This window comes from Streptosporangium sp. NPDC002524 (genome assembly GCF_040295985.1).
In the GTDB taxonomy this organism is placed as follows: Bacteria; Actinomycetota; Actinomycetes; order Streptosporangiales; family Streptosporangiaceae; genus Streptosporangium.
Genome location: NZ_JBEOWK010000023.1, coordinates 1 through 57,215, shown reverse-complemented (window position 1 = coordinate 57,215; position 57,215 = coordinate 1). Strand labels below are relative to the sequence as shown.

The following is a 57,215-nucleotide window of genomic DNA, read 5'->3' as shown; positions in this document are numbered from 1 at the left end:
GCCCGATATCGACCCCGTACGGGTCGGAGATCCCGAACGCGTGGGCGAGTACCAGGTCGTGGGGCGGCTCGGGGAGGACGTGTATCTCGCCACGGCACCCTCGGGAGACCGGGTGGTCGTGCGCCTGCTCCCCGCGGACGTGAGCCCCGGGCGGTTCCGGGAGGCGATGGAGCCGCTGCGGGAGATCCCCGCCTTCTGCACGGCGCAGGTCCTGGACAGCGGGCTGGACGGCGGGACGGACGGCGACAGGCCGTACATCGTGAGCGAGTACGTCGACGGCCCCACGCTGCGGGAGACGGTGGTCTCCGAGGGCGTCCTGGGCGCGGCCGCGCTGCACCGGCTCGCCGTCGGGACAATGACCGCCCTGGTCGCCCTGCACCAGGCGGGTACGGTCCACGGCGACCTGCGTCCCGACGCCGTGGTGTTCGGCCCCGACGGGCCGCGGGTGATCGACCTCGGCATGGCGCGGGCGCTGGAGGCGACCGCGTCCAGCACGACCCGCAAGGTCGACGTCCCCGCCTACAGCTCCCCGGAGAGGCTGATGGGCACCTCCCCCGGGCCCGAGGGGGACCTGTTCTCGTGGGGGGCGACCGTGGTCTTCGCCGCGTCGGGCCGCTCCCCCTTCGACGCCGGGACGATGTCGGGCACGGTGAACCGCATCGTCAACGACGAGCCCGACCTCGGCGCGCTCCCCGGCGAACTGCGCGGCCTGGTCACGGCCTGTCTGGCCAAGGACCCCGCGCGGCGGCCGACCGCGAGCGACACCCTGCTCCGCCTGGTCGGCGGGTTCCTCACCTCCGACCAGGTGCCCGCCGCCCTGTCAGCGTCCTCAGAACCCGGCACTCCCTCCACCCGGCCGCTCCGGACGCGTGCCCGTCCCGCGCTGCTGGTCGCGGGCGCGCTCGCCGTCGCCCTCGTCTCCGGTGGCGCGGTCTACCTGGCGGTGTCGGGGGACCAGGGGCCCGCGGCGGCTCCGCGCCCGACCCCGAGCACCGCGCAGGGCGCGCTCGCCCCGGCCTTCACCCCCCAGCCCCAGCTCAGCCCGAACGTGACCACGGCACCCTGGGAGTCGGTGGAGAAGACCACCGAGGACGTCGAGCTGCCGGGGACGGGCATCACCCTGCACGAGAGCCCGAAGGACCCGGTCAAGCTGGGCTCCTACCTGCACGTCAAGGCGCCCTTCGCCACGTTCGCCAGGGAGCGGGGCAAGGAGACCTTCAAGCAGGTGGCCAGCGCCCTGCAGCCGGTGCTGTCACCGCGGGGCGACAAGGTGGCGCTGAACCCGTTCGGGAAGTTCGCCGAGTCGTCCTTCGACTACGTGAGGATCCAGGACCTGGGGACCGGCTCCCAGTTCGACGTGCGGACCGTCGAGCGGCCGCTGGAGGGGCACAACCCGGTGTGGTCGCAGGACGGTTCCAAAGTCCTGCTGTCGGTACGGAATCCGGACAAGGAGCAGTCCGACGGGTTCGTGGTGGTGGACGTGGCGGCGCGCAGGGCCACCTACGTGCGCACCGAGTCCGTCGGCTCCGACACCTTTCCCGCCACGTTCGCGCCGGACGGCTCGGTCGCGCGGGGGTACTACGACGGCAAGGGCTACGGGGTCGACTTCTACGGCCCGAACGGGCAGGCCATCCGGACGATGCACTGGGTCGGCCAGCCGCGTAGCACCGGCTGGTTCTCCCCCTCGGGCGCGCTCTTCGCCACGGTGTGTCCCAAGGGGGACACCGTGTGCGTGTGGGACTCGGTGAGCGGCAACCGGCGCTACACGCTCGGCATCGGGGAGAACACCCGGTTCGTGGGCTGGTTCAACAACAACCACCTGCTCCTCCAGAATCCCGTCAAGAAGGGTTCCAAGATCGAGGTGTTCGACCTGTACGGCAAGTCCGTCCGGGTCCTCGCCGACCTGAAAAAGGGTGACACGGCCTTTTTGAGCTTCACCGCCGCGGCGGCCGGGTGACCAGGGTCCTGCCCCCGGCTCCCGGCGATCCCGACCGGATCGGGCCACACCGGATCACCGGCAGGATCGGCCGCGGCGGGCAGGGGACGGTGTACCTGGCGGAGTCCCCCGCCGGGGCGCGGGTCGCGGTGAAGGTGCTCGGCAGGGGCGGCGGCGAGCAGGCCCTGGCGCGCTTCCACCGCGAGATCGAGCTGGCCCGCCGGGTGGAGGCCTTCTGCACCGCGCAGGTGCTGGAGCACGGCGAGGCCGGCGGCATGCCGTACATCGTCAGCGAGTACGTCGACGGGCCCAGCCTCGCCCAGGTCATCGACGAGCGGGGGCCGCTGCGCGGGGCCGAGCTGCGCAGGCTGGCGGTCGGGACCGTCACCGCGCTGGCCGCCATCCACCGGGCGGGCGTCGTGCACCGCGACTTCAAGCCCGCGAACGTGCTGCTCGCCCGCGACGGCCCCCGGGTGATCGACTTCGGCATCTCCCGCGCGCTGGACGCCACGGTGACGGCCGCCGACCACCTCGTCGGCACCCCTCCGTACATGGCGCCCGAGCAGTTCGACGGGCGCGAGGCGGGGTCGGCGGCCGACCTGTTCGCGTGGGCGTCGACGGTGGTGTGCGCCGCGACGGGGGAGCCGCCCTTCGGGACCGGCCCGGTGCCCGCGGTGATCCACCGGATCCTGAACGCCGAGCCCGTGCTCGGTTCCCTGGACGACGAGCTGCGCGAGCTGGTGGGCGAGTGCCTGGCCAAGGATCCGCGGGCGCGTCCGGCGGCCATGCCGGTGCTGCTGCGGCTGCTGGGCCATCCGGCGGAGCGGCCGTCGTACGGGGCGGGGCAGGAGGTGCTCGGCGAGGGCCGCAAGCAGGCCGCTCCCCCGCCGTCGCGGCGGCGCCCCTCGCGCCCGGTGGTCGCCGCCCTCGCGGCGCTCGCGCTCGCGGCGGCCTCCGGTGCCGCGGTCCTCGCGGTCCGGGCGGCCGGGACGGAGGAGCCCCCGAAGGGGGGCGCGGGCGGCACGGCGGGCACCCCCTCCGCGCCCGCGAGACCGGCGATCGGCACGATGCCCACCACCTCCACGACCGACCTGCCGATCCCGGGGACGAAGGTCACCCTGCGGGAGAACCCCGCGGACCCGGAGCGGGTCACGACCTACCGGGACGGGCGCGAGAAGGCGACCGGAGCCCCCGTCTACCTCCGGCGGGGCGATCCCGCGGAGTTCGGGTTCCTGGGGACGTTCATGACCGCCGTGGCCGCGCCGGGGGGAGCGCGCGTCGCCGTCAACCCGGACTACAAGCCCCCGCAGGAGGCGTTCGACCTGGTCAGGGTGGTGGATCCGGCAGGCGGGCCGGAGAGCCGGATCAGGACCGTCGACACCCCGCTGACGACCTTCAGTCCCCACTGGGACCGGGACGGGACGAGGGTCCTGCTGACGATCTACGAGGGGCTCGGGGAGGAGCAGCGCACCAGGGGCTTCGTGATCGTGGACGTGGCCTCGCGCACCGCCCGCGTCACCCGGGTAGCGGACGACGAGCACCGCTCCGACTACGTCTGGGGCGCCGACTCGGCCTCGGTCCTCCACTCCGGGCCGGACGGGACGGTCAGCTTCTACCGCCTGGACGGCACGCCGCTGCGGACGGTCCCGAAGGCGGGCGAGCTGGTCAGGGACGACGTCAGGGCCACCTCACTCGGCACGGTCTTCACGACCCGCTGCCACGAGAGGCCCCAGGACGTCTGCGTGTGGGACGCCACCACGGCGGCGCGCAAGGCCGTCGTCCCGATAAGGAAGGGGCTGGCCTTCAACGGGTGGCTGGGGGACCGCCACTTCCTCGGCACCGTGACCGAGGGGAAGACCACGAAGGTCGTCATGCTGGACCTGGACGGGAAGGTCGTGCGCGTCCTCGCGGACGGCCCCGCCGCGGAACTGGGCAAGATCGGTCTCTACTACACGCCCAGGTGAAGCCTCGTAGTACACGCCCAGGTGAACCGGTCCGTGTCCACGTCCAGGTGAGCGGGCCCGTGCCACACGCCCAGGCGACGGGCTCCGGACGCTCAGACGACGGGGTCCGGACGCTCAGACGACGCCGGATGCTCAGACGACGGGCTCCGGCGCGATCCGGCCGTTCCTCGCCTCGTGGACCTCGCGCAGCAGCGCGGCCGCCGCCGCGCTCGTCGGGTCGCCCGTCACGGTGACGGTCTCCCAGGCCGGTACGGCCCCGGCGAGCCCGACGAAGCGCACCCGGTCGGTCTTGACCGCGAAGGACCGCGGCACGAGCGCGACGCCGAGCCCGAAGGTGACCAGGTCGAGCAGCGAGTGCACGTCGTTCACCTCCAGCGAGACGCGGCGCTCGACGCCCGCGGCGGCGAACACGTCGTCGACCAGGTCCCGGGTGCCCCAGTCCGGCTGGAAGTCCACGAACCGCTCCGCCCCCAGCTCCGGGAGCCCCACCTTCTCCCGTCCCGCGAACGGATGGCCGGGCGCGCAGGCGAGCACGAGCGGCTCGTCCGCGAGCGGCCCGACCACGACGTCGTCGGGGCACCGGGCCGGGCGGGAGACGAACGCCAGGTCCAGCCGCCCGGCGCGCACCTGCTCGATCAGCTCGCCGGATCCCCCCTGGCGCAGCCGGATCTCCAGGCCGGGGTACGCGGCCAGGAAGCGGGCGAGCACGGCCGCCAGGTGCACCGCGTGCAGGCACTGCAGCGAGCCGATGGCCAGGCTGCCGCGGAGCAGCCCCCGCACCGCCGCGACGGCGTCCCTGGCCGCGTCGGTCGCCGACAGCGCCCGCCGGGCCTCGACCAGCAGCGCCCTCCCGGCGGGGGTGAGCTCGACCTGCCGGGTGCTGCGCAGGAACAGCGAGGCGCCCAGCTCGCGCTCCAGCGAGCGGATCGAGGCCGACAGGCCGGACTGGGCGACGCGCAGCCGGTTCGCCGCCCGCGTGAAGTGGCACTCCTCGGCGACGGCGACGAAGTACTCCAGCTGCCGTAGCTCCACGATTCATCACCAGGATTGCTTAAAGGAATCAGTTTCTTCTATTGGACAGCTTAATCGGGGCAGGAGAGGGTGAAAGCTGTACCAACCGATCTCCGAGGAGGAACTCCCATGCAGACACGCCGCATCGGCGACGTCCAGGTCAGTGCGATCGGTCTCGGCGGCATGCCGATGTCGATCGAGGGGCGCCCCGACGAGCAGCGTTCGGTCGCGGCGATCCACGCCGCGCTGGAGGCGGGCGTGACGCTGATCGACACCGCGGACGCCTATCACGTGGGCGCGGACGAGGTCGGCCACAACGAGTCCCTGATCGCCCGCGCGGTCGCCAGCTTCGGCGGCGACACGTCCGACGTGCTGATCGCCACGAAGGGCGGCCACGTACGCCCCGGCGACGGCTCGTGGACCCTGGACGGCTCGCCGGACCACCTGAAGAAGGCCTGCGACGCGTCGCTCGCCCGCCTCGGCGTCGAGGCCATCGGCCTCTACCAGTTCCACCGTCCCGACCCGAAGGTCCCGTACGCGGAGTCGGTCGGCGCGATCCGCGACCTGCTGGACGCGGGCAAGATCCGTTTCGCGGGCGTCTCGAACGCCGACCCCGACCAGATCCGGCTCGCCAACGAGATCCTCGGCGGGCGGCTGGTGAGCGTGCAGAACCAGTTCTCGCCGTCGTTCCGCTCCAGCGAGCCCGAGCTGGAGCTGTGCGCGGAGCTGGGGATCGCGTTCCTGCCGTGGAGCCCGCTGGGCGGGATCTCGCAGGCCGGTGAGCTGGGCTCGCGGTTCGCCGTGTTCGCGGACGTCGCCGAGTCCCACGGGGTGAGCCCGCAGCGGGTGTGCCTGGCGTGGATGCTCGCCAAGGCGCCGGTGGTGATCCCGATCCCGGGCTCCTCGCGCCCGGAGACCATCCGCGACTCGGCCGGCGCGGTCGACGTGAAGCTGTCGGCCGAGGAACTGGCCCGCCTCGACGCGGCCTGACCTCGCACGCCTCCCGACCTCGACGCGGCCTGATCGCGCATGGCCTGATCTCGTACGCGGCCTGATCGGCGCGCGGCCTGATCGTGATGCGCCCCGGCAGGGCGCGCTCCGGCCGTACCGGCACCGTTTCGGTGCCGGTACGGCCTTTCGCGAGGAGAGTGCCTAGGAGGAGTAGACCTCGAACGAGGAGAGCTGCCCGGCGGGCCAGCCGGTGTTGCCGGTGATGTTCACCCGCACGTACCTCTTCGACGTCGCCGGGAAGGTGACGGTCGCGGTGTTGCCGGTGGCCGGGTTGAAGGTGAGGCCGCGCGACGACACGAGGGTGTCGAAGGTCGTGCCGTTGGACGAGCCGAGCACCGAGAGCGTCTGGGTGCGCGTGCCCCAGGCGCCGGACGGCGGCAGCTTCAGCACCACGCGCCCGACGGTGGCCTGCGCGCAGAGGTCAACGGTGATCGACTGGGGGAAGGCGTTGTTGGCGCTCTCCCAGTAGGTGTTGGCGTTGCCGTCGACGGCGTTGGCCGCCACGTAGTTCTGCGTGGTGCTGCTCGCGGTGATCGACTTGCTCCTGGCCAGGTCGCCGGTGCCCGGGGAGCACCCGGGCGGGGGCCCGGTCGTCGCGGTCACCGTGCCGGAGGGCGGCGAGGTGTTCTGCGCGGCGTCCCTGGCGACCACGTAGAAGCCGTAGGAGGTCGACGGCGTGAGGCCGGTGACGGTGAACGACGTTCCCGCGGTGCTGCCCACCCTGACGTCGGTGGCGCCCGCCTCGCGATAGACGTCGTAGCCGGTCACCCCGACGTTGTCGGTGGCCGCGGTCCAGCCCACCGTGATGCTCGTGCTCGACGCCGGGACGGCGCGCGCGGCGCCCGGCGCGGTCGGGGGCTGGGTGTCCCGCGTCCCGCCGCCCCTGCGGGTCTCGAACTCCGTCGCCCAGTACTTCGTCCGGTCCAGGTACGCGGTCTCGGCGGCGGCACCCGTCCTGCCGTACGCGCCGTCGAACGTCTGGTAGCCGAACCCGGCGGGCGGGGTGGAGTCGGCGGGCTCGATGGAGCTGCCCTCGTGCCACTCGTTGAACGAGGTGATGGAGACCCAGGTCGGCAGGCCGCCCTTCGCCGGGTCGAGGGCGTTGGACCACTCCAGGTCGTAGGTGGCGCCGTTGGCGCGGCCGAGGGTCGGGGTGGTGTTGCCGGGCACCGCGCGGTCGTCGATGTAGCCGGGGGCCACCGAGGGCGCCCAGATCAGGTTGTTCTGCTTGGCGTACGCGCTCGCGTTGGCCCAGCCGGGGGCGGTGGCTCCGGCGATCCCGTCGTAGGTGTACATGCCGGAGAAGTGCGCGATCTTCGACGTGTCGGTGGTCTGGGCGAGCACGATGTTGCCCGCGGTGACCTGGTCGAGCACGGCCCAGTCGGTGATCCTCAGGCTCTCGAACACGTAGAACGCCGCCCGGTTGCCGTGCTCGGCGTCACGGTAGAAGGCCGGATGGGAGCCGTAGCGGGTGTTGATGTAGCGGATGTCCTCGACGGTGGAGGCCGCCGTGCGCCCGCCGTACGGCTCCAGGTGCCAGGCGACCTTGACGCCGTACTGCGCGGCGGCGTCCATCACGCCCTGGGTGAGCCTGTCCTCGAAGCTGTCGCGGCCCCACCAGCTGTAGACGATGACGCCGACCCCGGCCTGCTTGATCCACTGCATGTGCCTGGTGACGGCGCCCGCGTAGTCGCCCGAGTCGTAGGCGCCCAGGCTGGGGTACAGGTCGGCGCCCACGTCGTTGGGCGGGGTGTGGCCGCCCTGCTGCCAGTGCCGCCACTCACCGCTCGTCTGGGGGTTGCCGTACCAGGAGTAGTAGAACAGGTGGACGTTGGAAGACTGCTCGGGGACGGCCGCGCCGCGCGCCGGGAGCGGCGCCTGGGCTCCGGCCCAGCACAGGGCGGCCAGCAGGAGCGCGAGGACGATCTGGGCACGTCGCCCGGTATGGCGTAGGCGGCTGACAGATTGGTCGGATGTCTTCATCGGCTGACCCTTCGTCACGCGGGGCCGGATCGCCGCGGCCGGCGGGGCGTGCGGTCACCGCGATCCAGCCGGGTGGGGGGCGGAGAGGCTGCCGCCGTCGCCGGGGGGATCGGCGAGCGGCGTTGTGCACACCATAAGATGGCGGACAGATGTCCGCAATGTTTCTACTTCTTTTCGCAAAAATATGCCTGCCGTGCGGCTTTGAATGATGGATCGACCGGCAGAGAGTGACAGGGGCTGGCGGCGGAGCTGGGTCGAGTCCGCGTGCCGACACGTTTCCCTGGAACGGTCCGATGTTTCGTTTCCCGCCATCGAGAGGGTCTCCGCTGTCTGGTGAGTTCCTGTTGCCGGGTCTCCCCCCGGCCGGGGTTCCACGTCCAGGAGGTTTCCCGCCGAGGGGGCCGGGGGTACGGACCGGCGAAGCCCCTCGCGCCGGAGAACCTGTGGTTTTTCGCAGGGGAACGCGGAGGGATCTCGCAATGGTCCTGGCGGGGCGGTGTTCGTAGCGTCGACTGGTGCCCGAATTCAAGATCAAAAACAACCCGCTCCCGCGACGCCTCGCCGGTGGACTCCCGACGGCCCGCGCCGTCATGCTCGCGGCGACCCTCCTGACGACGGCCTCGTTCGCGACGGCTCCCTTCACGACGGCCTCGTCCGCGTCGTCGTCATCGTTCGCGTCACCGTCACTCACGACGCCGATGTCATCGGTATCGGCATCGGTGCCATCGGCGTCACCGTCATCGGCGCCGGTGTCGTCGACGGGGACGGGTCCCGCCGCCCGGGAGATCGATCCCGCGTCGGTCGACCGTTTCGTGAACGCCTACCGGGAGGCGACCGGCCTGCCGGGGGTCGCCGTCGCCGTCACCAGGGGGGACGAGGTCGTCCACGTCGCCGGTTACGGCCGTACCGCCTCCGGTGAGCCCGTCACGGCGGACACCCCCATGGCGATCGCGTCGCTCAGCAAGTCCTTCACCTCCCTGGCCGTCATGCAACTGGTGGAGAAGGGGGTGGTCGGGCTCGACGATCCGGTGCGCGTCCGGCTCCCCGAGTTCGCGATGGCCGATCCACGGGCGGCCCGCGTCACCGTCCGCCAGCTGCTGGACCAGACCTCGGGCATGGCCGACGAGACCTTCCCCGAGAGGAGCCAGCCCCGGCCCGGCTCGCTCCGCGAGGCCGTCGCCCGGCTGAGAGGGGCGAAGCTCGCCGCCGACCCCGGCACGCGGTGGAGCTACCACAACACCAATTTCCAGGTCGCCGCCCGGCTGGTCGAGGTGGCGAGCGGCATGCCCTTCGCCGGTTACCTGAAGAAGCACGTGTTCGGCCCGCTCGGCATGCGGAACAGCACCACGATCGACACCGAGCGCGACCTCCCCCCGAGCGCGGGAGGCCATCTCCACCTGCTCGGCGTCGCGCTCGCCCTTCCCGAGCCCCCCGGATTCGGCAACGGCTCGGGCGGGGTGATCAGCAGCGCGAGGGACATGGCCCGGTGGATGATCACACAGAGCGGCGAGGGGGCCGGACCGGGTGGCGTCCGCGTCGTCTCCGCCGCGAGCGTCGCGGAGATGCGCACCCCGTCCAAGATCAACGACTCCTACGCCCTGGGCTGGGCGATCGGCACGACGAGGAACGGCTCGCCGACCGTCGGGCACGGCGGCGACCTGCTCACCGCGACGGCCCAGCAGACGCTCCTGCCCCGGTCGGGGTACGGCGTCGTGGTCATGGCCAACACCGGCACGGCGTACGCCGACAGCGACGCCATCGCGGACGCGCTGGTCGCCATGGCCGAAGGAGAGGAGCCCGAGGCGCCGCCCTCGTTCCCCCCGACCCTGGTCGTCGATCTCGCCATCGCGGTGGCCGCCGTCGTGACGCTCCTCCTGGCGGGCCGGGGGCTGGCCCGTTCCCGCCGGTGGGCGGCGCGGCGTGCCGGGCGCCCGGCGTGGAGCACGGCGGCGCGGCTGCTGCCGTACGCGCTACCGGGGGTGCTGTGCCTGACCGTCACCGACGTCTTCGGGATGCTGGCCAGGGGGAAGGACATCACCTGGACGCAGGTGGCCTACATCTACCCGTCCTTCATGATCTGGCTCGTCCTCGCCACCGGGGCCTGCGCGGCCGTGGCCCTCGTCCGCGTCATCCGGATCGTCCGGCCGGTACGGACGCCCTCACGTGGCGCCGGGTGAGGGGACCCGGCACCCCTTGACGTGGCGCGGCCGGGTCCCTGGACGGGCATACCGCCAAAACGGCAGGACGGGGCTCCGGGAAAGGCGAGCGCGGGGCCGCTCAGCCGTCCAGGTAGCGCAGGATGGCCAGGACGCGGCGGCTGTAGCCGGGGGTGCGGGACAGCCCGAACTTGTCGAAGATCGCGTTGACGTGCTTCTCCACCGTGCTCTGCGACACGTGCAGACGTTCGGCGATCGCGGCGTTGACGAGCCCCTGGGCCAGCTGCTCCAGCACCTGGGACTCCCGCCGGGTGAGCCTGCTCAGCGGGTCGGCGCGGGTGGTGCGGGCGAGCAGCCGCCGGACCACCTCCGGGTCGAAGACCGTCCCGCCCGCGCGGACCCGCTCCAGCGACTCCAGGAACTCGCCCACCTCGGTCACCCGGTCCTTGAGCAGGTACCCTAGCCCTTCTGGGGTTCCGGCGAGCAACCGGGCGGCGTAGGCCGTCTCGACGTACTGCGACAGCACGAGCACGCCGACGTCCGGCCGGCGTTCCCGGATCGTCAGCGAGGCCCGCAGCCCCTCGCCCGCCTGGCCCGGCGGCATGCGCACGTCCACGATCGCCACGTCGGGGCGGTGCTCGTCCACGGCCGCGAGCAGCGCCGCGGAGTCGCCCACCGCCGCCACCACCTCGTGACCCGCCTCCTCCAGGAGGCGGACCAGTCCCTCGCGGAACAGTACGGAGTCGTCGGCGAGGATCAGCCGCATGACGGCTCCGGGTGTCCGGACCCGCCCCGGGGCAGCGTCGCCGTGATCCTGGTCGGGCCACCGGGGGGACTGTCCACCTCGAAGGCGCCGTCCAGCGCCAGCACCCGCCGCTCCAGCCCGGACAGCCCGCCGCCGGACGGATCGGCGCCGCCCCGGCCGTCGTCGGAGATCCGCACGGTCACCGCGCGCTCGTCTTCGCTCAGGACCACCAGGACGCCCCCTGCGTCCGCGTGTTTCGCGGCGTTGGCGATGGCCTCGCGGGCCACGAAGTAGACGGCCGTCTCGATCTCGGACACCGGGCGTTCCGCGAGGCCGTAGCGGACGGTCACCGGCACGCCCGCCCGTTCCGCCACCCCGGCCAGGGCGGCGCGCAGGCCCAGCTCGTCCAGCGCGGCCGGGTAGACCCGCCAGGCCACGCTGCGCAACTCGTCGAGGAGGCGGCGCGACTCCGCGTACGCCTGGTCCACGAGAGCGGCGACCGCGGCCGGGTCGGTGCCGTGCCGGGCGCGGCCCAGCAGCATCCCCAGGGCCACTCCCCTCTGCTGGACGCCGTCGTGCAGGTCGCGTTCGATGCGCCGCCGCTCGTCGTCAACGGCTCGCACGATGCCGCTGCGGGTGGCGGTCAGCTCCGCGATGCGGCGGCGCATCGTCTCCCGCTCCCCGGGACCGGCGAAGTACGCGGCCAGCCGCCGCTCCGCGGCCACCGTCGCCGCGCCCCACAGCACGGACAGTCCCACCAGGACCAGCCCGTAGGCGGTGCCCACCGGCCCGCTGTCGACCGTCAGGCGCACGCCGGGATACCGCATCGGGACCGGGGACGACGCGCCGGAGAGCAGCTCCCCGACGCCGCCGACGAGGAACAGCAGGCCGACGAAGAGACCCGCGAAGGTCAGATAGCTCGCGAACGTGCCGAACGTCGCCCGCAGCGCGAGGTAGAGGTACCCGTACCCACTCCTCACCGGCCCCCCGCCGCTCCCGCGACCTGACCACGAACCGGTGTCGTGGCCGGACCACACACTGGTCCCGTTGCCGGACCGCACTCCCGTTTCGTGGTCGGACAGCACGCTGGTCCCGTGACCGGACCGCACTCCGGTGTCGTGGTCGAACCACGTCGCCAGCCGGGCGCGTTCCAGCGCGACCAGCCGCGCCGTTCCCGCCGTCGCGAACCGCCGGGCGGCGCGCCGTCCCGCGGGCCACGCCGCCAGGACCGCGAACAGCCCGCCCGCGACGCACAGGAAGCCGAGCTCGGCGACGCCCGTCACGCCCCCCAGGGCCAGACCCGCGACGCGCCGGGCGGCCCGCGCGACCGGTACCCCGGCCCGCGCGAGCCGGGGCACCGGTCGCGGCACGGCGTACGTCCTCGGTGTCATCGGCGTCATCGACATCAGACGAATTGTATTGACCTTCCCCCGCCCCCCGAAGAACGCCGGGAAGCGACGTCGACCATCGGAACCGGGCGGTGCTTCCGGCTGTCCCGGGACCCGGGAGCCCGAAGACCGAGGAAGACGAAGAGACCGGTGAACGGAGCGCCGGAGGACACCTGGAGCCCCAACACCGCGCGGGCCCTCGACCGGGGGCCTAAATACCCCTACAAATCGCCCAAAGGGTCACTGCGGTCGTGAATTGCTTTGACCGGCAACCAGGAATTGGTCATATTTGCGCAATGATTTACTTACGTCATCTCGCCGGAGCGGCCCTCGCGTCCGTTCTGCTGGCCGGCTCCCTCGCCGCCCCCGCGCTCGCCTCGGCCCAGGAAACCGTCGCCGTCGCCTCGACCGAGGCCGCCGCGCGACCGGGCAACGGAAGGATCCTCTACGACCGCATCAGCGGTGGCCGGGGCACGCTGAAGGTCAAGAACGGGACCAGCAGGGACGCCGTCGTCACGCTGGTCCGTGGCAGGTCCAAGGCGATCAGCATCTACATCCGCGCCCGCTCGACGGCCTCCGTCCGCGATGTCAGGGACGGCACCTACACGATCTTCTTCACCTCCGGCTACCGGTTCAGCACTTCCCGGGGCAGGTTCACCAGCTCTCCCTCCTACCAGCGCTTCACCAGCAAGCTGAGGTTCACCACGACCGCGACCAGTTCGACCATCTGGACCCTGACCCTCAACCCGGTCAGGGGCGGCAACGCCCGGACGACCGGCGTCAACCCGAACGACTTCCCCGCCTGATCAGGCTGAACAGACCTGGATAGGCCTGAACAGACCTGAATAGGCCTGAACAGACCTGAGCGAGCCCGAACAAGCCTGATCAGACTTGAGCAGGCGTGATCCGGCAGAGCCAGACCAGATCAGGCGAGATTCAGGTGATGTCAGGTGAGGTCCTGACCCGTCCCCCTCCCCCGTACACCCACCACCGCGGCAACGCCCGCAGCGTCGCCGGAAGATCCGCCGGGCCGTCTTTCCCAGCCGGGAAGGCGGCCCGGCGGCCGCTCGGCGGCGTGACGGGACGTCGGCGCCCTTCGCGAGAGCTCCCCGCGGCGGAGGCTCTCCGCTCCCAGCGAAGGACGTGACGGCGAGCCAGGCGCCGCAGCACACCGTCGCGGGACGTACCTTGAACTGCACGGGTTGTTGTATCTGACCAGACCTGGGGAAGGTGTGAACGCCATGGAAGCCGCCACCGTGGAAGGCACCGTTGAGGTTGTCGAGGTTGAGGAAGAAGAGCTCGTCCTGACCGACGACGACGAGGCCCCCGCAGCCCTGGAGGCGACCGTCGGGGCGAGCACCGACCCGGTCAAGGACTATCTCAAGCAGATCGGCAGGATCCCCCTCCTCAACGCCGAGCAGGAGGTCGAGCTCGCCAGGCGCATCGAGGCCGGGCTGTTCGCCACCGAGCGGCTCAACGAGGGCGACCGGCTCCAGCCCGACGTGCGCGCGGAGCTCGAATGGCTCGCCGAAGACGGCCACCGCGCCAAGAACCACCTGCTGGAGGCCAACCTGCGCCTGGTGGTGTCGCTGGCCAAGCGCCACACCGGCCGGGGCATGCTGTTCCTGGACCTGATCCAGGAGGGCAACCTGGGGCTGATCCGCGCCGTGGAGAAGTTCGACTACACCAAGGGTTTCAAGTTCTCCACGTACGCCACCTGGTGGATCAAGCAGGCGATCACCCGGGCGCTCGCCGACCAGGCCCGCACCATCCGCATCCCCGTGCACATGGTCGAAGTGATCAACAAGCTGGCGCGCGTGCACCGGCAGATGACGACCGACCTGGGCCGTGAGCCCACCCCCGAGGAGCTCGCCGTGGAGCTGGAGATGACCCCGGAGCGGGTCGTCGAGGTCCAGGGGTACGGACGGGAGCCGATCTCCCTGCACAGCCCGCTGGGCACCGAGGGCGACAGCGAGTTCGGCGACCTCATCGAGGACTCCGAGGCGATCACCCCCGAGGACGCGGTCGCCTCCGCGCTGCTGCAGGAGCAGCTGCACACGATCCTGGAGGCGCTGTCCGAGCGCGAGGCCGGGGTGGTGGCGATGCGGTTCGGGCTCGGCGACGGGCGGCCCAAGACGCTGGAGGAGATCGGGCGTGCCTACGGCGTGACCCGCGAGCGCATCCGGCAGATCGAGTCCAAGACCATGACGAAGCTGCGTCACCCCTCGCGCTCGCGGGCCCTGCGCGACTATCTGACCTGATCGGCCTCCCGGCCCCGCCGGCACCCGGCCCGATCGGCTCGGGGGCCGCGACCCGATCGGCTCGGGGCCGGCCCGCCGGTGCCGCTCAGCCTGCCGTACGCGCGATGAGAGCCACGACCGTCTCCTCCAGCCCGGAGGGCGGCCGGTCCAGCAGGCGCGCGAGGTCGGGGCCGGTCTCGGCGAGGGCCCCGGCGCGCACCGCCGCGAACACGCCTCCCAGCCACCCGGCCTCCGCGTCGGTGATCTCCCGATGCTCGACGGGCCTGCCCAGCGCGCGGGTGAGGACCTCGGCGAGCTCCGGGTAGGTCCAGAGCGGGCCGCGCAACTCGTAGGTCGCGTTCTCGTGCCCGGAGCCGGTCAGGGCCGCGCTCGCCGCCAGTGCCAGATCACGGAACCTCGCGGTGTTGAGCGGCCGCCCGCCGGTGGAGGAGGTGATCTCACCGTCCTTCCCCGCCTGGGCCAGCGCGGCCCCCAGGAACGCCTCGGAGTAGAGGGCGTTGCGCAACACGGTGCAGGAGAGCCCCGCCTCGCGGAGCGCCTTCTCCGTCGCCGTGTGGTCGGCGACGGGGCCCTGGCCGTCCTCCGCGCCCGCGCCGCTGGTGTAGACGACGCGGCGTACGCCCGCCCGGACGGCGGCGTCGATGACGGTGCGGTGCTGCCGCACGCGGACCCCGGGCGTCATGTCCGGCCCGGACACCAGGAGCAGGACGTCGACCCCCGCGAGCGCGCCGTCGACGGACGCGGCATCGTCGTGATCGCAGTGCCGCACCTCGACGCCACGGCCCGGCAGGTCCCCCGCCTTCTCCGGGGTGCGGGCGAGCGCGACGAGATCGCGGGGCGGAATCCTGGTGAGCAGATCCTCGATGACGAGACGTCCGAGATTGCCCGTGACACCGGTAACGGCGATCCTGGTCAACGGCGTTCTTCTCCTCTTTCACGGTCTTCCACGGCATCCTGCGGCCTTCCCGCAGCCTTCCCGAGGTTTCCCACCGAGGCGGCGCCGAGTCCGCGCCGAGTCCGCGCCGGTTCCGGGCCGGTTCCGTGCGTGGATCCGAGCCGGTTCCGCGCGTGGTGCCGTGCTGATTCCGTGCGTAGACCCGTGCGGGTTCCGTGCGCGGCTCCGTGCCGGTCTCACGCGGGCGGGCCGTCGCCGACGGCGGGAAGATGCCCGGGGAGCGTACCGGTGAAGGCCCGCCGACCGCCTCAGATTTAATTCCCGCCACCACGCCCCCCGGCCCCGTCACAGGGCATCGCCCCGGCAAGAAGGACGGGTCCGCGCGCTTTCCCGAACACCGGTTCCGGGACACCGGAAAGGCCGCGTCCCGTTCGGGACGAACGGGAAGACGACGAACGGGAAAACAGCGCCCCGTCCGAGACACCGGGAAGACGGCGTCCCTCTCAGGGCGTCCGGGAATCGGAGGGAATCGCCTTGCCGAGTCCCCAGGCGACGAGGCCGGTGATCGCTCCGACGATGACACCGGTGAAGACACTGCTGATCGCGGCGAACAGGCGCAGGATGACGGACTGCGCGGCCGGGTCGAGGCCGCCCAGGTTTCCGCCGAGCGCGGGCGGGTCGTCGCCGAGGGCGGTGTCCCACAGCACCTGATGTCCCACCGCCAGGAGGACGCCGTAGAACAGGCCCGTGACGAGGAGGGTGAGGAAGGGGTTGGGCACCCGTCTCCGGAGGACGACCACGATCCAGACGACCGGGGGCACGATGACGAACAGGAGGTTCACGAACGTCCCCTCGTGGATGACGCCCAGGTCATGGAGCACGATCCGGGGTGCCGCGAGGAGAGCGAGTCCGATCACGGCGATCACGGGCAGCCCCAGGACCGGGCGCCTCGGGACGGACGGCCGACGCGGCCGGGGGTTCGGAGAGGTCATGGCCTCACGCTAGGAAGCACCACGGAGGCGACACATCCGTGTCCGGTCTCGACCCGGGTACGTCGGGAGGCGACTCCCGGCGTCGCCTCCCGACGGACGCGGAGCGACGGGACGGCGCCGTAGGGTGAATCCATGATCGAGGAGCGGGCGCGGAGGAGACTCCCTCCCTGGGCGGTCGACGCCCTGATCGGTGCGGGCGTCACGCTCGTCGTGTCGATCGTCATCTCCTCCGGCCAGGGAGGGCGGCAGGGCCCGGACGCGATCGCCCACCTGTGGGCCGCAGGGCTGGGCGCGCTGATGCTCGCCCGGCGACGCCACCCGGTGACCGTGCTCGCCGTCACCGCCCTGGGACTGTTCGCCTACTACGCCGCCGGTTACCCGGCCGTCGGGATCGCCGTCCCCGTCACCGCGGCGCTGTTCTCGGCGGCCGAGTTCGGGCGCCTCGTCCACGCCGTCGTCACCGCCGTCGTCGTGGTCGCGGTCTCGGTGTTCTTCCGCCTGATCGAGGGACAGGACTTCTCGTACGTCGTCGGCTACGAGCTGGCCGGGCACATCCTGCTCATGGCCGCGGCGATCGCCCTGGGAGACAGCCTGAGATCGCGGCGGAACGCGCAGGCGGGAGCGAGACGGATCGCCGAGCTCACCGCCCAGCGGTACCGGCAGGAGGCGGGCGCCCGGTTGCACGCCGAGCGCCTGGCCATCGCCCGGGACCTGCACGACTCGATCGGCCACACGACCTCCGTCATCTCCCTGCACGCCGACGTCGCCCGCGAGTCGCTCGGCCACGACGAGTCGCAGACGCGGGCGGCCCTCGACCTGATCAAGGACACCAGCACCCGTACGATGAGCGAGCTGCGCAGGACCGTCGCCCTGCTCCGCACCCCGGACGAGGACGCGAGGTCGGTCGTCTCGCTGTCGGGCGTCGGCGCACTCCGCGAGGCGGCGGCAGCCGCCGGAATCGAGATCGACGTCGAGATGCGCGTCACCGCCGAGCTCCCCGCGACGGTGGACGCCTCCGCGTTCAGGATCGTCCAGGAGGCGGTCACCAACATCGTCAAGCACTCCCACGGCACCCGCGCCCGCATCACCGCGTTCGACGACGGACCGCTCCTGCGCCTGTCCGTCGTCGACGACGGCCCAGGCCACGCCATCGGCACCGTCACCGCCACCGCCACCGGCCGGGGACACGGCGTCGAGCCAGGACACGACATCGGTCAGGAACACGGCACCGGCCCGGGACACGGCATCGCCGGGATGCGTGAGCGGGCCGAGAGTCTCGGCGGCACCCTGACGGCGGGACGCGAGCGCGCGGGGTTCGCGGTCCGGGCCGTCCTCCCGCTGGAGCGGGTGTCATGATCGGCGTGGTCGTCGTCGACGACCAGGAACTCGTGCGCGCGGGGCTGCGGACGCTCCTCGAGAACGACCCGGGCATCACCGTCGTCGGCGAGGCCTCGGACGGGCGTGCCGCGCTCTCCCGCGTCCGGGAGCTCCGCCCGGACGTCGTGCTCATGGACATCCGCATGCCCGGTATGGACGGGCTCCGGGCGACCGCGGCCATCCGCGCCGACGAGTCGCTGGCGGGCTCGCGGGTGCTGATCCTGACCACGTTCGACGACGAGGAGGACATCGTCGAGGCCGTCACCCTGGGAGCCGCCGGTTACCTCCTCAAGGACACGCCGTCGGAGGACCTCCGCAAGGCGGTGCGTACGGCCGCGGAAGGCGGGAACGTGCTCTCCCCCGCGATCGCCCGGCGCGTCATGGAACGCCTCGCCAAAGCCCCGAGAGCGCCCGAGCCCGATCCCCGGCTGGCCACCCTGACCGAACGGGAACTCGCCGTCCTGGCCCGCATCGGCCACGCCGAGACCAACGACAGGATCGCCGCCGCGCTCTTCATCAGCCCGGCCACCGTACGCACCTACGTCAGCCGGATCCTGACCAAGCTCGACGCGCGGGACCGCACGGCGCTGGCCGTCATCGCCCACCGCTCCGGGCTCGCCACCGGCGAGGACCCCCGCCGGTAGCCCCCGGCTCCGCCTGCGCGAGGCCGCCGCGACCCGCTCCCGGCCCGGCTCCGCCAGCGCGAGGCCATCGCCACCCGTGGCGGGAGGCCGCGGAGCCCACGCCTCCGTCCACCGGAGCTGAACCGGCCCGGCGTACGGCCGCGTCCGGTTGTGTACGGCTGTGTACGGCCCGGCCGCGTACGGCCGCGCACGGTCTGACCGGCCGCGTCCAGTCGCGGCCGGTCCCGTCCGGTCGCACGCCCGTGGCCGTTTTAGACGGGGGTCACCCGTGGCCGTTTTAGACGGGGGTCACCCGTGGCCGTTTTGGGCGGGGGTCAGCCGCCTCGCCGGTCGACCTGACCGGCGAGGCGCTCCAGGCTGTCGCCGAGCGCCCGGTCGACCGCGTCGCCCGGCGGGGCGTGCGTCTCGTCGAAGAAGGACAGGTGGATCGTCACCTCGCTCTCGGCGTCGCCGATGCCGGCCACCTGCAGCCACCCGGCGTAGCTGCCGTCGTCGCGGGTGCCCCACTCCATCCGGAGCTGGTCGCGCTCGGTGCGCAGCAGCGCGCGGAAGTCCTGCCCGGCGGCGTCATGCCCGCCGGCGTCGTCGTGCACCGTCACCGCGGGCAGGTCCCCCGGCTGTACGTGCAGGTCGTGCGGGAGCCACTCGTCGAGGTTGTCCAGGTCGCCCGCGCGGTCGAACACCACCTCCGGCGGCGCGGCGATCGTGCGGGAACGCTCGTACTCACTCATCTCGATCCCTCCGGTGTGGAGACCCCGGTCTCGGCCCCGGGGAGAATGCCGGCCGGTCGTGGACGTTGATCGACGACCTACCCCGCCTCGCGAGATCCATCCATGAAACAGCAGGTCGAACCGCGTTCCGAGGGCTCCGGGCCGGAGTTTCCGCCGGGATCGCCCGCCGGGGCCCGTGGTGCCCCCGGCGGGGAACGGCACGGAACCGAACGGCGCCGGGTGTCGTTGTGCGAGGAGGAGGGCCGGGATTCCCGAGGAGGAGCATCGAACCGGCAGGACGCGTCACCCTTCCCGGAGCATCGAGCCCGGCGAAACGCGTCCCCCTCTCCCTGAGTGCCGAACCTGACAGGACGCGTCCCGCCCTCCCGGAGTATCGAACCCGACAAAACCGCACCCCACCCCCGGAGGTGCCGAGCCCGACAGAACACATCCCCCCGGAGTGCCGAACCCGACAAGACGCGTCCCGCCCTCCCACCTCCGGCCCCGTAAACTCCGTGAACCCATCGGAACGGAATGAAGCCATGCACGTCCCCCAGGACCCCCGGCCCGCGGCGGAGCCCCTCCGGCCTCCCGGCCCGCCGCCCCACCGGTTCGGCGTTCCCGGTGCTCCCGGTGTTCCCGGCCCCTCCGATGCTCCCGGCGCGTCCGGCGTGCCCATGGAACACTTCCCGCCCCCGCCCCGGCACGACCCCTGGCTGGTCCCGGCACCGTCCGGCAGCCGCTACGACCGGCTGGCGCGCACCCGCCTGCACGCCTGGTGGCGGCCGTTGCTGGGCACGGCCGTGGGTCTCGCGGGCCTCATGCTGGCCGGGCTCGCCGTCATCCTCGGCGGTGCGACGCTCGGCGTGCTCGTGGGCGTCGGGACAGGCGGATCCGACGGGCAGATCTTCACCGACCCGGTGTACGACCTGGGGATCAACCTGCTCGCGATCGCGGCCGTCCTGCCGATCGTGTACGGCGTGGTGGCGTGGATCCAGCGGCGCCCGCCCGGCACCCTCTCCTCGGTCACCGGCCGCCTGCGGTGGCGGTGGATGGCGCGCTGCGCGGCGGTGGCGGTCGGCGCCGTGGCGCTGGGCCAGGGCGCGGTCGCCGTCGCCTACGTCGTCACCGGGGAGGACCTCGGCGACCTGTTCGGCTGGATCGGCTGGGAGCGCTTCCTGCCCGCCCTGGCCGTCACCCTGTTCCTGGTGCCCTTCCAGGCCGCCGCCGAGGAGTACGTCTTCCGGGGGTGGCTGGTCCAGGCGTTCGGCGCCTTCCTCTCCACCCCGTGGCCGGGCATCCTGCTGAGCGCCACCGCCTTCACCGCGGTGCACGCCTACGTCGACTGGGGCATCGTCGACGTCTTCGCCTTCGGGGCGCTGATGGGCTGGCTCGCGGTACGCACCGGCGGCCTGGAGGCCGCCATCGCCCTGCACGTGGCCAACAACGTGCTGGCGTTCGGGGTCAGCGGAGCCGACGGGAGCCTGTCGGAGGCGCTGAAGCAGGGATCGGTCCCCTGGCAGACCCTGGCGGGCACGGTCGTGCAGCTCGGCCTCTACGCGATCGTGGTGGTCGTCATGGCCGGGCGCCGAAGGATCGAGACCGTCTCCCCCTGAGGCCCCGGCGCCCAGGGCCCGATCGCCAACGGCCAGGGGGACGTGTCGAGGAGCCGCGGAAGCTGTACGAACACCGCTTGGGCTTCATCGTGGCCATGTCATTGTATTGCATAGCAATGTTATAGTTTCATGGAACGACAACGACGACGAAGGAGCAGCGATGGCCGTCACCCTGGTCAACCCGGACGGATTGCCGAAGCCCGAGGTCTACCGGCAGCTGTCGATCGCCACCGGATCGAAGCTGGTGTTCCTCGCCGGACAGGTCGCCCGTGACGCCGACGGCGGCAAGGTGGGCGAGGGCGACCTCGCCGCCCAGGTCGAGCAGGCGTACCTCAACATCGGCACCGCGCTGGCCGCGATCGGCGCCTCCTTCGACGACGTGGCCAAGCTCACCGTCTACGTCGTCGACTGGAGCCCCGACAAGATGCCCCTGCTCGGCGAGGGGGTCGGCCGGGCGGCCGCGAAACTGGGGATCGACCCGGTCAAGCCGATCACGCTGCTGGGCGTCGCCGCGCTGGGCGAGCCCGATCTCCTGGTCGAGGTCGAGGCCACCGCGGTCATCGACTGAGCGTCGCGGTGGCGCGCCGGGCCGCGATCGGCGGGCCGATCTGACGAATGCGCTTTTGTACTGCGATGATCGCCGTTCGATGGATATGATCACTTCTTGGTGGATATGGCCGGACGGTGGGCAGGCAACCGGCCAACGAGCCACATCGGCGACCGCGGAGGGAGTCGGCTCCGGTGGGAAACCTCGATCTGAATCGCGAGGCGCTGGCCAGGCTACGCGTCACGGTGAACTCCCAGGGGGGAAGGCTCGCCACCGTCGGCGACGACTTCCCCGCCGGGAGCGGCGCTAGCCCGTCGCTCTTCGGGACCCTGGACGGCGCCCAGGAGCTGGCCGCGGCGATCGGCCGGGTCGAAGGGTACGCGGACACCGAGCTCGGCACGGTGAAGAGCCGTCTCGACGGCGTCGAGCGCGCCCTCGACACGATCGAGGACAACGTGACCAGGGCCGAGCGGGGCACCACGAGCCACCTTCCCGCCATATGACCGACATGAACGCCGTGGCGGCGCTGCCCGGAGGCCAGGCCCTGGCCGCGCTGGTGAAGAAGGTGGACGGGGACCCCGCCGCGATCCGGGCCATCGCCACCCGGTGGCGCAAGGCGGTCAGCTCGTCCGCCGAGCCGTTCAGGCTGCTGAACAACGCGGTCAACCAGGTGGACACCGCCTGGAAGGGCGACTCCGCCGACGCCTTCGTGGCGTACATGCGGCGCTACGACAGGGCGGGCGGTTCCCTGCGAGACGCGCTGGGCGACTGCGCGGGCTCCCTGGACACCGCCGCCGGTGCCGTCGAGACGGCGACGTCGAACGCCGAGCGCGTCTGCGGCGACCTGCTGGCCTGGGTGGCGGAGTACCGGCGCCGCAACCCGCACGCCACCGAGGAGCAGCTCAAGCCCGGCATCGAGGAGCAGGTCGAGCTGGCGGTGTCCCGCGTGCGGGGGCACGTCGACGCGGCCGAGACCGCGCTGTCCACCGCGCGGCGCGAGCTCGACAAGCACCTCGGCGACACCGCGCTCTTCTCCGCCATCCCGGCCGCGGGCGACCAGGACTTCGTCCCCGCCCCCGGGCACACCACCCGGTGGGTGCCGGTGCCCGAGGAGGAGATCCGCACCATACTCGCCGGTACGGAGCCCGGCTCGCAGGGCGGCGGCAACGGCGGCGGTGGGGGCGGATCGCCGTCCGGCGGCCAGGACGGCGGCTCGGGCAGCGGTTCGGGTGGCGGCTCGGGCGGCGGAGGTGGCGGTGGGGGGCAGGCGATCCCGTACACGGTCACCGGCGACGGCACCGGAGCCGATGTCGTGGCCGCCGCGAGGAGCCACATCGGCAAGCCCTACGTCTGGGGCGCCGACGGGCCCAACGCGTTCGACTGCAGCGGCCTGGTGCACGTCTCGCTGAACGAGGCGGGAATCAAGATCGGTGACAACACCGCCGCCGGGTACCAGGCGAGCGGCCAGCCGATCACCGGTCCGCCTCAGCCGGGCGACATCGTCTTCTTCGGCAACCCGGCGACCCACTGCGGTGTCTACATGGGCGACGGAATGATGATCGCGGCCCCGAAGCCGGGCGACCACGTCAAGATGCAGTCGGTGGTCGGCGCGTCCCCCATCACCTACCGGCGCTTCACCTGAGCGTCCGTACGGGACTCGCACTGAACGTCCGTACGGGGCTCGCACTGGGCGTTCGGGGCTCGCACTGGGCGTTCGGGGCTCGCACGACCGGGTGTCCATACGAGGGGCGCCCGACGCCGACGTGTCCGTACAAGGGTCGCGCGACTGGGTTGTCCGTACGAGGCTCGCACGACCGGGTGTCCGTACGAAGCCCGCGCGACGCCGACCGGCGGGCCTTCGCGGTGGCGGTGGTGGCGGTGGTGGCCGGGGTCTTCCCGGCCACCGCACCTCCCCGCCCGCCCGCGCACCGGCTCCGGGCGGGCGGGAAATGTCGGCGGGCTCTGGCAGGCTGACGGGCGACCGGTTCGACGCTCTCGCCCCTCGCGCGCGAAGGCGTTGAGACGGGCCACCGGCATGTGAACACATCGAAGGAAGAGGCCATGCTCACCACCCGATATGTCCCTGGCGCCCCCAACTGGATCGACCTGGGCACGCCCGACACCGAGGCCGCCACCGCCTTCTACGGTCCCCTGTTCGGCTGGAGCTTCGAGTCGGCCGGTCCCCGGGCGGGCGGCTACGGCTTCTTCCAGCTCGACGGCAAGACCGTCGCCGCGGTCGGGCCGCTCAGCGAGGAGGGGGCCGTCCCGGCGTGGACGCCCTACTTCCAGACCTCCGACGCCGACACCACGGCGAAGGCGGTCGAGCAGGCGGGCGGGACCGTGCGCATCGCCCCGGACGACGTCTCCACCATGGGCCGGATGGCCGGGTTCACCGACCCCGGCGGGGCCGAGTTCGCCGTCTGGCAGCCGGGCACGTCCAAGGGCCTGGACCTCGTCACCGAGAACGGCTCCGTGGCCTGGTTCGAGGTGTACGTCCCCGACCCGGAGACCATCCGTCCCTTCTACCAGGCGGTCTTCGACTGGAGCATCCAGGACATCGCGTTCGGCGACATGCCCTACCTCCTGCTGTCGACCGCCGAGGGCGAGAACTCGGCCCTGGGAGGCGTCAAGCCGCTCCAGGCGGGCGACAGGCCGCACTGGCTGCCGTACTTCGAGGTGGCCGACTGTGACGCGTCCGTCGTCCGGGTGCGGGAGCTCGGCGGCGACCTCGTCGCACCCGCCGCGGACATCGAGGGCGTCGGCCGTTTCGCCGTGGTCTCCGACCCCCACGGCGCACGCTTCGCCGTCATCACCAGCGTCGGCTGACCCGCACCGGGCGCCCCGCCGGTCTTACTCGCGCAGGCCGCCCGGCCGGTCTCAACCCACCCGAAACGCCCCGCCGGTCCCAACCGCGCGGGGCGCCCAGCAGGTCCTACTCTCGCGCGGGGCGCCCAGCCGATCTCACCCCGAAGCGCCCCGCCCCAACCGCGCGGGGCGCCAGCAGGTCTTACTCTCGCGCAGGGCGCCCGGCCGATCTCCCCCCCCCGCTCGGAACGCCCCGCCGGTCTCGACCCGCGCAGGACGCTTCACTGGTCTCGGCCCGCGCGGGGTGTCCGGCCGGTCCTACCCGCCGAGCAGGTGTGCCAGCCGTGTCGCGTGCGGTCGCCAGTCGAGGCCCTTGTCCAGCGCCCAGGTGTCGTCGTGGCAGGTCCGCAGGTGACGCTCGCCGGCGTCGCCGATCACGGTGACCACGTCGCCGCGGACCTCCCGGTCGCGCATGCGGACGGCGAGCTCCAGCGCGCCCCACAGGTTCGTCCCGGTGGCGGCGCCGACCGCGAGCCCGGTCACCTCGCGCACCCGGCGGGCGGCGGCCACGCTGGCGGCATCCGGTACGGGAACGACCATGTCGACGAGGGAGGAGACGAAGCCCGGCTCCATGCGCGGCCGGCCGATCCCCTCGATCCGTGACGGCATGCCGGTGCCGTAGTCGTCGGCACCGCTCGCCCAGCCGGGAAAGTACGCCGAGTTCTCCGGGTCGACCACCGCGAGCCTGCCGGGCAGCCGGTGGTCGCGCAGGTGGCGGCCCACGGCGGCGGAGGTGGCCCCGGTGCCCGCGCCGACCACGACCCACTCCGGGCACCGGGGCACCTGCTCGAAGAGCTCCTCCGCCAGGCTCCCGCCGTGCCAGGCGACGGTCGCGGCCGAGGCGTAGTGGTCCAGGTAGCAGCCGCCCAGCCGCTCGGCCAGCTTCGCGGCCTCGTCGTAGACGGCCAGCGGCGGATGGACGTATCGGCAGGTCCCACCCCATCGCTCCACGTCCTGCCCCCGGGAACCCCGCGGCATCACCGCGGTGTACGGCAGGTCGAGCAGCCGGGCGAAGTACGCCTGGGCGACCGCCATGGCGCCCCCGGTGGCCTCCACCACGGGAGTGCCCTCCGTGATCCGGCCGGTGGCGATCGCGGTCGTGAACAGGGCGCGCGCCAGCCGGTGCTTCAGACCGCCCGTCGGCTGGACCGACTCGTCCTTCACCCAGAGCCGCACCCCCCAGCCGCCGGGCAGCGGGAACGGCCGCAACGGGGTGGGCCCGGCGCTCGCCCTCTCCTCCTCCAGCCGTCCGATCGCCTCCGCCGCCCACGCACTCGTCATGAGGGAAAACCTATCCGCCGTACGGCACCGAAGATCACCCGAAGACCGGTGGCGGCCACCGGCGCGACCACGCCCACCGCCTCAAGGATGGAACGGCTCCCCCGGCTCCCGCCCCGGGTCATCCCGTCTTCATGCGGTCGCGCAGGATCGCGACGCCGTCGCCTTCGAGGTCGTCGCAGTACGCCGCGCGCCCGGTCATGGCCATCGTGAGCGCCAGGGTGGTGCCGGACACGAGAGCGCCGGAGCCGGTGGTGAAAGGACCGTCGGTGGCGGCGAGCCGCAGCCCGCCGATCCGTCCCTTGGCCGGGACCACGAGGTCGGAGCCCTGGTAGTACTCGGCCAACCGGGTGAGGGTCGTGATCGGGTGCTCGCGGCGAATGCCCAGGGGGCGCCGGATGTCCTCCCCGTGGACGACCGTCTCGCCGAGCATCGCCACGGCCGGCACGGGTGGTTTGGTGGTGCTCGTGACGACGCGGCGGAACCTGTCGTGCGTCTCGGCCGCGGTCGCCCCCAGCTGCTCGGCGAGCCGCATGGCGACCTGCCTGTCGAAGTCGAACCGGCAGCGGATCACCCCCGCCATCCACCGCACCGGGCCGAGACCCGCCGCCGAGGTGAGGTGTGCCAGCACCTCACGCACGGTCAGCCCTGCGCACAGCGACGGCGTCACCCACTGCTCGTCGGTCAGATTCGCCAGGTCCGCCGCCAGAGCCGCTCGTTCGGCGTGGATCAGCGGCCAGACGTCGGACGCGCGACGGGGATTCGCCTTCGGCTCCGGGTCGCTCATGTCGGGCGGTGTTCTGTCGTGGGTCATGGGGGTTCCTCGCGGCGGTCGGCGATCGGTGGGGAGGGTCGGAAGACGAGACTCTCGCCCCGAGGCGAAATCGTCGCTCGTGAACCATTTTTCCGCAGGTGACCCCGAAAGTCTCGGGCGCCCCCAGTGGTCACGGGCCACCCGGTGGCGGCGGGCACCCCAGGCGATCGCGGGCCACCCGGTGATCGCGGGCGCCCCCGGCCGGACGACGAACGAGGACGTCCGGCTCGGGAGCGGGTCAGACCTGCCAGGCCAGACCTGCCGGATCAGACCTGCCGGGTCAGACCCGCCGGATCAGACCTGCCGGGTCAGACCCGCCGGATCAGACCTGCCGGGCCAGCCCCTTCTCGACCGCTTCGATGATCTTCGGCCGCAGCTCGGCGCAGCTGATGATCATGTCCACCGAGCCGACGTCGACCGCCCGCTGGATGCTGTGCACGCGGTCGAACTCGGTGGCCACCTCGGTGAGCTTCTCGGCCCGCACCGACGACCGCAGCTCGGCCAGCTCGGTGGCGAGCGCGGCCCGCGTGGCGGCCGGGGCCTCCGCGACCCGGGCGGCGAGGGCGAGCACGCGGGGGTCGTTGCCGGTCCGCTTGTCGACGTCGCGCGCGAAGACCACCGCGGCGGCCGGAGCGCCGCCGAGCACCGAGGCGAACGAGCCCTCGACCGCGAGCACGGTCATGTTCGGGTTGAGCGCCTTGGAGAACACCACGAACGCGCCGCCGTGGTACCGCGAGATCACGCAGAACACGATGGGACCCTCGAAGTTCACCACCGCCCGGCCGATCTCCGCCCCGTACTCCAGCTGCAGCTTGCGCATCGACTCGGGCGACCCGTCGAACCCCGACAGGTTGGCGAGCACGACCAGCGGGCGGTTTCCGCTGGCGGCGTTGATGGCGCGGGCGGCCTTCTTGGACGAGCGCGGGAACAGGGTGCCCGCGGTGTAGGTGTCCGGGCCGTCGGTGGGCGGGAACCCGCGACGCGGCACGGACCGGGACTCGATGCCCAGCAGGCACACCGGCCGGCCGCCGAGGTGGACGTCCTGGACAGCGGCGGTGTCCGCGTCGGCCATGCCCGCCCACCGCTCCAGCACCGGGTGGTCCTGGTCGGACAGCGCGCGCATGACGGTGCGGATGTCGAACGGCTTCTTGCGGTCCGGGTTGGACTCGACGGAGAAGATCTGGCCCACCGTCGTGAAGTCGCTGTCGGGCGCGGTGTGCGGGAACGTCGACACGTCGCGGTCCACCGGGTCGCCGGTGACCGTCTTGCGCGGCCGGCTCTCCCCCGGCGCGACGTAGCTGTGGTCGTAGTGCGACATCAGGACCTCCCGCGCGCCGCGGATGTCCGGCGCCCAGTACTGTGCCTGGCCGTTCGGGCCCATGATCCGGTCGTACCCGCCGATGCCGTGGTTGTCCTCGGCCGACACTCCCCCGGAGAAGTCGAGCGACTGCTTGCCCGTCAGCACCATCGCGGAGTCGGGGGTCATCACCAGGATGCCCTTGGTGTGCATGAGCATCGTGGCCTCGGCGTTCCAGTACGGCTGGGCGCCGACGTTGATGCCCGCGACCACGATGTTGATCTCGCCGCCGTCCTGGGTGAAGTTCACGATCCGCTTCAGCGCGGCCGCCACCCAGTCCATGTTCTCGGTGCCGGACGACATCGAGATCCGGGCGCCCGCCGAGAGCGCGAACCACTCCAGCGGCACCCGCATCCGCTCGGCCAGGTCGAGCGCGGCGATCACCCGCGCGCACTCGGGCTCGGACAGCGCGCCGAGCGCCTTCGTCGGGTCGCCCAGCAGCACGACGCGGGTCATGCCCTCCGGGTGGCGCGACGTGGGCGTGCTGACGACGCCCGCGACGAGCGCGGCGGTGTTGCGCCCCTTGGGCCGGTTCACCGGCACCAGCACCGACCGCTCGTCCAGGTCGTACTCGGTGAACGAGCCGAACGGCCCGGCGAGCATCGCGGTCAGCTCGTACGGGTGGTGCGTGCCGCGGCTGTGCGCGCGCAGCACCTCCTGGCGGTAGTCGTCCAGCGGCTCGATGGGGTCGGTCGGCGGCGGCACGACGGACAGCTGCACCCCCGAGCCCACGTCGTAGCCGATCCGGACGGCGATGTCGACGAGCTCGCCGGTGGCGCCGTCGCGGCGCCTGCCGAGGAAGAGCACCTCCTCCAGGCCCGCGCCCGCCGTCGTCGGCAGCACGCGCTTGGCCACGGTGTTCAGGTCCTCCGGCGAGAGGTCGTTCGGCGGCCACACGTAGATGACGATCCGGTTCGTGGCGGACGTCTTCGCGCCGGGCTTCCTCGCCCGGCGGATCGCGTCGAGGCACGTGGCCAGGACGTCCTCGGCCGCGGGCAGCGCGACGAGCCTGCCCTCGTCGTCGCGCAGCGGGGTCAGGTCGCGGACCTGCCCCAGGGCGACGAGGCGCTCGTCGGACGGGTTCTGCCGCGCGTTGGCCCGGAAGAGGTAGACCTCCTCGTCGGGCGCGGGCAGCCGGGTGAGGTCGAAGTCGCGCAGCCGTTCCAGCTGCATGCGCTCGGCGATGCGCGGGTGCAGGCCGCGCAGCAGCCGTTCCTCCGCGAAGCCGCCGGCGGACGGCCGGAAGGTGAAGTGGTGGTGCATCACGGCGCCGCTGTTGCCCGCGACGGTCGTCACGATGCGGCCGACCCGGTTCGACGGCTGCTGCGCGACCATGACCTCGCGCAGGCGCGCGGCCATCTCGTCGGGGTCGCTGGGACCGTCCGACCAGGTCAGGTAGATGTCCGCCACCAGCTCGCCGTCACCGGCGAACTCGCCGACCGCCTTGACCGCCTCGGCCAGCGCCAGGAAGTCGACCGCGGTGGCCACGACGCGGCCGTTGCCGGTCGCGGTGCGGTGGTCGGCGACGACGAACGTGCAGCCCGCCACCTTGCTCACCCGGATGTCGCCGAGCGCGCGGTTGCCGTAGTAGCGGCGGCTCAGCACCTCCAGCAGCGGCACGGGGTCCGCGCCCTCGCGGCCGATCCGCTGGCCGACCAGCCGGACGAGCGGCTCGGCGCTGGCGACCATGGCGGAGATCCGCTCGGCGCGGTCGGGCGCGTCCGGGTGCCGGTCGAGGTGGCGCAGGTGCTTGCGTACGTTCGTGTAGACCTTGGCGCGGGTGCGGCGCAGCAGCGGCTGGGCGAACCAGGTGAACACCACGCCGCGCGCCAGGTCCGCGACGGCCGGGAACCGGACCTGGGTGGCGGCGACCAGGTGCTCCAGCGCCAGGCCGACGGTGACCCGGTCCGCCTGGGTGGGCGGGGCCTCCTTCAGCCACAGGCTCAGCAGGGTCGTCACCACGGCGACGTCGGTGGACGCGCGCCGCTGGGCGAGGAAGATCCGGAAGACCGCGTCCTCCAGCTCCGGCGTGCGCTCCAGGCCCTCGACGCCGTAACGGGACAGCACGTGCGTGAGCCGCTGCCGGAAGCTCTCCGACAGCCCGGCCCGGTCGGGGTCCAGGTACTGCAGGTAGGTGTGGAAGTGTTCGCGGGGGCTGTGCACCGAGGAGCTGGACTTCGTCTCCTCCCCGGCGGGCCGGTTGCGGCTCAGCTCGCTCAGGTCGGCGAACAGGCGCAGCAGCTCGACCTCGCCGGCCGGCTCGTGCTCGCCCTTCTCGGCGAGCTCGGCGCGCGCGGCCAGGTAGCCGTCGAGCAGGCGCTTCTCGTCGCGCGAGTCGACGTCGAAGCCCAGCAGGAGGCTGCGCAGGTCCTGCAGGCCGCGCGCGGCCCGCTCGGCCGCGGGCACGCCCACCGGCTCGGCCGGGAGGTCCAGCTCGACCTCGCGCGCCTCGGCCACGGGACCGGCCGCCTCGTCGCCGTCGCCCAGCGGCTCCAGGCGCAGCAGGCGGGCGCCCGCCTCCACCTGGCTGCCGACCGACACCGCGAGCTCCCGCACGCGGCCGCGGAACGGCGCGCGCAGCACGGTCTCCATCTTCATGCTCTCGACCACGAGCAGCGGGGCTCCGGCCTCGACCTCGTCGCCCGCCTGCAGCGGCGTGGCCACCACGAGCGCGGGCACCGGCGAGCGGACGATGCCGCCCTCGTCGCGGCTGATCCGGTGTGTGACGCCGTCGACCTCGACCAGGTGGATCGGGCCGTGGGTGCTCGTGACGATCTTGAAGCGGACGCCGTTCACGGTGATCTGGCCACTGTGCTCGTCGAAGCGCTCGATGTCGACGTCGGCCGCGTGCTGGGGGCCGCCCGCCGAGACGCCGACGCGGAACCGGTGGCCGCCGGTGCGGGCGACCTGGACGCGGTAGCCGACGTCGCGAAGCTTGAGCTCCAGCGCGCGCCCGCTCTCGTGCTGCGACTGCGGGCGGCCGCCGTGCGCGGTGGTCAGGAAGCGCTGCCGCGTCACGGCCTCCTCGTCCTCGTAGGCCTCGATGGCGGCGGCGATCAGCGCGATCGCGGAGTGCCGGTGCGAGACGAGGGCGCCCTGGGCGCGCACGCGGTCGATCCAGCCGGTGTCGGCGGACCCGTCGATCACCGCGGGCTCGTCGAGCAGCGTGCGGACGAAGCCCTTGTTCGTCACGCCGCCCTCGATGATGACGGTCGTCTGCGTCATCGCGCGGCGCAGGCGGGCGAGCGCTTCCGTACGGTCGCGGCCGTGCGCGATGATCTTGGCGATCATCGAGTCGAAGTCGGCGGGGATCGTGTCGCCCTCGCTGAACCCGGTGTCCACCCGGATGCCGGGGCCGCTGGGCAGCGCCAGCCGCGCGATCCGGCCGGGCGAGGGGGCGAAGTCGCGGTCGGGGTCCTCGGCGTTGAGGCGCGCCTCGACGGCGTGACCCCACTCCGCCGGCGCGTCGCCCTCCAGCCTGCCGCCCGCCGCGACGTGCAGCTGGGCCTTCACCAGGTCGACGCCGGTGGTGATCTCGGTGATCGGGTGCTCGACCTGCAGGCGCGTGTTGACCTCCAGGAACGCGAACAGCCGCTCGCCGGGGTGGTAGAGGAACTCGACAGTGCCCGCGCCCTTGTAGTCGACCGCGAGCACGAGCCGCTCGGCCGCCGCCTTCAGCTCGGCGACCTGCCCGGCGTCGAGGACCGGGGAGGCGGACTCCTCGATGATCTTCTGGTTGCGCCGCTGCACGGAGCAGTCGCGCACGCCCAGCGCCCACGCGGTGCCCTGCCCGTCGGCGATGACCTGTACCTCGACGTGCCGGGCACCCGTCACCAGGCGCTCCAGGAACACGACGCCGCTGCCGAACGCGCGCGCGGCCTCCTGGCGCGTCAGCTCGTACGCCTGGGTCAGCTCGTCGGCGTCGGCGACCATCCGGATGCCCCGGCCGCCGCCGCCCGCGGTCGCCTTCAGCATCAGCGGGTAGCCGATCCGGTCGGCCGCCGCCTTCGCCTCCTCCAGCGTCTCCACCGGGCCGCGGCTCCAGGGCGCGACGGGCACCCCGACCTCCTCGGCGATCAGCTTCGAGCCGATCTTGTCACCCAGCCTGCGCATCGCCTCGGAGCCCGGGCCGACGAACGTCACGCCGACCTCGGCGCACAGGTCGGCGAACGCCGGGTCCTCCGCCACGAAGCCCCAGCCCACCCAGGCCGCGTCCGCGCCGGTCTCGACCAGGGCCTTCCTGAGGACCGCGTGGTCCAGATAGGGCCGGTTCGCGGCGAGTCCCAGGTCGTAGGCGATGTCGGCCTCGCGGACGAACGTGGCCGTCCGGTCGGAGTCGGTGTACAGGGCTACGGTCTCGATCCGTGTGCCCGTCTCCGCGGCTAGGTCCTGAACGGCGTGGATGAGCCGCATGGCGGCTTCACCGCGGTTGACGATGGCGACACGACTGAACACTGAGCGGGCCTTTCGAAGACGGTGAACACGGCGGTCGTCCCCGCCGTAACCGGGGTACATACTCTCTACTGCCTCCGGATACCGGAATGGTGGGGACTAAGCGTGTTTCGCGGCCGGAGTTGTGTGGCTCGCACAAACGCGCCCGCCGGGGTGGCGTGACATGTGGTGGGCGTGAGGCGCGACTGACGTGATCTTGACCGTACGGCGGATCGTGGACACCCCGTCGCCTCCCCGCTGACTCCTCGCGAACTCCCCACGGACTCCTGGTGGACTCCTCACGGACTCGAAGGTCCGTTCGGACCGGTCACGGGCGAGGGTAGTCCGTTTGCCCGGCGGCGACAAAGACGACAGCACATCGCCGCCCCGGGGTTTCGCCACGGCGCGTGATCGCCCCCGGCCGCCACGCGGTCCGGCGCCGCCGTCGCTCACCTCGCGGCCCGGCGTCGCCACCGGTCACCTCGTGGCCCGGCGCGGCTTCGGGAGCGCGGGGACGCCCCGGGTCATGACGGCTCCTCGTCGGGGGCGTAGAACGCGGTGGTGGCGGCGACGGTGGCGGCGACCTGGCCGGGCGTGCCGCCGGCGGCCTCGTAGGCCCGGCCCCAGGCCCGGCTGCTGGCCGTGATGAAGCGCCGGCCCTCGTCGGTCTGGTGGAAGGTGTGCTCCTCGACCTTGGGCGCGCCCGACAGGTGCAGGCCGAGGCCCAGGACGGCGAGGTCCCAGCCCACGCCGACGGCGCCGGGGCCGTAGCCGGACCACATCTCCGGCGGTACGTCGGCGGTGTGGCGCAGCTCGAACAGGGTGCCGCCGTCCTCGCTCGACAGGCGCACCTCCACCTCGGAGAAGCCGGGGTCCTCGCCGTACAGCCAGCTGATCCTCAGCAGGCGGGGCGGCTCGCAGCGCAGGATCTCGCCGCCCGCGTTGCCCTCAATCTGGTACGTGCCCCCCGGCCGCAGGTCCCCGGTGACGGGCAGGAACCAGCGGCTCAGCCGGTCGGCGTTCGTGCAGGCGTCCCACACGTCCTCGGAGTCCGCGTCGTAGCGCCGTCGCAGCGTCATGACCTTGCGCTCGCCGTCGAGCAGCTCGCGGTGCGCCTGGTTGATCTCGTCAACGATGTCCATCGGGTGTCCTCCGTGTCGTCCGTCATGCGGCGCCCGCGCTCCCCGCCGGCCGGCTCCGGAGGCCACCGTAGCGATCCGGTCACGGGCCGGCCCTCCCGCGGAGGGCCCGGCGGTGCGGCGCCACCGGGCGCGCCGGGCTCGTACCCGGAAGTCCCTGATCGGGGCCGTTCCGGGTGGAAAGTCTGGCGCCGCCGGGCGCTCTTCCGGCCCCCCATTATGGGACCGGGGACGCCGGTCTCGATCTGGTCCTGAAACCATTCCGTAAACCCATAAAAGATCCTAAAAGCTGGCAGCGGACGAGAAATGCCGAGATCATAAGAAAGTCGAGCACGAGAAACGGCACAGACTGCGAGGACGCCGATGGCAACGGAGCAGGCGCCCCCGGGAGTGGACCCACGCCTCCCGAACGCCGCCCGGATGTACGACTACTTCCTGGACGGCAAGGACAACTTCCAGGCCGACCGGGAGCTGGCCGAGCTGGTGCTGAGCGTGCTTCCCGAGACCCGTGAGGGCGCCAGGGAGAACCGCAAGCTGATCGGCCGGGTCGTGGAGTATCTCCTCGGCAAGGGCGTCAGGCAGTTCCTCGACCTCGGCTCGGGGCTGCCCGCTCAGCAGAACGTGCACGAGGTCGCCCTCCGGCTCGCGCCGGACGCGCGCGTGGTCTACGTGGACCACGACACGGTGGTCTGCACGCACGGCCGCGCCATCCTGGCCGGGGGCGACAGGGTGGCGATGGTGCAGGGGGACGTGCGCAGGCCGGAGAGCATTCTCGGCGACCCGGAGGTCCGGGCGCTCATCGACTTCGACGAGCCCGTCGCGGTCCTCATGATGTTCCTGCTGCACCTCGTCGCCGACGAGGACGACCCCCAGGGGTTCGTCGCCGCCTACCGCGAGGCGATGGCGCCGGGGAGCTATCTGGCCGTCTCCCACGTCGGCAGCGACGCCGCGCCCGAGCGCACGGCCAGGATCAGCGAGTTCTACCGGAAGGCGAACACGCCGTTCTGCCCCCGTACGGGCGAGGAGATCGCCCGGTTCTTCGGCGACTTCGAGCTCATTCCCCCCGGCCTCGTCAACGGGCGGCAGCAGGACGACGTGTTCCCGTTCGCCGACCCCGGGACGGCGGTCCCGGTCGACGAGGAGATGGCCCGCATGGGGTACGTGGGGGTCGGGCGCAAGCCCTGACCGTCGCGCCGTACCGCGACGGGCCGGCCGCCTCGCCCGCGGGAAGGACCGGGCGGGGGCGGCGAGCCGGGCACGGGGCCGAAAGCGACGGACGACTCCGGGGAGAGACGGGCGGCTCCGGGAGAGACGCCCGAACGCCCGCCCACCCGCTCGCCTACTCGCCGGTGGAGCCGTCGATCCGCTCGCGCAGCAGGTCGGCGTGGCCGTTGTGCCGGGCGTACTCCTCGATCATGTGGACGAGGATCCAGCGGTGGGAGCAGTCCTGCCCGTGACGCTGCCGCTTCGCGACGGCTTCCAGCGGGACCTCCGCCGAGAGCTTGCGGGCGATCTCGATCTCGGCCTGCCAGGTGGCGAAGGCCTCCTGGGCGGAGGCGGTGTCCACGTCGTTGAACTCCGCGTCGGGGTCGTCGGTCTTGTAGAGGAGGGGGACGTCCTCGTCGTTCAGCACGCGGCGGAACCAGGAACGCTCCACGTGCGCCATGTGGCGGACCAGGCCGAGGAGCGAGAGGGTCGACGGCGGCGCCGAGCGCTCCCGGAGCTGCTCCACCGAGAGCCCCGCGCACTTGACGGCCAGGGTCTCGCGGTGCCAGTCGAGCCAGTTGTTCAGCATGGCGCGCTCGTCGCCCACGAAGGGCGGGGGAATGCGGTTGTCGGTCACGGCTCACGATTCTCCCACCGCGAAGTACCGTCTGGTCATGGCCGATGATCCGCTGGAGTCGCTGCGCAGGCTCTGCCTCGCGCTTCCCGAGACCACCGAACGGCTCAGTCACGGCGAGCCGGCCTGGTTCGTCCGGGACAGGAGGACGTTCGTGTCGTACGCCGACCACCACCACGACGACCGGCTCGCCTTCTGGTGCGCCGCCCCGCCCGGCGTCCAGGAGTCCCTGCTCGCCGAGGCTCCCGGGCGTTTCTTCCGCCCGCCGTACGTCGGCCACCGTGGCTGGCTCGGCGTGTATCTCGACGTCCCCCAGGACTGGGCCGAGATCGCCGAGATCGTCGCCGACGCCTACCGGACCGTCGCCCCCAGGCGCCTGGCCGCCCTCCTGGAGTGAGTCCCTCGGCCGGCCTGGACTTCGCGATGTCCCGGTGGTCAAGCTACGTTCATGAGAATCCTGCTGGTCGGAGCGACCGGAACCCTTGGCCGGAGCGTCCGTGACGTCCTCCGCGAACGCGGCCACGAGATCGTCACCGCCTCCCGGGGCGGCTCGGACGTCTCGGTCGACATCACCGACCCCGAGTCGATCCGCGCGATGTACGAGAAGGTGGGCGAGGTGGAGGCCGTCGCCTCGGCGGCGGGCAGCGTGCCGTGGCTGCCGTTCGGCGAGCTCGGGCACCAGGACGTGCTGGACGGTGTCGTCGGCAAGGTGGTCAGCCAGGTGGAGCTGGTCCGCCGGGGCGCCGCGTACGTCACCGGCTCGTTCACCCTGATCACCGGCGTGCTGGCCCGCGACCCCGTGCGCACCGGCACCGTCGCCTCGCTCGCCAACGGCGCGATCGAGGCCTTCGTCCGCGCCGCCGCGATCGAGCTGCCGCAGCGCGTCAACGCGGTGAGCCCGACCGTCTTCACCGAGTCCCTCGGCGCGTACGGCGACCTCTTCGCCGGTTTCGAGCCCGTCCCGGTGCGCCAGGCCGCGAACGCCTACGTCCGCTCCATCGAGGGTCACCAGACCGGTCAGGTCTACGAGGTCGGCTGACCCGGAGCGGGCGCCGGGGGGCCGGGAGCCGGATTTGAGTCGCTTGACTTAAATAAGTCAGGCGACTTAAATGACGCCAACCGCGATCCCTGAAGGAGAGTGATCTTGAGCGAGCCCGGCGCCGAGGCACCCGAGTACCCCTTCCGCACTCCCGGCGCGCTGGAGCCGCCGCCGGAGTGGGCCGAGCTGCGGGAGGGCTGCCCGGTCGCGCCGATCCGGCTGGCCAGCGGTGACACCGCGCTGCTGCTGACGCGCTACCAGGACGTCAAGGAGGTCCTGTCCGACCCGCGCTTCACCCGGCAGCTCGACGCCGAGGGGGCGGCGCGGGTGACGGCCAACGAGTCCGGCGGCGTGTTCGGCCGCAGCGGCGACGGCGGCGACAGCGGCGGCGGCATGACGGGCGACACGCACCGGGCGTGGCGGCAGCTGGTGGGCAGGGCGTTCACCGCCAAGCGGGTCGTCGCGATGCGGCCCAGGATCCAGGCGATGGCCGAGCGGCTGGTCGAGCGGATGGTCGCCCGGGGCGAGCCCGCCGACCTGGTGGGCGCGGTCGGCTTCCCGTTGCCGGTGTGGGCGATCTGCGACCTGCTCGGGGTGCCCGACTCCGACCGGGACAGGTTCGCGTACTGGTCGGACACCATGCTCAGCATGACCAGGTTCGGCCAGGAGGAGATCGACGCCGCCCAGGACGAGTTCGACGCGTACCTGCTCGCCCACGTCGAGACCAAGCGGGCGAAACCGGGCGACGACCTGCTGAGCGAGCTGGCCTCGATGGTGGAGGGGCTGGACGGGCGGCTGACCGAGCGGCTGCTGGTGACGACGGCGAAGGGCCTGCTGGTGGCCGGGCACGAGACCACCGCCAACATGATCGGCAAGATGGTATCGATGCTGCTGGCCGACCGTTCCCGCTGGGAGGCGCTGCTGGCCGACCGCGCGCTGGTCCGCCCGGCGGTGGAGGAGGTGCTGCGTTTTGACGCCAACCCCGGCTTCGGCATGCCGCGTTACCTCAGCGAGGGGGTCACGGTGGCGGGCGAGGAGCTGCCCGCGGGTACGACGGTCGTCTGCAGCATGGCCTCGGCCAACCGGGACGAGCGGCAGTTCGAGGGCGCCGGCGAGATGCGGCTGGACCGTTCGCCCAACCCGCACGTGACCTTCGGCGCCGGCCCGCACTCCTGCCTGGGGCAGGCGCTGGCCCGCACCGAGCTGCAGACCGTGCTGGACGTGCTGCTGGAACGGCTGCCCACGCTGGAGCTGGCCGTCCCGGCCGCGGAGCTCAGGCGCCGCGAGGGTCTCGTGGTCGGCGGGCTGGAGCGGGTCCCGGTCCGATGGTGACCGTGCCCGGCCAGACCGTACCCGGGGAGACGGAACCCGGAGAGACAGAGCCCGGCCAGACGGAGCGCGGAAAGGCCGCGCCCGCGAAGCCCGTCCCCGTGAAAACCGTCCCCGTGAAGAACGTCCCCGTGAAGAACGTCCCCGGCAAGACCGTGCCAGGCAGGGCGGAGCGGGCGCGGGAGACGCGCGAGGTGATCCTGGACGTCGCCGAGCGGCTGTTCGCCGAGCACGGGGTCGGCGAGGTCTCCAACCGGCAGATCGGCCAGGCCGCCGGGCAGGCGAACAACTTCGCCGTCGGCTACCACTTCGGCACCAAGGCCGACCTGGTGCGAGCGATCGTCCGCCGCTACACCGCCGAGACCGAGGAGCGGCGGCTGCGCATGCTGGAGGAGATCGGCGACGTCCGGAACGGCCCCGCCGGCCTGCGCGCGCTGATCTCCTGCCTGGTACGCCCCGCCACCGACCACCTCGACGCGCTGGGCGTGCCGAGCTGGCGGGCCCGCTGCCTGGCCCAGGTCACCACCGTGCCCGCCCTGCGCCAGATCGTCACCGAGGAGTCCGTGGCGACCCCGTCGATGCGGCGCACCCTGGACGGCATGCTGCGGCTGCTGCCCGGCCTTCCGGAGAAGGTGCACGTCGAGCGCGGCGACATGACCCGCCTGCTCATCGCGCACGCCCTGGCCGAGCGCGAGCGCGCCCTGCACGAGGGCGAGCCGACGGCCCGCGCGACCTGGGAGGCCGTCGCCGCCGGGCTCGTCGACGCGCTGACCGGCCTCTGGCTCGCCCCCGTCACCCCGCCCACCCCCGCTGACCTCCACCGGGGCACGGAGGAGGTCGCTCATGAACGTCACCGTCGGCACCGGCCGGGGTGACGGCCCCGGCGCGCGTGTCCGGGCCCGATCCCCGCGACGGGACGGGCCCGGGGGTCAGACCCGGCGCAGCCGCCGGATCGGGGGCGTGAGCAGCAGGGCCGCGCAGACCGCGAAGCTGACGCCGGTGGAGACGAGCAGCAGGTCCCGGGGGTCGACGATCTCCGAGACCGGGCCCACCAGCGCCTGCCCGACGGCGACCCCGGCCACCGACCCGGCCACCTCGTAGGCGGTGACCCGGTTCAGGACGTCGGGGGTGACCTGCGTCTGGACGCTCGTCGACCACATCACCGACCAGAACGCCCAGGCCGTCCCGCCCAGCAGGTGGCCCGCCACCAGCAGCGGCAGCGGCAGTTCCAGCGCCACGGACAGCGGGATGAACGCGAACCCGAAGATGGCCACGCCACCGGCGGCGAGCGGCCGCGCGGGCCGGAACCTGATCGCGATCAGCCCGCCGAGGACGGTGCCCGCGCCGAGACCGGCCATCACCCAGCCGTACGCGGCGTCGCCGAGGCGGTCGCCGATCAGGTGCGAGCCCAGCGGGATGTAGGGGCCGAAGACCAGGACGCCGAAGAAGACCCAGATGAGGATCACCGACCACATCCAGCTGCGGGAGCGGAACTCCGTCCAGCCTCGGCGCAGGTCGAGCACGACCGTCGAGCGCTCCCTGACCCCGGCGGCCGGGGTGAGCCGGATGAAGGCGAGACACAGGCCGCTGAGCAGGAAGGTCGCCGCGTCGACGGCGTAGACGGCGCCCGCGCCGGTCAGCGCCATCAGCAGGCCCGCGAGGACGGGGCCGCCGAGCTGGGTGGCCGCGTCGGCGATCTTCAGGGTGCCGTTGGCGCGCTGCGGGTCCGTGGCGACGAGCGGGACCATGCCGTTGACGCCGGGCTGGAACATCGCGGCGGCCGCCCCGGACAGGAACGAGGCGGACAGCAGCAGCCAGAACGGCGGGGTCCCGGTGAAGAAGGCGACGGACACAGCGGTCTGGGTGAAGATCCGTACGACGTCCGCGCCGACCATCATGGTCCGGGCGCCCACCCGGTCGGCGAACACCCCGCCGAACAGTACGAAGAGCACGAACGGGGCGGTCCAGACGGCCAGCACGTAACCGACACCGGACACCCCGTAGATCGCGCCGACGGCCAGCGCCGCGGCGACGGGCATCATCGCGTCACCGAGCAGCGACACCACCCTGGCGCCGAAATACAGGGTGAAGTCCCTGGTCCACAGCCTGGCGGGCGCGGCGAGGGACGGTTCGCGACCGAGCAGTGCGGTCATTTCCCGAGCTCCATGAGCACCCATCCTGGACACCCGCGGAGCCCGCCACAGGCGTCCGCGATGACATCATTGGGTACATTCGCGCCACGAGGCACCGCGTGGTCACCCAGGTCGGCCCGTTGTCACCCAGGTCGGCCCGTTGTCATCCACGGGACCTGGGGAGACCGTCCGTGGGGCCGTACCGGGCGTAGCGCGCCTCGGTGCCGAAGGCCCAGTAGCGCTCCCCGTAGGACCAGTGCCACCACTCGGTGGCGTAGTTGACGAAGCCGCCGAAGGCCATGGCGGTGCTCAGGACGCGGCGGTTCTCCATGGCCTGCGGGGAGATGGCGGTCGAGGCGGTGTGGCAGTCCTCGCCGTACTCCGGCGGGGTGGCGTTGACCGGTGTGCCCATCGGCAGCTCGGCGCCGCCGAGGGTGCACAGGGTGAGGTCGACGGCGCCGCCGGTGGTGTGGGGGGCCACATCGGGCGGGGAGACGTACTTGCTGGCCTCGACGGCGGCGCGGCGCTCGTCCCAGCCGGGGTGGGTGGCGCGGAGGCGGGCGACGGACCCGGCGAAGTAGCGGTGCTGCAGGCCGGGCGGGCGGTAGCCCTCGACGACCAGGAAGCGCAGCTCACGGGGCAACCGGGTCTGCGCGGCGACCAGGCGGTCGGCCACGCTCAGCCGTACGTGCGCGTACGCGCCCTCGCGGTCGGCCAGCCGCGGATCGACGCGGATGACCTTCAGGGTACGCAGGTCCACCAGGGGTTCCCCGCATTCCTTGACGGGGATCACCGCGATACGCGGGTCGGAGAGGAGCACGATCTCCGGCATGGAAGCCTCCGTTGTGAACCATGGATGTCGCGCCTGCGACGGCGACGCCATGATTCACCGGCCGAATCCAAAAACGCTGTAATCCTCCCGCCGCGCCCTCACCGCGACAGCTCGCCGTGCTCGCGGGAGCCGTGCAGCCGGAACACCTCCAGCGCCTCGGCCAGGACCGCGCGGGCGGTGTCGCCGTCGCCGAGCGCCTCGTGCACCAGCGCCAGGTCCCGCAGGGTACGCGCGCGGAACAGGCCGATCCGCAGCGCCTCCCACAGCCGCGACGACTCCTCCAGCCGGTCCCTGGCCCGGTGGAGGCGGCCTTCGGCCAGGTCGAGCTCGCCCAGGGTGCGCAGGGTGCACGCCTCGCCCCAGCGGTCGCGCAGCGTGCGCGTGACGGCCAGGGCCTCCTCCAGCGGCCGTCGCGCCTCGTCGTGCCTGCCGAGCCGGAACCGGGCCTTGGCCAGCGAACGCGCGCAGTAGGCCGTCATCAACCGGTCGCCGAGCTCCTGGAAGATCTCCATCGCCCGCTCGCACAGCTCCTCGGCCCTGCCGTGCTCGCCCCTGGCGCGGTGGTACAGCGACATGCTGCGCAGGGTCAGCCCGGTGCCCCGGCGGCTGGCGGCCCGCTGGTACAGGGCCATCGCCGCGGTGAGGTCGGCCCACGCCGCCGGGTAGTCCCCCTGTTCGAGGCGTACCGTGGCCGCCAGCCGTTTGACGTGCGCGACGGCCTCGGGCTCCGCCGGTTCGTCCCAGAGCCGTTCGGCCCGGCCGAGGAAGTGCAGCGCCTCGGCCAGGTAGCCCTGCTCCCGGCAGGCGGCGCCGAGCGCGGCGAGGGTGGCGGCCTCTCCCCGGGTGTCCCCGGCGGCGCGGAACAGGGAGAGCGCCTGGCTGAGGTACTGGCGCGACTCGGCGTAGAAGTCCCGCTCGTAGTAGAGGTGGCCGAGACCGGCCAGCAGGGTCGCCTCGCCGAGCACGTAGTCCGTGCGCCGCGCGGCCGCCAGCGCCGCCTCGTGCGTCCGGTGCCAGGCCGTGAACGGGTCGTCGAAGACGTACTGGCTGCCCTCGAACGCCACCGACGACAGCGCGGAGGCGAGCTCGACGGCGAGGCGGTCGAGGTCCGTCGCCGCCGCCAGCTCGACGGCGACGATCAGCGACTCCTCCTCGCTGCGGAACCAGGCGTGCGGGTCGGCGAGCGCCAGGAGGGCCACCTCGTCGTCCACCGGATGGGCCCGCCCCGAGGTGGCGCGCCGGGGGATCGCCCCGGTCGAGACGGTCTCGCCCAGCCGCTCGACCAGCCACAGCCAGCCGCCCACGACCCGTTCGACCAGGGCCGTCAGCTCCGGTGCCGCCTCCTCGGCGCGGGCGCGTTCCCCGGCGAACAGCCGGATCAGGTCGTGCAGCCGGTAACGGGCCTGACCGGCCACGTCCGGGCCCGCCTCCTCCACGAGCGAGGCGTCCACGAGCTGCTCCAGGAGCCGTTCGGCCTCGCGCGGGCCGGTGTCCGTCGCGATCGCGGCGACCCAGACGGGGAAGCTCGGCAGGCCCAGCAGGCCGAGCCTGCGCAGCGTCCGCTTCTCCGCGGCGGACAGCATGTCGTAGCTGAGGGCGATGCTCGCGCGTACCTCCAGGTCTCCGGCGGCGAGCTCGTCGAGCCTGTGCTGCTCGTCGGTGAGCCGGTCGGCCAGCCGCCGCACCGACCAGCGGCGCCGCGAGGCCAGCCGCGCGCCCGCGACCCGCAGCGCGAGCGGCAGGCCACCGCACTGGCGGACGATGTGCCGCGCCGCGTCGGGGTCGGCGGCGATCCGGTCCGCTCCGGCGATCCGGACGAGCAGGTCGACGGCCGTCTCGGGAGGGAGCATGCCCAGATCGACGAACGCGGCGCCGTCCAGCCCGGCGAGCCGGTTCCTGGAGGTGACGATCACCCCGCAGTCCCGGCCGCCCGGCAGCAGCGGGCGGACCTGCGCCTCCGAGGCGGCGTCGTCCAGCACGACCAGCTTGCGCCGGTCGGCCAGCAGGGTGCGGTAGCGATTGGCACGTTCCTCCAGCGTGAGGGGGAGCGGCATGCCGGTGGGCTCCAGCTCGCGCAGCAGCCTGCCCAGGACGTCCTCCGCCCCGGCGGGCGCGTGCGTGGTGCCGCGCAGTTGGACGTGTAGCTGCCCGTCGGGGTACAGGTGCGCGATCTCGTGCGCGGTACGCAGCGCCAGGGCGGACTTGCCGGCCCCGCCCTGACCGGAGATGACGCAGATCGGCGTGGTGGCGGGGCGGGTGAGGCGGTCGAGCAGCACCGCCAGCTCCTCCTCGCGCCCGGTGAAGTCCGGGAGGGGGGAGGGCAGCTGGCGGGGCATGCGCACGGCGGCTCTCACGGGGTTCGCCGGAGCGGGGTACGTCAGAGCAGGGGTCGTCAGAGCAGGGTCCGTCAGCGCGGAACTCGCCGGAGCGGGACTCGCCGAACCAGGGTTCACCGGAGCGGGGTTCGCCGGAGCGGGGCTCACCGGCACGGGGTACGTCAGCGCGGGGTCGGACCGCAGGATGGACGCCTGCGCCTGGCGCAGCTCCGGCCCCGGCTCGATCCCCAGCTCCTCGATCAGGACCTGCCTGCCCTGCTGGTAGACCGCGAGCGCGTCGGCCTGCCTGCCCAGCCGGTAGAGCGCCGTCATGAGGTCGCGGCGCAGCCGCTCGCGCGTCGGGTGCAGCGCGACCAGCCGGGTGAGCTCGTCGACGAGCTGTTTGTCCCGCCCCGCCGCCAGGTTGGCGGCGACCCACTCCTCGGTGATCGTCAGCCGCAGGTCCGCCAGCCTCACGGCCTCCGCGCGCAGGTACGCGCTGCCGACCCCGTCCAGGGCCTCGCCCCGCCAGAGGCCGAGAGCCGCGTGGAAGGCCTCCCCCGCCTCCTCGTGCCTCCCGTCGCGCGCCGACCGCCGCCCCTCGGCGACGAGCCGTTCGACGACGTCCGTGTCCAGGGCGTCCGGGGTGTCCGGGGCGATCCGGGCGAGGTAACCGAGCCGGTGAGAGACGATGATCTCGGGCAGTCCCGCTCCGGCGAAGGCCCTGCGTAGCGAGGCGACGTAGGTCTGCAGCACGCCCCGGGCGGACGGCGGCGGATCGTCCTCCCAGATCACCTTGATCAGCCTGTCCACGGTGACGACCCTGCCCGCCTCCAGCAGCAGGGCGGCCAGCAGCGCCCGCGGCTTCGCGCCGCCGACGGGCACCTGGCGCCCGTCGCTCCACACCTCGACCGGACCGAGGAGCCGTAACTCCATGCGTTCCCCCAGGTTCGCGTGATCTCGTCCAGACACTAAAGGGCGCCGTCGCGGCCCGCCAGCCTCCGGGGAACACGAGCGACCACACCGGGAGGTTCCGGGGGAACGCGGTTACGGGTGGGCCGTCGCTTTCCGGCGCCGGCCCACCCGTCGTGTCACACACTCACCCGCTCACCCGCTCACCCGCTACCAGGCACCCATGACGAGGCGTCCGTCGACGGGGCCGAGCGCGAAGGGGCTGGGAGAGGAGTACCACTTACCGGCGTAGGAGCCGCCGTTCTTCCAGACGTGGAAGCTGAAACCACCATCGGGATCCGGATACGCCGCCACGATGTCGGCGCTGCCGTCACCGTCGACGTCCCCGGCCGCGACGCGGTCACCCGTCGCCGAGATGGTCCAGCCCCCGGACTCGTAATTCGTCGAATGACTGAAAGCGGACCCGCTGGAGGCCCACCGCCAGATCGTCATGGTGCCGTCCCCGTCATCACGCATCATGGCGGGCTCCGCCTTGCCGTCGTTGGTGAAATCAGCCACCACCAAACGCCCACCAACAGGCCCCAGAGCGAACGAACCAGGAGACGAATACCACTTACCCGCGTAAGAACCACCGTTCTTCCAGACATGGAAACTGAAACCACCATCGGGATCCGGATACGCCGCCACGATGTCGCTGCTGCCGTCACCGTCGACGTCCCCGGCCGCCACCCGATCACCCGTCGCCGAAGTCGTCCAACCCCCGGACTCGTAGTTCGTCGTACGACTGAAAGCGGATCCGCTGGAGGTCCACCGCCAGATCGTCATGGTGCCGTCCCCGTCATCACGCATCATGGCGGGCTCCGCCTTACCGTCGTTGGTGAAATCAGCCACCACCAAACGCCCACCAACAGGCCCCAGAGCGAACGAACCAGGAGACGAATACCACTTACCCGCGTAAGAACCACCGTTCTTCCAGACATGGAAACTGAAACCACCATCGGGATCCGGATACGCCGCCACGATGTCGGCGCTGCCGTCACCGTCGACGTCCCCGGCCGCCACCCGATCACCCGTCGCCGAAGTCGTCCAACCCCCGGACTCGTAGTTCGTCGAATGACTGAAAGCGGACCCGTTGGAGCTCCAGCGCCAGATCGTCATGGTGCCGTCACCGTCGTCACGCATCATCGCCGGAGCCTCGACTCCTCCCCCGCCCCCTCCGCCGACGATGTTGTCGTAGCGGATGGGTGTGTAGAGGCCGGCGTAGCTCGCGGACCAGGTGCGCGAGATGGTGCCCGCGCTGCCGGTCTGCTCGATGACGACCGGCTGGGTGTGGGCACTGTCCCCCCACCGGACGAACAACGCCACATGGTTCTCGGACGGATCGCCGGTGTGCCGCAGGAGCGCGTCCCCCGGCTGCAGGCTGCTCCGGGAGATCGTGGACGCCCTGTCCATCAGGTTGCCGGTCCAGAAGGCACTGCCGGATCCGCCAAGGCCCCACGCCATCGAGACGAATCCGGAACAGTCCGTGCGGTAGTCGCCGTACGAGTTGCGGTAGCACCTCGACTGGCTGTAGGGGATGCCGACGGTCAGCCAGCTGCGTGCCCGGGTGAGCGCCTGGCTCCGGGTCATGGCCTTGTCGGCGCCGTTTTTGTCGCAGGGCACGGGTGTGGTCGTGACCGCGAACGACCGTGCCGGTCCGTCCGTCGGCAGGCCGGGATACTCCGGCAGCGGCGGGTCTCCGGGCGGCGGCTCCCGCTCGGCCGAGGTGACGGCCGGACGGGTCGCCTCGGCCGCCGCGGCCGGTGCGGAGACGGCGACCGTGCCCGAGGCGATGACGGTGACGGTGACGGTGACCGCCAGCATCGCCCACAGACCGCGGGACCGGAGAAGCGTGTTCCCCGAATGATGTGTCATGACGGGAGCTTCGGTCGTGCCGATCCAAATACGATCCAAACCGGCTCCAAAGGTTGCGACGCGATGAGCCGAGTCGATCCGCGCCGCGCTCGCCGCCGCGGTACGCGGCGCAGCCGCGGCCGCCACGGCCACCGCGGCCGCCTCGGCCCCATCCCGCTGACCTCTGGTGAATCGCCCGCCGCCAACCCGCTCTACCGGCCACCCCCTGCCCTTCCTGGCACCTCACCTGAGATGGGACGGAATACGGCCTGCCTCGGGTGCGGGGCGAGACCCCGCCTGAGGCAGGTCGTACGGCCACGGTGGTCGGCTCACCCCTCGTACCAGCGCCAAAGTTCTCACCGCTGGGTCGTAACGATCGGAAAGGAAGGGTGAAGGCAGCGGAAATGCGGGTGTGTGCGTCGGAGGGGGGCCGAAGGTGGAGGTGTCCCGGTAGGACCGCTCCTCTGGAGGTTTCGATGGTGCGACGCAAGGCGAACGACGAGCTGAACGCGGTCGAGTCGCTGAACATCGCTTTGCAAGCTCTCACGATCTTTCATGGCTATGTCCAGCAGGCTGATGCCAAGCTGGCCACGGTGGCCACCGTCCATCTCGGATTCACCGCGGTCGCCGCCACCCAGGCCGGTGACCTGGGCCAGGCGTGGAGAAGCGGTTCGCCGCCGGCGGTCGCCATGGTCATCTTGGTTGTGCTCTTCGCGGCCGGGTGCCTCGTCGCCGGGCATCATCTCGTCGCCGCCCTGCGCCCCCGCCTCACCAAACCGGCGGGACCCAACAGGTTCGGTCTGATCCGGGCAGCGGAGGTGCCCTCGCCCGCCAGTGCGGCGGAACAACAGCGCGAGGCGTGGTCGCTGATCTCCACTCTCGCTGACGTCGCGCTGCGCAAGCACGAGCGGATTCGGCGCAGCCTGCCCTGGATGGCCTTGATGCCCTTCGCCATCGTCACCTGGCTGGCGCTGACGGCCCTGACCGGCTGATTCCCTTCAGACGGAGGGGCACCTTCGGCGCGAGGGCGTGAGCCGTGGCCGTGCGTTAGGAGACCTCTTCCAGGGGAGCGAACAGGGAGTCGGGGCCGGCCGCCGGCAACGGGATCCCGAGTCGCTCGAAGGCCTCGCGCAGTGCGCTGTCGCTGGCGAGAACGAGATCGTAGACATTCGCCGACCGCTGGGCGTTCACAATCTTCGCGACGAGAATGAGAAGTTTCTCGGCGTCCTCCCGGCGGGCGTCGAGCATCTGCTCGAAGATGTCGGCCGTGTCACCGGGGTTCTCGGTCAGTCGTATGGCGTAGCGGGCGAACGAGCTCTTGGTGACTTCGGACAGAAGCTCTTCGTAGACCTCGCTGGATTCCTTGAGCTTTTTCACTCTTAGTTTCGTGGCCTCTGCCCGCGCTTCGATCTCGTACATGTTGATCAGATGAGTGCGTCTGATCATCTTCACGTCCTCGGGCACTTCGAGTTCGGCCTTCGCGCTCCAGCGGAAGACGATCGCGCTTTCAGCGCGTGACGCCGCGGTGAGGCGACGATCGAGAACCTCGTTGACCGCTTTTTCGGCCGCGCCCGGCTCGAAGATGGAGTGGTCGCGCGTCGTGGCGCGGACCGTCTGCCGCACGAGGTCGCCGACGCAGTCGACCTCTTCCCGGTCTGGGGTCCATGCGCCGCGTCTGCCACTGGGCAGCCAGGACAGGCGCACCGCCACGGTGAAGTCGAACCCCTCCCCGAACGCGGGTGCGCTGAAGGTCAGGGCGTCGCTCACTTCGGGAAGTGAGGGTTCGGGGGCGGCGTTGAAACGCTGGATGAGGAACGACATCGGTCAACCGTCCTTCAGGATGCGGGTCAGATGGCGAAAGAGCGGAACGGAAACGGTCTTGTCGCGCTGCCACAGCAGCAGGTAGAGCTCGTAGGTGCGGCGCAGCCGCAGGGGGCCTGACCTGCCGGCTTCGAAGACGCCTTCGAGGACCGGTCGCAGCGACGGGCGCTCCTCCCACTCGCGCACCCAGTCGGTGAACAGCTGCCACAGCCGGCCGGCCAGGCCCGAACCCCGCCCCGCCATCTCGTCAGGAGACAGGCTCAGCTCCAAAGAGCCGGTCCACAAGGCGATCAGGTCGTCATCCGTGGAATGGTCGAGCAGGGCCGGGCGGGTGCCGTTGTGGCGTAGCGGGCTGAGCCGCGCGAGCGCGAGCGCGGCGGCGAGCCGTCCGCCGAACGCATCCGCGCGCGCCCACAGGGCCAGCTCCGTGGCGATAGGCCGCGCGGTGTCGGTCCCGTAGATATCGGCGATGGATCGGGCCACGGCATCGCAGAGCCAGTAGCTTTTCGTGGTCAGGGTGATCACGCGGAACGACTTGAACACCTCATCGATGTTCTGCGTCCCCGTTCGCGAGCCGTAGGCGATCGCCGCGGTGGTCCGCCGCTCATAGGGGCCGATCTCAGACCATGTGCGAAGCAGCGCGTGCACCCGGTCTCGTATCTCCGGATCACTGGCCGCGGCTTCCAGCGCCCAGGCGGCGAGCTGCTTCGGTCCGATCTTGGAGGAGCGGCTCCATCCGTCGAGGAACTCTTTGTCGATCAGGTCGAAGTCGCAGGTCGCGAGCAGGCCGACCGCGTGCGCGACCTTGATCCGCACATGCTCGTCGCCGCTTTCGCCGAGACGGCGCAGCCAGGCGTAGAGGTGTTCGCGAACAGCCGGCAGCTCCTCCCAGATCATCGGCAGGAGCAGGGGGGCGAGCTCGTCGCGCAACTGCAGGCGCCGCCCCGCGCCGCGTCGATCGCCCTGCACGGTGCTGATCCCCGAGTAGCTCAGCCAGGTGCCGAGCCGCTCCCAGATCGGAGTGTCGTCATACTTCTCGCTCTCCTGCCTCCCGTCGAGAATCTGCCGGGAAAGACCGAGGGCTGCCTGCGAGACGACCGGTTCGGGCAGGCCGTGCAGCACGGCACTGCTCACCAGGAAGCACCGGCCGAATCTCGTCGGTTCCTCGTCGAAATGCCGGTGAAACCGCGTGCGGGTGAACAGCGGCTGAGCGTTCAGCACATCGGCTACGGCCTGGTTCTGCCGCACGCCGTTGGCCAGTTGCTCGGCCAGCCGCAGCGCGTCGGCCGGCTGGCAACCCGACAGCCGGCCGACGATGTCATGCTCGTCCAGCCCGTGCGCCTGCCAGGCGTCCGGATCGCTGAGCAGGTAGGTGAAGGTCTTTCGAAAGACCTGGTCGGCGGCGGGCGGCACGTGGTCCACCACGCGGTGGGGAAGGTCGTGGCCGGGACCGGTCAAAACGACGATGCGGCACTCACGGCGCGCCGCCACGGCCGACAGGTAGTGGGCGGCCTCCTCCAGCTGTGCCGTCCAGGAGCTTTCGTCGGCGACCAGAAGGTAGCCGACCCCTGTGTCCAGGTGACTCCCGTCAACGTGGATGGGCTCACCTCTGATCATCAACCGGTGACACGACTGGGTGACCTCCAGCAGCGCGGCGATGGCGGTCATGGTCCTGCCGGTGTCGCGGGGGCCGCGCAGCAGCAAAAGGGGCTCATCGACCAGCAACCCGGCCAGCCGGGCCTGGGATTCGGTGGGAACCAGGCAGGCTTTGAGCCGTTCCAGGTGCTCTGCGATGACCGGAACGCTTTGCACCGGCGGGCCGTCGGACGAGATGACGTTGTAGAGGTCGCGGCCGGCGCCGTAGACCTGGGCGTGGTCGCTGGCGTGGTTGACGGGGCCGCCGAACCAATCACGCCCTGCTGTCGCGTCCTGGCCGGCCTTGAGCTTTTGCAGGCTGGCCAGCCGCAGTCGCAGGTGGTTCTCCTCCTGTCGGATGCGGTTGGCCAGCGCCTCGTCTTCCTTCCGCTCATGATGGCCGCCACGCTCATCGTCGTCGTCCTGGTCTGAGCGGCCGCGCTCGTCGTGATCGAATGTCTGCGCCGGCTCCTCCGCCGGCGGAGGCGTGTTCTCCTGCCCGTGGGCCTGCGCGGCGGGGGCTTCCGGCTCAGACGCGGACTCACTCATCGAGAGGGCCTCCCCCTTCGCCGGTCCCCGCCGAAGAAAGCGTCCCTGCCGCCCGAGACCACGACGCCGTTGCCGCTGGCGGTGTTGGTACTGCCTCCGTAGTAGTCGCGGCCGGCGCTGACCTTGCCGGACCGGGTGCTCTCCTCCGCCTCCCCCATCTCCTTGTCCGCCTTGGGGTCGACGTCGTACTCATCCAGCTCGGAAAGCCGGTGCACGTTGTGCCCGGGAAGATGGACATAAGCGCGGTACTGCTGGGACTTGGCCTTCACCTGCACGTGACGGAAGTCCTCCGGGGAGGGGCCACCGTAGCCCTGCCCGACGAAATCCTCGAAGATCCGATCCGAAACGATCACCCCGAGGCCGGCCTGCGGGCACGCGCTCATGGCGGCGCGCAGCGGATCGGCCCCCACCAGCCGCCCCGACTGCACGGCATGGCCGCCCGGCGACCCGGCCGCGCCGTCCACGTGGATGTGCCCGCCGTGCACGGCCAGGCGCAGCCGCGTGCGAAACCGTCCCTCGTTGACCGCCTCGACGCCTTGGGCAAGAGCGGTGATGAAGGGCCCCAAGACAGCTGTGGTGTCGGTCCCCGGCGGCAGAACGGTGAACTCACCGTCTCCCTGCGGCTGGCGCTTCCAGTCCAGAAGCGCCAGTCCCGCCGCCCCGGCAGCCAGGTCGAACAACCGGATGAGTGTCTTTTGCAGTTCCACCTGGTCGCCGTCGCGGCGACCTCCATAGTCCTCGACGTCCGACGTGATCATCAGACGGTATTCCCGTTCGTCGGGCATGTCATCAGGCATGTGCCCCTCCCAGCTTCCCGGCCCTGCGGTCGTGTGACAGCGTCGATTGTGCGGACGATCGGCTTTCGAGAACCCGGATTAATAGGGTTTCGCCGGATGATTTCCTGGAGGGATCGGAGCGAGGTTTGCGAAAGCCGTCAATCCTGGAAGATCGGTGACGATCACCCGTCGATGACCGGTGCGTACCAAGCCTCGCGCCGACAGAGCGCGCAGGATCTTTTGGACGGTGCTCTCCTTGGCACCGATCAGGCCACCGAGTTCGATCTGGGTCAACGGGACGCCCAGGTCCACACCGTCAGGGCCGAGGCGGCCGTGCCGGACGGCCACGGCCAGCAGTAGCCGGGCCAGGCACACATCGCTGCTGTATCCGGCGAACTCCAGTCGACGCTGGTTGGCCCAGCGCAGCCTGTCACTGATCAGGGTGCTGAGCGTCAGGGCGGCGGAGGGATGGCGCCGCAGGAACTCCAGGAAAACCTCGCCTTTGATCAGTTCGGTGACAGTCGCTCCGCACGTGAGAGCGGTCGCCGAGCGAGTCGAGCCGTCCAGCACGGCCATGTCGCCGATCACATCTCCTCGCACTCGCACCGCGAGTAAAGACTCTCTGCCGTTCTCCGTACGCGCGGTCACCTTGACCAGGCCGTGGATGACGACGAAGACGAGGTTTCCGGCATCGCCCTGGTGGACCAGCGCATGATCAGCCGGGTATGTCCGGGTGACCCCCAGCGTGAGCAAGGCTTGCCGGGATGACTCCGGCAGTCGTTCCAAGAACGTTCCCGACGGCCAAGGGGATGCTCCTGGCGAAGCCGGAACCCGCCGCATGAAAACCCTCCCGGGGTGCAGGGCGAACACTCTGCCAGCGCGAACATGCTATCCACGAAAAGAGTTAACGATGCCTTTCCTTCATAACGGATGCCTCTATCTGTAGATATCGGGATTCCTTTTTGGGAATCGCAGCTTGTTACGCCTGTTTCTTCGCAAACGAGATTGATATGGCCGGTTATTACCGTCAGCTACTCTCGTCCGTTACCTCCGCACCACAGGAGAGGGTGTATCCAGCCAATGACGTATCTCGATCTTGAATGATTATCGGATGGTCGGGGTCAGATCGGGGGCGTCGGTCCCGGCACATTGGTGCGGGCGGGAGAGACCTCCAAAACGTCGGGCATGCCCTGGATGTGTTGAAGGTCTCCCCCAGGGCCTACCAGCTCATCCGGACAAACCGCAGTGACCATCACCCGCCTGTCAGGCTCGCCGAGTGATCTCTTCTCCGTGGTCGCATCTACGGTGGCCATCACGGCGACGACGCTTCACCTCGCGAACGGCGCGACGAGGAAGAGAACCGCGATTGGCGGGTGCCGGTGGCCTGGAGGCGGCTGTTCACCGATGAAAATGCCATTGCGGAACACTCATTTGACTGGGCGGCGAAGTGCCGGGCCGGCTCGAACCAGGGCGCCCTGCCGTGATTGCTTACGGCGGGTTTCCCTGGCGCGATTGACCCGGCACCCCGTCCCGCACCATGCCATGAGGCGGATTTCCGGAAGTGGAACGAGCCCAGCACCTATATGGCCGTTTTCGCTCTGACCGCCAATGAGATCTCGCCCCACCTCCGGTTAACCGTGCGGGCTTCGCCGGAGAACAGCGGTGGCTCCGCTGAGGAGGTGGGGCGGGGTGCCCCGGTCTCGATGCTCGTCTACCGTGTCGCGCATGGACCTCAGCGCCTATCGCGGATACTTCCTGGACTCGGTCGTCGTCCACGCAGGCTCTGCCGCCAGCACTGCGACAATCGGCCTCACGAGCGGAGCCGACGACAGCGCGATCATCGAGCTGTTCGGCGTCGTCCATGTGACCATGGACAGCCCGGACGCCGGGGGCGACTTGATTGACGAGGCCGTTGTAAGGGATCTGCCGAGGACCGGAGCCTGGCCGGCCGAGGCCCGTCACCTTCTTCACCTTCACAACAACGACAGCGAGCTGGTGTGGCTCAAAGTGATCGGTCCCCGGAAGGTCGAGATGGTGGCAAGGAGGCTCACCACCGAACGGCGAAGTGGGGCCAGGTCTCGGACGAACACGAATCCACCCCACGGCGGTGGAGTTCCCGGCCACGCGGATGGGGCCAGAACGCGCTCTCCCGGTTAGTACGGTCCGCGCCCAGCGGTGGTCAGCCGTTGTCCTCCCCCGGCGTCTCGGGGGCGAAGTGCTGCACCCCGAACGCGATGGCCGCGTCGAGGTCGTCGCCGCTGGTCCCCCAGGCGGCCTAGACCGCGGGTCCCCAGGCGTGGCAGCCGCGGGTGGCGAACTCCTTCGCCTCGGGGGTGTCCTCCCAGGTCGCGGGGTCGAACGCGGTGCCGTTCAGGAACAGGTCGAGAGCGAGCAGGGTGAGGTCCCAGCCGCCGCCGATCCCGATCGTGCCGCCGGGGCCGTAGGTGCGTACCAGCTCGTCGACGATCTCGGCGGGAGAGGCGTGCTCCAGCTCAAGGACGGTGCCGCCGTCCTCACCGCGTGCCAGGCGGACCTCGACCTCGGTGTCCATGCCCTCCCCGAGGGCCCAGGTCACCTTGATCAGATGGGGTTCCTCGCAGCGCAGGATCGTCCCGCCGGCGTTGCCCTTGAGCTGGAACGTGCCGCCGGGCCGCAGGTCACCGTCGATCGGGGCGAGCCAGCGGCCGATCCGGTCGGCGTCGGTGCAGGCGCTCCACACCTCCTCGATCGGGGCGTCGTAGGCGCGGCGCAGGAGCAGCGACCGCCCCGCGCCGGTGGCGACCGCGAGGTCGCCGATCTCCCGGTGGGTGGCGTTGACCTGGTTGACGATGTCGATCACGTGTCTTCCTCGTTCCTCGTTGAGTTCCCCGAGTTCCCCGTTGAAAGGGGTCCGTCCGCGGGCGGCGTCCCGGTGGTGTTCTCGCGCGGGTCCCGACCCCGATCCCAGTCCCGACCCCGACCCCGGTCCTGGTGCTCGCGCCCGCCGCGCGCGAGCTCGGTGCCCAGCGCGTCCAGGCGCCGGCTCCAGAACCGGCGAAAGCGATCCGGCCAGATGTCGACCTCCCGCGGTGGTATCGGTTCGACGGCGTACAGGCGCCGGGCGTCGTCCGCGCGGACGGTCACGAGACCGGAGTCCCTCAGCACCCGCAGGTGCCGCGACACCGCCGGCCGCGAGATCCCGAACTCCGCCCGGACGATCTCGCCGACCGCGCCCGCGCCCTGTTCGCCGCCGGCGAGCAGCTCCACCATCCGGCGTCGTACGGGGTCGGCGAGCGCCTCGAAGACCTGCACGGCAACGAGAATTTCACTTGCAGCTTATATAAGTCAAGCATTAATTATCATCGTGCCCGGAGTCGTCCGCGCTCACCGGCCAGTTGCGGAGCGCGACGTCGAGCGTGTCGAGCACCCGGCCCCAGGACTCGTCCGCGCCGCGCGGATGATGGCGGAAGCCGCCCGCCCGCTCCAGGCTCACGAACCCGTGGAAGGCGCTGCCCAGCAGCCGGACAGCGTCGGTCTGGTCGGGCTCCACCAGCGAGTAGCCACGCAGGATGGCGCGCATCATGTCCGAGTGCCGCCGCGCCGCGCTCGCCCTCGCGGTCTCCGGGTCGAGCTCGACCTGCGCCGCCGCGTACCTGCCCGGATGCTCCCCCGCGTAGTCGCGGTAGACGTTGGCGAAGGCGACCAGCGCGTCCTTGCCCGCCCGCCCGGCCAGCGCCGCCGCGCCCCGGTCGGCGAGCTCGGCCAGCGCCAGCACGGCCACCCGGACCCGCAGCTCGTGCGCGTTCCTGATGTGGGAGTACAGGCTCGCGTCCTTCACCCCGAACCTGCGCGCGAGCTCCGAGACGGTCACGTTCTCCAGCCCCACCTCGTCGGCCAGCTCCGCCGCCGCCTCGGCCAGCCGTTCGACGGTCACCCCGGCACGCGCCATCAACCGTTCTCCTTATCCTAGGACCTCTAGGAAAATACATAATAGTTTGCGATCTGCGTATATGGAAGCTAGCTTTTCAGCTATGAGACCGATTTCCGAGCACGAGATCCGCGCCTCCTTCGTCAACTGCACCAAGGGCGAGGTCAAACGGCTCGCCGTGCCGAGGGATCTCGACGCCCGGCCGTGGGAGGACCTCGACTTCCTGGGCTGGCGGGACCCCGCGTCCCCCGGCCGCGCCTACCTGGTCGCCGAGCACGGCGACCGGCTGGTCGGGGTGGCGCTGCGCCGGGCCGCCCCGCACGCCGGGCACGCGCGGCGCACCATGTGCTCGCTCTGCCTGACCACGCACACCGGCGACGGCGTGGCGCTGATGACCGCCCGCCGGCCCGGCGGCGACGGCGACTCCGTGGGCGCCTACATCTGCACCGACCTGGCCTGCTCCCTCTACCTGCGCGGACAGAAGGACGCCGGGCCCGGCGGGCGGATGCCCGAGTCGCTCACACTCGACGAGAAGATCGACAGGACCGCGGGCAACGTGACCCGGTTCCTGCGGAAGGTGACCCAGTGATCGACGTCCCCCTCACCCCCGGCCTCGTGCGCGGCGCGCTGGAGCTGGAACGCACCGGCCACGGCCTGCTGCCGCACCGGCTGCCGGCCCGCGCCCGCGCCCAGTTCCCCGACGCCTACCTGGCCGCCGTGGAGGCCCAGCCGTCGGGGGTACGGCTGGCCTTCCGCACCCGCGCCACCGCCGTCGAGCTGGACGTGCTGCCGACCAAGGTCGTCCACCCCGGCCTGCCCGAGCCGGAGGACGGCCTCTACGACCTGCTCGTCGACGGCCACCTGACCGGCCGGGGCACCGCCGCCGTCACCGGCCCGCCGGTCCGCGAGAGGACGGCCCGGTTCAGCGGGCTGCCCACCCCCGAGAGGACGGTCCGGTTCACCGGCCTGCCCGACCACGAGAAGGACGTGGAGATCTGGCTGCCGCTGCGCGAGATCACCGAGCTGGTCGCGCTGCGCGCCGACGCCCCGCTCACCCCTGCCTCCGGCGCGGGCCGCCGGGTGTGGCTGCACCACGGCAGCTCCATCAGTCACGGCTCGGCCGCCGAGAGCCCCAGCACCACCTGGCCGGCGCTCGCCGCCGTCCGCGCCGGGGTGGAGCTGGTCAACCTGGGCCTGGGCGGCAACGCCCTGCTCGACCCGTTCACCGCCCGCGCCATGCGCGACACCCCCGCCGACCTGATCAGCGTCAAGATCGGCATCAACCTGGTCAACCACGACCTGATGCGCCTGCGCGCCTTCGGCCCCGCGGTGCACGGCTTCCTCGACACCATCCGCGAAGGTCACCCCGGCGCGCCCCTGCTGGTCGTCTCGCCGATCCTGTGTCCCTTCCTGGAGGACACCCCCGGCCCCATCGTGGCGCACTTCGACGGCGGGCGGCTGACGTTCCGCTCCGTGGCCACCTCGCCGGACACCGTGGACGGACGCCTCACGCTCACCGTCATCCGCGACGAGCTCGCCCGTCTCATCGCGAACCGGGACGACCCGAACCTGCACTACCTGGACGGCCGCACCCTGTACGGCGAGGCCGACCACGCCGAGCTGCCGCTGCCCGACGAGCTCCACCCGGACGCCGCCGGTCACCGCAGGATCGGCGAGCGCTTCGCCGCCGAGGCGTTCGAGGGCCATGGCCCGTTCGCCACCAAGGGGTCCGCCTGACGGTCCGGCGAGCCCGTCCGGCCTCCTGGCCGCCCGACGCCGGGGACGCGGACAGCTACCGTGTGATCACCCAATCCGGTGAACGTACGTGGTCACGGCGCCGGGACCGGGAGACCGCTACCGGAACCGCCGGTAGTCCTCGGGGATCGGGATGTCGAACCGAGCGCAGAGCGCCGGGACGTCGGCCCAGTCTCGACGTCCGGGGTGGTGGATCCGGTGTCGGTGGTCAGCGACCGAGCGGGCCTTCGGGCGGCGCGACGGGCAGGACGCAGGACAGGGCGCGGCGCAGCGTGGTGGCGAAGGACTCGGTGTTGCCGGGCTCCAGCCAGTGCCGACCCGCCACGCGGATGGCACCGGCGACCGCGGCGGCCGTGACGGCGGGGAACAGGTCGCGCCCGGGGTCGGTGCCGGTGCGCGCCGCGATCGCCTCGGCGAGCGGCCCCTCCGCCATGGTGAACGCCCTCAGCGCCTCGCCCTCCAGCTCGGGCGTCGACATGATCATGCGCAGGCCGGCCTTGTCGGGCTCCGGGTCGGTGTAGAGCTCGATCACGGCCGCGACGACGGCCCGGCCGAGCGGCTCGTCGGCGGGCCGCGAGCGCAGTGCCTGCCCCACGCGCCTGGACTGGTCGGCCTGGAAGGCGCAGATCGCCTCGGCCCTGCTGGAGAAGTAGTTGTTGTAGGTGCGGGGCGAGACCCCCGCGGCCGTGGCGATGTCGTGGACGCGGACGAGGGCCAGCCCGTTGGGGCCCTGCTCGATGGCCAGGCGCAGCGCGGCGTGGCCGATCGCCTCCCGGGTGGCCTGGCTGTTGCGTGCCCGGAGGTCCATCGCTTCGTCGTTCACGCGGCAATCCTATCGACATTGCGTAGCGCGCACTATGTGCGTGACACGCAAGTTGTGAGTAGAGTGCGGTGGAGCGCCTGGCACTCACGCCTGGAGAGTGCCAACCCCATGGCGTGTGCCGGGACGGCGAGGTCCTTCGGCGGGTCGGCCGCCCGCCGGTGGGCCGTCCGTCGCGGGCGCCGTCCCGGAGAACCTCGTTAAGAACCGTCGAGAACCATCAAGAGCATTTGAGAGCCATCGAGAATCAGGAGCAGGAATGACGTCGAAGATGATCGCGTTTAACGAGGACGCCCGGCGCGGTCTCGAGCGTGGCATGAACCAGCTCGCGGACGCCGTCAAGGTGACCCTCGGCCCCAAGGGCCGTAACGTCGTGCTGGAGAAGAAGTGGGGCGCCCCCACCATCACCAACGATGGTGTCTCCATCGCCAAGGAGATCGAGCTCGAGGACCCGTGGGAGAAGATCGGGGCCGAGCTCGTCAAGGAAGTCGCCAAGAAGACCGACGACGTCGCGGGCGACGGCACCACCACCGCCACCGT

Annotated in this window: 46 protein-coding genes and 1 pseudogene (1 of these 47 running past the window's edge); 23 read left to right on the top strand and 24 right to left on the bottom strand. The window is 71.7% G+C overall.

Going from position 1 to position 57,215, the window contains the following annotated elements; genetic code table 11:
- A protein-coding gene (locus tag ABT053_RS32430) for a serine/threonine protein kinase (RefSeq protein ID WP_350974230.1) crosses the window boundary here: on the top strand, positions 1–1,957 show its 3' portion. The gene continues 2 nt to the left of window position 1, outside the view; only the last 1,957 of its 1,959 coding nucleotides appear in the window; only part of the start codon is in view: it crosses the left edge, with 1 base visible at position 1; the stop codon is at positions 1,955–1,957.
- Entirely contained in the window at positions 1,954–3,900 is a 1,947-nt protein-coding gene (locus ABT053_RS32425; protein WP_350974228.1) for a serine/threonine protein kinase, read from the top strand. Before ABT053_RS32430 ends, ABT053_RS32425 begins: the two co-directional genes overlap by 4 nt.
- A gap of 132 nt (positions 3,901–4,032) precedes the next feature.
- Here the strand turns inward: ABT053_RS32425 and ABT053_RS32420 are convergent, their stop codons facing one another.
- Positions 4,033–4,932, bottom strand: a complete 900-nt coding sequence (locus ABT053_RS32420; RefSeq protein ID WP_350974226.1) for a LysR family transcriptional regulator — start codon at positions 4,930–4,932, stop codon at positions 4,033–4,035.
- Positions 4,933–5,040: 108 nt separating this feature from the next.
- Here ABT053_RS32420 and ABT053_RS32415 point away from each other — a divergent pair, with 108 nt between their 5' ends.
- Positions 5,041–5,901 (top strand): aldo/keto reductase, encoded by an 861-nt coding sequence (locus ABT053_RS32415; protein WP_350974225.1) that lies wholly within the window; start codon positions 5,041–5,043, stop codon positions 5,899–5,901.
- Between the two features lie 162 nt (positions 5,902–6,063).
- On the opposite strand, the gene ABT053_RS32410 is transcribed toward ABT053_RS32415, so the two are convergent.
- A complete protein-coding gene (locus ABT053_RS32410; RefSeq protein ID WP_350974224.1) occupies positions 6,064–7,905 on the bottom strand; it encodes a discoidin domain-containing protein in 1,842 nt (613 codons plus the stop codon).
- A gap of 749 nt (positions 7,906–8,654) precedes the next feature.
- Between ABT053_RS32410 and ABT053_RS32405 the strand changes: the two genes are divergently transcribed.
- Positions 8,655–10,082 (top strand): serine hydrolase domain-containing protein, encoded by a 1,428-nt coding sequence (locus tag ABT053_RS32405; RefSeq protein ID WP_350974223.1) that lies wholly within the window; start codon positions 8,655–8,657, stop codon positions 10,080–10,082.
- A gap of 100 nt (positions 10,083–10,182) precedes the next feature.
- On the opposite strand, the gene ABT053_RS32400 is transcribed toward ABT053_RS32405, so the two are convergent.
- Positions 10,183–10,827, bottom strand: coding sequence for a response regulator transcription factor (locus ABT053_RS32400; RefSeq protein ID WP_350974221.1), 645 nt, complete (start codon positions 10,825–10,827; stop codon positions 10,183–10,185).
- On the bottom strand, positions 10,818–12,212 hold the full coding sequence (locus tag ABT053_RS32395; RefSeq protein WP_350974219.1) for a sensor histidine kinase: 1,395 nt from the start codon (positions 12,210–12,212) through the stop codon (positions 10,818–10,820). Before ABT053_RS32395 ends, ABT053_RS32400 begins: the two co-directional genes overlap by 10 nt.
- 278 nt (positions 12,213–12,490) lie before the next feature.
- On the opposite strand from ABT053_RS32395, the gene ABT053_RS32390 reads away from it, so the two are divergent.
- Both ABT053_RS32390 and ABT053_RS32385 read left to right on the top strand, forming a co-directional pair.
- Positions 12,491–13,000, top strand: coding sequence for a hypothetical protein (locus ABT053_RS32390; RefSeq protein ID WP_350974218.1), 510 nt, complete (start codon positions 12,491–12,493; stop codon positions 12,998–13,000).
- A 486-nt stretch (positions 13,001–13,486) separates the two neighbouring features.
- Positions 13,487–14,455 (top strand): annotated as a pseudogene (locus tag ABT053_RS32385) (RNA polymerase sigma factor); the annotation flags it as partial.
- 85 nt (positions 14,456–14,540) lie between these two features.
- On the opposite strand, the gene ABT053_RS32380 reads toward ABT053_RS32385, so the two are convergent.
- Positions 14,541–15,371 (bottom strand): NAD(P)H-binding protein, encoded by an 831-nt coding sequence (locus tag ABT053_RS32380; protein WP_350974216.1) that lies wholly within the window; start codon positions 15,369–15,371, stop codon positions 14,541–14,543.
- A gap of 482 nt (positions 15,372–15,853) precedes the next feature.
- The gene (locus tag ABT053_RS32375) at positions 15,854–16,342 is read right to left on the bottom strand and encodes a hypothetical protein (protein WP_350974215.1); all 489 of its coding nucleotides are present in this window, start codon (positions 16,340–16,342) and stop codon (positions 15,854–15,856) included.
- 132 nt (positions 16,343–16,474) lie between these two features.
- On the opposite strand from ABT053_RS32375, the gene ABT053_RS32370 reads away from it, so the two are divergent.
- On the top strand, positions 16,475–17,698 hold the full coding sequence (locus ABT053_RS32370) for a sensor histidine kinase (protein ID WP_350974214.1): 1,224 nt from the start codon (positions 16,475–16,477) through the stop codon (positions 17,696–17,698).
- Complete coding sequence (locus tag ABT053_RS32365) at positions 17,695–18,363, top strand: response regulator (RefSeq protein ID WP_350974212.1); 669 nt, start codon at positions 17,695–17,697, stop codon at positions 18,361–18,363. The genes ABT053_RS32370 and ABT053_RS32365 overlap by 4 nt, the downstream gene beginning before the upstream one ends.
- A gap of 314 nt (positions 18,364–18,677) precedes the next feature.
- On the opposite strand, the gene ABT053_RS32360 is transcribed toward ABT053_RS32365, so the two are convergent.
- Positions 18,678–19,094 carry an SRPBCC family protein gene (locus ABT053_RS32360; protein ID WP_350974210.1) on the bottom strand — a complete coding sequence of 139 codons (417 nt, stop codon included), beginning with the start codon at positions 19,092–19,094 and terminating at the stop codon, positions 18,678–18,680.
- A 521-nt stretch (positions 19,095–19,615) separates the two neighbouring features.
- Between ABT053_RS32360 and ABT053_RS32355 the strand changes: the two genes are divergently transcribed.
- From ABT053_RS32355 to ABT053_RS32335, 5 genes are all read left to right on the top strand, one after another.
- The gene (locus tag ABT053_RS32355) at positions 19,616–20,689 is read left to right on the top strand and encodes a CPBP family intramembrane glutamic endopeptidase (RefSeq protein ID WP_350974208.1); all 1,074 of its coding nucleotides are present in this window, start codon (positions 19,616–19,618) and stop codon (positions 20,687–20,689) included.
- A 160-nt stretch (positions 20,690–20,849) separates the two neighbouring features.
- Positions 20,850–21,257, top strand: coding sequence for a RidA family protein (locus tag ABT053_RS32350; RefSeq protein ID WP_350974206.1), 408 nt, complete (start codon positions 20,850–20,852; stop codon positions 21,255–21,257).
- 173 nt (positions 21,258–21,430) lie between these two features.
- Positions 21,431–21,739 (top strand): hypothetical protein, encoded by a 309-nt coding sequence (locus ABT053_RS32345; protein WP_350974205.1) that lies wholly within the window; start codon positions 21,431–21,433, stop codon positions 21,737–21,739.
- A complete protein-coding gene (locus tag ABT053_RS32340) occupies positions 21,736–22,878 on the top strand; it encodes a bifunctional WXG100 family type VII secretion target/C40 family peptidase (RefSeq protein WP_350974203.1) in 1,143 nt (380 codons plus the stop codon). The genes ABT053_RS32345 and ABT053_RS32340 overlap by 4 nt, the downstream gene beginning before the upstream one ends.
- A 419-nt stretch (positions 22,879–23,297) precedes the next feature.
- Positions 23,298–24,062, top strand: a complete 765-nt coding sequence (locus ABT053_RS32335; protein ID WP_350974200.1) for a VOC family protein — start codon at positions 23,298–23,300, stop codon at positions 24,060–24,062.
- Positions 24,063–24,359: 297 nt separating this feature from the next.
- Here the strand turns inward: ABT053_RS32335 and ABT053_RS32330 are convergent, their stop codons facing one another.
- From ABT053_RS32330 to ABT053_RS32315, 4 genes are all read right to left on the bottom strand, one after another.
- Entirely contained in the window at positions 24,360–25,382 is a 1,023-nt protein-coding gene (locus ABT053_RS32330) for a PLP-dependent cysteine synthase family protein (protein WP_350974198.1), read from the bottom strand.
- 118 nt (positions 25,383–25,500) lie between these two features.
- Positions 25,501–26,166 (bottom strand): maleylpyruvate isomerase family mycothiol-dependent enzyme, encoded by a 666-nt coding sequence (locus tag ABT053_RS32325; protein ID WP_350974333.1) that lies wholly within the window; start codon positions 26,164–26,166, stop codon positions 25,501–25,503.
- A 349-nt stretch (positions 26,167–26,515) separates the two neighbouring features.
- Positions 26,516–32,005, bottom strand: coding sequence for an ATP-binding protein (locus ABT053_RS32320; RefSeq protein ID WP_350974197.1), 5,490 nt, complete (start codon positions 32,003–32,005; stop codon positions 26,516–26,518).
- Between the two features lie 500 nt (positions 32,006–32,505).
- Positions 32,506–33,123 carry an SRPBCC family protein gene (locus ABT053_RS32315; RefSeq protein ID WP_350974195.1) on the bottom strand — a complete coding sequence of 206 codons (618 nt, stop codon included), beginning with the start codon at positions 33,121–33,123 and terminating at the stop codon, positions 32,506–32,508.
- Positions 33,124–33,483: 360 nt separating this feature from the next.
- On the opposite strand from ABT053_RS32315, the gene ABT053_RS32310 reads away from it, so the two are divergent.
- Positions 33,484–34,305 (top strand): SAM-dependent methyltransferase, encoded by an 822-nt coding sequence (locus ABT053_RS32310; protein ID WP_350974194.1) that lies wholly within the window; start codon positions 33,484–33,486, stop codon positions 34,303–34,305.
- 154 nt (positions 34,306–34,459) lie between these two features.
- On the opposite strand, the gene ABT053_RS32305 is transcribed toward ABT053_RS32310, so the two are convergent.
- Entirely contained in the window at positions 34,460–34,963 is a 504-nt protein-coding gene (locus ABT053_RS32305; protein ID WP_350974191.1) for a DinB family protein, read from the bottom strand.
- A 37-nt stretch (positions 34,964–35,000) separates the two neighbouring features.
- Here ABT053_RS32305 and ABT053_RS32300 point away from each other — a divergent pair, with 37 nt between their 5' ends.
- The 4 genes from ABT053_RS32300 (at position 35,001) to ABT053_RS32285 (ending at position 38,203) form a co-directional block, all read left to right on the top strand.
- Complete coding sequence (locus tag ABT053_RS32300; RefSeq protein WP_350974190.1) at positions 35,001–35,357, top strand: MmcQ/YjbR family DNA-binding protein; 357 nt, start codon at positions 35,001–35,003, stop codon at positions 35,355–35,357.
- Between the two features lie 51 nt (positions 35,358–35,408).
- A complete protein-coding gene (locus ABT053_RS32295; protein ID WP_350974188.1) occupies positions 35,409–35,999 on the top strand; it encodes a short chain dehydrogenase in 591 nt (196 codons plus the stop codon).
- A 105-nt stretch (positions 36,000–36,104) separates the two neighbouring features.
- Positions 36,105–37,331 carry a cytochrome P450 gene (locus ABT053_RS32290; protein WP_350974185.1) on the top strand — a complete coding sequence of 409 codons (1,227 nt, stop codon included), beginning with the start codon at positions 36,105–36,107 and terminating at the stop codon, positions 37,329–37,331.
- Between the two features lie 113 nt (positions 37,332–37,444).
- Positions 37,445–38,203, top strand: a complete 759-nt coding sequence (locus ABT053_RS32285; protein ID WP_350974183.1) for a TetR/AcrR family transcriptional regulator — start codon at positions 37,445–37,447, stop codon at positions 38,201–38,203.
- Positions 38,204–38,257: 54 nt separating this feature from the next.
- On the opposite strand, the gene ABT053_RS32280 is transcribed toward ABT053_RS32285, so the two are convergent.
- The 4 genes from ABT053_RS32280 to ABT053_RS32265 form a co-directional block, all read right to left on the bottom strand.
- On the bottom strand, positions 38,258–39,481 hold the full coding sequence (locus ABT053_RS32280) for an MFS transporter (protein ID WP_350974181.1): 1,224 nt from the start codon (positions 39,479–39,481) through the stop codon (positions 38,258–38,260).
- 142 nt (positions 39,482–39,623) lie between these two features.
- Entirely contained in the window at positions 39,624–40,292 is a 669-nt protein-coding gene (locus ABT053_RS32275; RefSeq protein ID WP_350974178.1) for a M15 family metallopeptidase, read from the bottom strand.
- Between the two features lie 98 nt (positions 40,293–40,390).
- Positions 40,391–43,543: an AfsR/SARP family transcriptional regulator gene (locus ABT053_RS32270; protein WP_350974176.1), complete on the bottom strand. Its 3,153-nt coding sequence runs from the start codon at positions 43,541–43,543 to the stop codon at positions 40,391–40,393.
- Positions 43,544–43,729: 186 nt separating this feature from the next.
- Positions 43,730–45,565 carry a C40 family peptidase gene (locus ABT053_RS32265; RefSeq protein ID WP_350974173.1) on the bottom strand — a complete coding sequence of 612 codons (1,836 nt, stop codon included), beginning with the start codon at positions 45,563–45,565 and terminating at the stop codon, positions 43,730–43,732.
- A 323-nt stretch (positions 45,566–45,888) separates the two neighbouring features.
- Between ABT053_RS32265 and ABT053_RS32260 the strand changes: the two genes are divergently transcribed.
- Entirely contained in the window at positions 45,889–46,404 is a 516-nt protein-coding gene (locus ABT053_RS32260) for a Pycsar system effector family protein (protein ID WP_350974170.1), read from the top strand.
- Between the two features lie 55 nt (positions 46,405–46,459).
- Here ABT053_RS32260 and ABT053_RS32255 read toward each other — a convergent pair whose 3' ends face one another.
- The 4 genes from ABT053_RS32255 to ABT053_RS32240 all read right to left on the bottom strand — a co-directional run bounded on the left by ABT053_RS32255 (position 46,460) and on the right by ABT053_RS32240 (position 50,979).
- Positions 46,460–47,233, bottom strand: a complete 774-nt coding sequence (locus tag ABT053_RS32255; protein WP_350974168.1) for a hypothetical protein — start codon at positions 47,231–47,233, stop codon at positions 46,460–46,462.
- Positions 47,234–47,236: 3 nt separating this feature from the next.
- Positions 47,237–49,417: a hypothetical protein gene (locus ABT053_RS32250; RefSeq protein WP_350974167.1), complete on the bottom strand. Its 2,181-nt coding sequence runs from the start codon at positions 49,415–49,417 to the stop codon at positions 47,237–47,239.
- A complete protein-coding gene (locus ABT053_RS32245; RefSeq protein ID WP_350974164.1) occupies positions 49,414–50,214 on the bottom strand; it encodes a hypothetical protein in 801 nt (266 codons plus the stop codon). The genes ABT053_RS32250 and ABT053_RS32245 overlap by 4 nt, the downstream gene beginning before the upstream one ends.
- Before the next feature lie 78 nt (positions 50,215–50,292).
- The gene (locus ABT053_RS32240) at positions 50,293–50,979 is read right to left on the bottom strand and encodes a Crp/Fnr family transcriptional regulator (RefSeq protein ID WP_350974161.1); all 687 of its coding nucleotides are present in this window, start codon (positions 50,977–50,979) and stop codon (positions 50,293–50,295) included.
- 939 nt (positions 50,980–51,918) lie between these two features.
- Between ABT053_RS32240 and ABT053_RS32235 the strand changes: the two genes are divergently transcribed.
- The gene (locus tag ABT053_RS32235) at positions 51,919–52,350 is read left to right on the top strand and encodes a hypothetical protein (RefSeq protein WP_350974159.1); all 432 of its coding nucleotides are present in this window, start codon (positions 51,919–51,921) and stop codon (positions 52,348–52,350) included.
- A gap of 118 nt (positions 52,351–52,468) precedes the next feature.
- Here ABT053_RS32235 and ABT053_RS32230 read toward each other — a convergent pair whose 3' ends face one another.
- From ABT053_RS32230 to ABT053_RS32220, 3 genes are read right to left on the bottom strand one after another with little or no spacing between them, the layout of a single operon-like run.
- The gene (locus ABT053_RS32230; protein ID WP_350974156.1) at positions 52,469–53,032 is read right to left on the bottom strand and encodes an SRPBCC domain-containing protein; all 564 of its coding nucleotides are present in this window, start codon (positions 53,030–53,032) and stop codon (positions 52,469–52,471) included.
- Positions 53,029–53,484 (bottom strand): ArsR/SmtB family transcription factor, encoded by a 456-nt coding sequence (locus ABT053_RS32225; protein WP_350974154.1) that lies wholly within the window; start codon positions 53,482–53,484, stop codon positions 53,029–53,031. Before ABT053_RS32225 ends, ABT053_RS32230 begins: the two co-directional genes overlap by 4 nt.
- 40 nt (positions 53,485–53,524) lie before the next feature.
- The gene (locus tag ABT053_RS32220) at positions 53,525–54,121 is read right to left on the bottom strand and encodes a TetR-like C-terminal domain-containing protein (protein WP_350974151.1); all 597 of its coding nucleotides are present in this window, start codon (positions 54,119–54,121) and stop codon (positions 53,525–53,527) included.
- 82 nt (positions 54,122–54,203) lie between these two features.
- Here ABT053_RS32220 and ABT053_RS32215 point away from each other — a divergent pair, with 82 nt between their 5' ends.
- Positions 54,204–54,689 carry an FBP domain-containing protein gene (locus ABT053_RS32215; protein ID WP_350974148.1) on the top strand — a complete coding sequence of 162 codons (486 nt, stop codon included), beginning with the start codon at positions 54,204–54,206 and terminating at the stop codon, positions 54,687–54,689.
- A complete protein-coding gene (locus ABT053_RS32210; RefSeq protein WP_350974146.1) occupies positions 54,686–55,837 on the top strand; it encodes a GDSL-type esterase/lipase family protein in 1,152 nt (383 codons plus the stop codon). Before ABT053_RS32215 ends, ABT053_RS32210 begins: the two co-directional genes overlap by 4 nt.
- Before the next feature lie 226 nt (positions 55,838–56,063).
- Here the strand turns inward: ABT053_RS32210 and ABT053_RS32205 are convergent, their stop codons facing one another.
- A complete protein-coding gene (locus ABT053_RS32205) occupies positions 56,064–56,678 on the bottom strand; it encodes a TetR/AcrR family transcriptional regulator (protein ID WP_350974144.1) in 615 nt (204 codons plus the stop codon).
- A gap of 256 nt (positions 56,679–56,934) precedes the next feature.
- On the opposite strand from ABT053_RS32205, the gene ABT053_RS32200 reads away from it, so the two are divergent.
- On the top strand, positions 56,935–57,215 hold a 281-nt coding region (locus ABT053_RS32200; protein WP_350974142.1), incomplete at its 3' end, for a TCP-1/cpn60 chaperonin family protein.

Bases quoted from the DNA above. Each gene is read 5' to 3' on its own strand.
- ABT053_RS32415 (WP_350974225.1), top strand. From the start codon at position 5,041: ATGCAGACACGCCGCATCGGCGACGTCCAGGTCAGTGCGATCGGTCTC.
- ABT053_RS32410 (WP_350974224.1), bottom strand. From the start codon at position 7,905: ATGAAGACATCCGACCAATCTGTCAGCCGCCTACGCCATACCGGGCGA.
- ABT053_RS32400 (WP_350974221.1), bottom strand. From the start codon at position 10,827: ATGCGGCTGATCCTCGCCGACGACTCCGTACTGTTCCGCGAGGGACTG.
- ABT053_RS32395 (WP_350974219.1), bottom strand. From the start codon at position 12,212: ATGTCGATGACGCCGATGACACCGAGGACGTACGCCGTGCCGCGACCG.
- ABT053_RS32390 (WP_350974218.1), top strand. From the start codon at position 12,491: ATGATTTACTTACGTCATCTCGCCGGAGCGGCCCTCGCGTCCGTTCTG.
- ABT053_RS32375 (WP_350974215.1), bottom strand. From the start codon at position 16,342: ATGACCTCTCCGAACCCCCGGCCGCGTCGGCCGTCCGTCCCGAGGCGC.
- ABT053_RS32370 (WP_350974214.1), top strand. From the start codon at position 16,475: ATGATCGAGGAGCGGGCGCGGAGGAGACTCCCTCCCTGGGCGGTCGAC.
- ABT053_RS32365 (WP_350974212.1), top strand. From the start codon at position 17,695: ATGATCGGCGTGGTCGTCGTCGACGACCAGGAACTCGTGCGCGCGGGG.
- ABT053_RS32360 (WP_350974210.1), bottom strand. From the start codon at position 19,094: ATGAGTGAGTACGAGCGTTCCCGCACGATCGCCGCGCCGCCGGAGGTG.
- ABT053_RS32355 (WP_350974208.1), top strand. From the start codon at position 19,616: ATGCACGTCCCCCAGGACCCCCGGCCCGCGGCGGAGCCCCTCCGGCCT.
- ABT053_RS32350 (WP_350974206.1), top strand. From the start codon at position 20,850: ATGGCCGTCACCCTGGTCAACCCGGACGGATTGCCGAAGCCCGAGGTC.
- ABT053_RS32340 (WP_350974203.1), top strand. From the start codon at position 21,736: ATGACCGACATGAACGCCGTGGCGGCGCTGCCCGGAGGCCAGGCCCTG.
- ABT053_RS32335 (WP_350974200.1), top strand. From the start codon at position 23,298: ATGCTCACCACCCGATATGTCCCTGGCGCCCCCAACTGGATCGACCTG.
- ABT053_RS32330 (WP_350974198.1), bottom strand. From the start codon at position 25,382: ATGACGAGTGCGTGGGCGGCGGAGGCGATCGGACGGCTGGAGGAGGAG.
- ABT053_RS32325 (WP_350974333.1), bottom strand. From the start codon at position 26,166: ATGAGCGACCCGGAGCCGAAGGCGAATCCCCGTCGCGCGTCCGACGTC.
- ABT053_RS32315 (WP_350974195.1), bottom strand. From the start codon at position 33,123: ATGGACATCGTTGACGAGATCAACCAGGCGCACCGCGAGCTGCTCGAC.
- ABT053_RS32310 (WP_350974194.1), top strand. From the start codon at position 33,484: ATGGCAACGGAGCAGGCGCCCCCGGGAGTGGACCCACGCCTCCCGAAC.
- ABT053_RS32300 (WP_350974190.1), top strand. From the start codon at position 35,001: ATGGCCGATGATCCGCTGGAGTCGCTGCGCAGGCTCTGCCTCGCGCTT.
- ABT053_RS32295 (WP_350974188.1), top strand. From the start codon at position 35,409: ATGAGAATCCTGCTGGTCGGAGCGACCGGAACCCTTGGCCGGAGCGTC.
- ABT053_RS32280 (WP_350974181.1), bottom strand. From the start codon at position 39,481: ATGACCGCACTGCTCGGTCGCGAACCGTCCCTCGCCGCGCCCGCCAGG.
- ABT053_RS32275 (WP_350974178.1), bottom strand. From the start codon at position 40,292: ATGCCGGAGATCGTGCTCCTCTCCGACCCGCGTATCGCGGTGATCCCC.
- ABT053_RS32270 (WP_350974176.1), bottom strand. From the start codon at position 43,543: ATGGAGTTACGGCTCCTCGGTCCGGTCGAGGTGTGGAGCGACGGGCGC.
- ABT053_RS32260 (WP_350974170.1), top strand. From the start codon at position 45,889: ATGGTGCGACGCAAGGCGAACGACGAGCTGAACGCGGTCGAGTCGCTG.
- ABT053_RS32255 (WP_350974168.1), bottom strand. From the start codon at position 47,233: ATGTCGTTCCTCATCCAGCGTTTCAACGCCGCCCCCGAACCCTCACTT.
- ABT053_RS32250 (WP_350974167.1), bottom strand. From the start codon at position 49,417: ATGAGTGAGTCCGCGTCTGAGCCGGAAGCCCCCGCCGCGCAGGCCCAC.
- ABT053_RS32245 (WP_350974164.1), bottom strand. From the start codon at position 50,214: ATGCCTGATGACATGCCCGACGAACGGGAATACCGTCTGATGATCACG.
- ABT053_RS32235 (WP_350974159.1), top strand. From the start codon at position 51,919: ATGGACCTCAGCGCCTATCGCGGATACTTCCTGGACTCGGTCGTCGTC.
- ABT053_RS32220 (WP_350974151.1), bottom strand. From the start codon at position 54,121: ATGGCGCGTGCCGGGGTGACCGTCGAACGGCTGGCCGAGGCGGCGGCG.
- ABT053_RS32215 (WP_350974148.1), top strand. From the start codon at position 54,204: ATGAGACCGATTTCCGAGCACGAGATCCGCGCCTCCTTCGTCAACTGC.